Source organism: Enterovibrio nigricans DSM 22720, from assembly GCF_900167155.1.
In the GTDB taxonomy this organism is placed as follows: Bacteria; Pseudomonadota; Gammaproteobacteria; order Enterobacterales; family Vibrionaceae; genus Enterovibrio; species Enterovibrio nigricans.
Window position 1 is genome coordinate 1 of the sequence record NZ_FUXU01000036.1, and the last position, 43,358, is coordinate 43,358.

The 43,358-nt window shown below is 46.5% G+C and carries 34 protein-coding genes and 2 pseudogenes; 19 read left to right on the top strand and 17 right to left on the bottom strand.

Annotated features, from left to right (window positions below):
- Positions 1-97: 97 nt before the first annotated feature.
- Positions 98-448, bottom strand: coding sequence for a hypothetical protein (locus B5D35_RS13390; protein ID WP_078753069.1), 351 nt, complete (start codon positions 446-448; stop codon positions 98-100).
- A gap of 234 nt (positions 449-682) precedes the next feature.
- On the opposite strand from B5D35_RS13390, the gene B5D35_RS13395 reads away from it, so the two are divergent.
- The gene (locus B5D35_RS13395; protein WP_078753070.1) at positions 683-1,645 is read left to right on the top strand and encodes an integron integrase; all 963 of its coding nucleotides are present in this window, start codon (positions 683-685) and stop codon (positions 1,643-1,645) included.
- 170 nt (positions 1,646-1,815) lie between these two features.
- Here the strand turns inward: B5D35_RS13395 and B5D35_RS13400 are convergent, their stop codons facing one another.
- Positions 1,816-3,330, bottom strand: coding sequence for a fumarate hydratase (locus B5D35_RS13400; protein ID WP_078753071.1), 1,515 nt, complete (start codon positions 3,328-3,330; stop codon positions 1,816-1,818).
- Between the two features lie 292 nt (positions 3,331-3,622).
- On the opposite strand from B5D35_RS13400, the gene pabB reads away from it, so the two are divergent.
- The 4 genes from pabB (at position 3,623) to B5D35_RS13420 (ending at position 8,750) form a co-directional block, all read left to right on the top strand.
- On the top strand, positions 3,623-4,975 hold the full coding sequence (pabB, locus tag B5D35_RS13405; RefSeq protein WP_078753072.1) for an aminodeoxychorismate synthase component I: 1,353 nt from the start codon (positions 3,623-3,625) through the stop codon (positions 4,973-4,975).
- A 23-nt stretch (positions 4,976-4,998) separates the two neighbouring features.
- Positions 4,999-5,682: an NUDIX hydrolase gene (locus B5D35_RS13410; RefSeq protein ID WP_078753073.1), complete on the top strand. Its 684-nt coding sequence runs from the start codon at positions 4,999-5,001 to the stop codon at positions 5,680-5,682.
- 202 nt (positions 5,683-5,884) lie between these two features.
- On the top strand, positions 5,885-7,150 hold the full coding sequence (locus tag B5D35_RS13415; protein WP_078753074.1) for a serine/threonine transporter: 1,266 nt from the start codon (positions 5,885-5,887) through the stop codon (positions 7,148-7,150).
- A gap of 238 nt (positions 7,151-7,388) precedes the next feature.
- Entirely contained in the window at positions 7,389-8,750 is a 1,362-nt protein-coding gene (locus B5D35_RS13420; RefSeq protein WP_078753075.1) for an L-serine ammonia-lyase, read from the top strand.
- Between the two features lie 79 nt (positions 8,751-8,829).
- Here the strand turns inward: B5D35_RS13420 and B5D35_RS13425 are convergent, their stop codons facing one another.
- From B5D35_RS13425 to B5D35_RS13440, 4 genes are all read right to left on the bottom strand, one after another.
- Complete coding sequence (locus B5D35_RS13425) at positions 8,830-9,417, bottom strand: RNA polymerase sigma factor (protein ID WP_078753076.1); 588 nt, start codon at positions 9,415-9,417, stop codon at positions 8,830-8,832.
- A gap of 407 nt (positions 9,418-9,824) precedes the next feature.
- A complete protein-coding gene (locus B5D35_RS13430) occupies positions 9,825-11,048 on the bottom strand; it encodes an L-lactate MFS transporter (protein WP_078753077.1) in 1,224 nt (407 codons plus the stop codon).
- 433 nt (positions 11,049-11,481) lie between these two features.
- Positions 11,482-12,204 (bottom strand): oxygen-insensitive NADPH nitroreductase, encoded by a 723-nt coding sequence (nfsA, locus tag B5D35_RS13435; RefSeq protein WP_078753078.1) that lies wholly within the window; start codon positions 12,202-12,204, stop codon positions 11,482-11,484.
- A gap of 158 nt (positions 12,205-12,362) precedes the next feature.
- Positions 12,363-13,544, bottom strand: a complete 1,182-nt coding sequence (locus tag B5D35_RS13440; protein WP_078753079.1) for an iron-containing alcohol dehydrogenase — start codon at positions 13,542-13,544, stop codon at positions 12,363-12,365.
- A gap of 326 nt (positions 13,545-13,870) precedes the next feature.
- Between B5D35_RS13440 and B5D35_RS13445 the strand changes: the two genes are divergently transcribed.
- The 5 genes from B5D35_RS13445 to B5D35_RS13465 all read left to right on the top strand — a co-directional run bounded on the left by B5D35_RS13445 (position 13,871) and on the right by B5D35_RS13465 (position 19,950).
- The gene (locus tag B5D35_RS13445; RefSeq protein WP_078753080.1) at positions 13,871-14,134 is read left to right on the top strand and encodes a GrxA family glutaredoxin; all 264 of its coding nucleotides are present in this window, start codon (positions 13,871-13,873) and stop codon (positions 14,132-14,134) included.
- A 315-nt stretch (positions 14,135-14,449) separates the two neighbouring features.
- Positions 14,450-16,135, top strand: a complete 1,686-nt coding sequence (locus B5D35_RS13450; RefSeq protein WP_078753081.1) for an aspartate:alanine antiporter — start codon at positions 14,450-14,452, stop codon at positions 16,133-16,135.
- 117 nt (positions 16,136-16,252) lie between these two features.
- Positions 16,253-16,927, top strand: coding sequence for a response regulator (locus B5D35_RS13455; protein WP_078753082.1), 675 nt, complete (start codon positions 16,253-16,255; stop codon positions 16,925-16,927).
- Between the two features lie 31 nt (positions 16,928-16,958).
- A complete protein-coding gene (locus B5D35_RS13460) occupies positions 16,959-18,284 on the top strand; it encodes an ATP-binding protein (RefSeq protein WP_244556599.1) in 1,326 nt (441 codons plus the stop codon).
- Between the two features lie 157 nt (positions 18,285-18,441).
- Positions 18,442-19,950 carry an O-antigen ligase family protein gene (locus B5D35_RS13465; protein WP_078753084.1) on the top strand — a complete coding sequence of 503 codons (1,509 nt, stop codon included), beginning with the start codon at positions 18,442-18,444 and terminating at the stop codon, positions 19,948-19,950.
- A 27-nt stretch (positions 19,951-19,977) separates the two neighbouring features.
- On the opposite strand, the gene pgsA is transcribed toward B5D35_RS13465, so the two are convergent.
- From pgsA to uvrY, 3 genes are read right to left on the bottom strand one after another with little or no spacing between them, the layout of a single operon-like run.
- The gene (pgsA, locus tag B5D35_RS13470) at positions 19,978-20,532 is read right to left on the bottom strand and encodes a CDP-diacylglycerol--glycerol-3-phosphate 3-phosphatidyltransferase (protein WP_078753085.1); all 555 of its coding nucleotides are present in this window, start codon (positions 20,530-20,532) and stop codon (positions 19,978-19,980) included.
- Positions 20,533-20,575: 43 nt separating this feature from the next.
- Positions 20,576-22,411, bottom strand: a complete 1,836-nt coding sequence (gene uvrC / locus B5D35_RS13475; protein ID WP_280174683.1) for an excinuclease ABC subunit UvrC — start codon at positions 22,409-22,411, stop codon at positions 20,576-20,578.
- Between the two features lie 6 nt (positions 22,412-22,417).
- On the bottom strand, positions 22,418-23,062 hold the full coding sequence (gene uvrY / locus B5D35_RS13480; RefSeq protein WP_067409937.1) for a UvrY/SirA/GacA family response regulator transcription factor: 645 nt from the start codon (positions 23,060-23,062) through the stop codon (positions 22,418-22,420).
- Between the two features lie 382 nt (positions 23,063-23,444).
- Here uvrY and B5D35_RS13485 point away from each other — a divergent pair, with 382 nt between their 5' ends.
- Both B5D35_RS13485 and B5D35_RS13490 read left to right on the top strand, forming a co-directional pair.
- A complete protein-coding gene (locus tag B5D35_RS13485) occupies positions 23,445-24,164 on the top strand; it encodes a type 1 glutamine amidotransferase (RefSeq protein WP_244556601.1) in 720 nt (239 codons plus the stop codon).
- A gap of 192 nt (positions 24,165-24,356) precedes the next feature.
- The gene (locus B5D35_RS13490; RefSeq protein WP_078753087.1) at positions 24,357-25,244 is read left to right on the top strand and encodes a sulfotransferase family protein; all 888 of its coding nucleotides are present in this window, start codon (positions 24,357-24,359) and stop codon (positions 25,242-25,244) included.
- A gap of 105 nt (positions 25,245-25,349) precedes the next feature.
- Here B5D35_RS13490 and adiA read toward each other — a convergent pair whose 3' ends face one another.
- The 3 genes and pseudogenes from adiA to B5D35_RS13505 all read right to left on the bottom strand — a co-directional run bounded on the left by adiA (position 25,350) and on the right by B5D35_RS13505 (position 29,961).
- Positions 25,350-27,647, bottom strand: coding sequence for an arginine decarboxylase (gene adiA, locus B5D35_RS13495; RefSeq protein WP_078753088.1), 2,298 nt, complete (start codon positions 27,645-27,647; stop codon positions 25,350-25,352).
- 259 nt (positions 27,648-27,906) lie between these two features.
- Positions 27,907-29,241, bottom strand: a pseudogene (gene potE / locus B5D35_RS13500) (putrescine-ornithine antiporter).
- A 342-nt stretch (positions 29,242-29,583) separates the two neighbouring features.
- A complete protein-coding gene (locus tag B5D35_RS13505) occupies positions 29,584-29,961 on the bottom strand; it encodes a hypothetical protein (RefSeq protein ID WP_078753089.1) in 378 nt (125 codons plus the stop codon).
- Positions 29,962-30,240: 279 nt separating this feature from the next.
- Between B5D35_RS13505 and B5D35_RS13515 the strand changes: the two genes are divergently transcribed.
- Both B5D35_RS13515 and uraH read left to right on the top strand, forming a co-directional pair.
- Positions 30,241-31,452, top strand: a complete 1,212-nt coding sequence (locus B5D35_RS13515) for an MFS transporter (protein ID WP_078753091.1) — start codon at positions 30,241-30,243, stop codon at positions 31,450-31,452.
- A gap of 144 nt (positions 31,453-31,596) precedes the next feature.
- Positions 31,597-31,950 carry a hydroxyisourate hydrolase gene (uraH, locus tag B5D35_RS13520; protein ID WP_078753092.1) on the top strand — a complete coding sequence of 118 codons (354 nt, stop codon included), beginning with the start codon at positions 31,597-31,599 and terminating at the stop codon, positions 31,948-31,950.
- A gap of 29 nt (positions 31,951-31,979) precedes the next feature.
- Here uraH and B5D35_RS13525 read toward each other — a convergent pair whose 3' ends face one another.
- Both B5D35_RS13525 and B5D35_RS13530 read right to left on the bottom strand, forming a co-directional pair.
- The gene (locus B5D35_RS13525; RefSeq protein ID WP_078753093.1) at positions 31,980-32,522 is read right to left on the bottom strand and encodes a cytochrome P460 family protein; all 543 of its coding nucleotides are present in this window, start codon (positions 32,520-32,522) and stop codon (positions 31,980-31,982) included.
- A 10-nt stretch (positions 32,523-32,532) separates the two neighbouring features.
- Positions 32,533-33,159, bottom strand: coding sequence for a cytochrome P460 family protein (locus B5D35_RS13530; RefSeq protein WP_078753094.1), 627 nt, complete (start codon positions 33,157-33,159; stop codon positions 32,533-32,535).
- A gap of 99 nt (positions 33,160-33,258) precedes the next feature.
- Between B5D35_RS13530 and B5D35_RS13535 the strand changes: the two genes are divergently transcribed.
- Positions 33,259-34,209 (top strand): AraC family transcriptional regulator, encoded by a 951-nt coding sequence (locus tag B5D35_RS13535; RefSeq protein ID WP_078753095.1) that lies wholly within the window; start codon positions 33,259-33,261, stop codon positions 34,207-34,209.
- 57 nt (positions 34,210-34,266) lie between these two features.
- On the opposite strand, the gene B5D35_RS13540 is transcribed toward B5D35_RS13535, so the two are convergent.
- The 3 genes from B5D35_RS13540 to B5D35_RS13550 all read right to left on the bottom strand — a co-directional run bounded on the left by B5D35_RS13540 (position 34,267) and on the right by B5D35_RS13550 (position 38,066).
- Complete coding sequence (locus tag B5D35_RS13540) at positions 34,267-36,093, bottom strand: M28 family metallopeptidase (protein ID WP_078753096.1); 1,827 nt, start codon at positions 36,091-36,093, stop codon at positions 34,267-34,269.
- 690 nt (positions 36,094-36,783) lie between these two features.
- On the bottom strand, positions 36,784-37,476 hold the full coding sequence (locus B5D35_RS13545; RefSeq protein ID WP_078753097.1) for a ribonuclease T2 family protein: 693 nt from the start codon (positions 37,474-37,476) through the stop codon (positions 36,784-36,786).
- A gap of 95 nt (positions 37,477-37,571) precedes the next feature.
- A complete protein-coding gene (locus tag B5D35_RS13550) occupies positions 37,572-38,066 on the bottom strand; it encodes a DUF2867 domain-containing protein (RefSeq protein WP_078753098.1) in 495 nt (164 codons plus the stop codon).
- Positions 38,067-38,458: 392 nt separating this feature from the next.
- On the opposite strand from B5D35_RS13550, the pseudogene B5D35_RS13555 reads away from it, so the two are divergent.
- From B5D35_RS13555 to B5D35_RS13565, 4 genes and pseudogenes are all read left to right on the top strand, one after another.
- Positions 38,459-39,680: pseudogene (locus tag B5D35_RS13555) on the top strand (NRAMP family divalent metal transporter).
- A 249-nt stretch (positions 39,681-39,929) separates the two neighbouring features.
- Positions 39,930-41,468 (top strand): ATP-binding protein, encoded by a 1,539-nt coding sequence (locus B5D35_RS13560; protein WP_244556602.1) that lies wholly within the window; start codon positions 39,930-39,932, stop codon positions 41,466-41,468.
- Positions 41,461-41,754 (top strand): response regulator, encoded by a 294-nt coding sequence (locus B5D35_RS24920; protein ID WP_244556603.1) that lies wholly within the window; start codon positions 41,461-41,463, stop codon positions 41,752-41,754. The genes B5D35_RS13560 and B5D35_RS24920 overlap by 8 nt, the downstream gene beginning before the upstream one ends.
- A gap of 274 nt (positions 41,755-42,028) precedes the next feature.
- Complete coding sequence (locus tag B5D35_RS13565) at positions 42,029-43,045, top strand: adenosine deaminase (RefSeq protein WP_078753099.1); 1,017 nt, start codon at positions 42,029-42,031, stop codon at positions 43,043-43,045.
- Positions 43,046-43,358 lie beyond the last annotated feature (313 nt).

The following is a 43,358-nucleotide window of genomic DNA, read 5'->3' on the forward strand; positions in this document are numbered from 1 at the left end:
ATCGTAGCTTCTAGATTTAGTTCCATCGATTTAAGCAACAAAGCCTGAAAAATGCCATGCGTTGGGAATCTGTCTTAAACGCTTTGTTATACACGTTCTAAATAGGTACTTTCCCTGTAGCCTTTGCCCACCAGACAAGTGCAATAGGAATAAACATCAACATGAGCCGTAAATTGAATAAAAAGAAATCAAAAACAAACTTTGATACCTTTCCATCATTGTCATAGATGTATATCTTTTTAAGGTGCTCATACGGCTCGCGAGTACCATGTGTTACTTGGGTAGCCAAAAACAAATAGCTTATTATCGTGAAAGCCCAAGCGATAACGTTATTCGAACTCACCGCTACGACCATTCCAGCGCTTGTCCATAGGCTATTTCTCACTGAGTTAAACCAGACATCAACAAGCTTGCTATCATGAATATTTTTGAAAAATAGACCTTTCATATTTTCCTCTAAGTGTATAACAGTGTATTAGATGACAAAATGTCCTGTTTAAACACGATATTTTGTCTTTTAATAACAAATGCACTGATTCTATCACTGACTAACACCTTGTTTTCATTAAAATCCCTTCTCACGCACAAAACTGTGATGTGGTAAAAGGACAAAATGTCTTTTTTGTTGCATAAGTACCAAACGCATCAGTACTGTATAAATAAACAGCCATGGTGACTAATAATGAAATCTCTCTTTCTTAATGCAATTCAAGAAATGATGTACACAAAACAGTACTCACATAAGACTGTTAAATCCTATCTTCATTGGATTGCTGACTTCATTCGTTTTAATGGCATGACACATCCAGCTAAAATGGGAGACGAAGAAGTAGAGCGTTATCTTAGTTTTCTTGTAAATAAAAGAGATGTGTCTGCTAATACCCAGTCTGTTGCACTAAACGCGCTGGTTTTTCTATACCGAGATTTCATTAGATCTCCGCTATCCATATCTCTAGATTTTGTATCGAGCAAAAGAAAACAGAAATTGCCTGTTGTATTGACTCATAGTGAAGTTAAAGCTTTGCTTTCACAATGCCCAGCCAACCACTACTTACCTTACGCATTAATGTACGGAAGCGGTCTGCGATTAATGGAATGCATGAGGCTACGCGTTAAAGATATTGATTTCGATTATTGCTGTATAAAAGTGTTCGATGGAAAAGGCGCAAAAAATCGCATTGTTACTTTGGCACCAGAACTCACTCTCAAACTAAAAGATCAAATCTCTAACGTCCAACACATACTGCAACACGATTTAGCCAACCCTCTCTATGAAGGCGTATGGATGCCGCATCGGCTCAGAATTAAATATGCTTCTGAGCGTCGCAGATTGCTGTGGCAGTTCTTGTTTCCTTCATCCAAGCTCAGCGTTGACCCAGAAACGGGTGTCATCAGACGTCATCACATTCATGAAAAACAAGTTCAACGCTCACTAAGAGAATGCGCAAGAAAAGCAAACATCCCAAAGCACGTAACACCACATACTTTGCGGCATTCTTTCGCTACTCACCTTTTGCAATCCGGCGCGGACATCAGAACAGTTCAATCGCAGCTTGGCCACTCAGACGTACGAACAACCCAAATTTATACACATATCCTTCAAAACGGGGCCAACGGCGTGAAAAGCCCTTTATCCGCGATTTAGGTACGCTACCGCCACTAAGCACAATGGCTCAGTAACTCTCTGATTTTCCCTATAATAAATGATGTTTTTTTTCGACAATACTCTTCAACCACTTAAAGTATGATGTACTTCATGTTTATATGAAAAACCGCAGTCAGACTGCGGTTTTTTTCAGCGTATGTAAGGAAGAACTAGCCTTCCATTTCGGCGATTTTCACTTTCCACGTGTCAGGGCCAATTTGGTGCGCATTGTTACCGGCTGAATCGACAGCAACAGTCACTGGCATATCAACGACGTCAAACTCGTAGATGGCTTCCATACCCAAATCTTCAAACGCGACGACACGTGCTTTCTTGATTGCTTTCGCGACAAGGTATGCTGCGCCGCCAACTGCCATCAGGTACACCGCTTTGTGTTGTTTGATGGACTCAACCGTTGCAGGACCACGCTCAGCTTTACCAATCATGCCCATCAAACCGGTTTCTTCAAGCATCATGTCGGTGAACTTGTCCATGCGGGTTGAGGTTGTCGGGCCTGCAGGGCCAACGGCTTCATCACCTACTGCATCAACAGGACCAACGTAGTAGATGAAACGTCCATTGAAATCCACGCCATCAGGCAGGCCTTGGCCGCTGTTTAACATTTCTTGAATACGTTTATGAGCTGCATCACGACCTGTCAGGATTTTACCTGTCAACAGTACCGTTTCGCCTGTCTTCCACTCTTGCACATCTTCTTTGGTGATGTTGTCGAGGTTAACGCGGCGTACGTTCTCGCCCACTTCCCACGTCACTTCTGGCCACTCTTCAAGTTTTGGTGGCTGAAGATCAGCCGCGCCGGAACCATCAAGGGTAAAATGAACATGGCGGGTTGCAGCGCAGTTAGGGATCATACAAACAGGCTTAGACGCTGCGTGGGTTGGCGCGGTTTTGATTTTTACGTCAACCACTGTCGTCAAACCGCCAAGGCCTTGTGCACCAATACCCAGTTTGTTAACGCGATTGAAAATGTCTAAACGCAGCTCTTCTTCGGCATTTTGTGGGCCACGGTCGATGAGCTCTTGAATGTCGATGTGTTCCATCAGCGATTCTTTCGCCAATACGGCCGCTTTTTCAGCCGTACCGCCAATGCCTATACCCAGCATGCCAGGTGGACACCAACCTGCGCCCATGGTTGGCAGGGTTTTCTCAACCCACGCTGCCACGTCATCTGATGGGTTAAGCATCACCATCTTGGTTTTGTTCTCTGAACCGCCGCCCTTAGCTGCGATTTGAATTTCTACTTTATCGCCCGGCACCATGTTGATGTGAACAACGGCGGGAGTGTTATCTTTGGTGTTTGAGCGCTTGCCTGCTGGATCAGCCACTACGGAGGCACGAAGCGGGTTATCCGGATTGTTGTATGCGCGGCGAACACCTTCATCAACCATTTGTTGTACTGTTAAATCGCTCTCCCACTGAACATTCATGCCAATGTTCACAAAGCAGGTCACAATACCGGTGTCCTGACAAATTGGGCGTTTGCCTTCAGCAGACATGCGAGAATTGATGAGGATCTGTGCGATCGCATCTTTCGCAGCTTGGCTTTTCTCTTTGTTGTAGGCCTTTTCAAGGGCTTGAACAAAGTCGATAGGATGATAGTAAGAAATATACTGCAGGGCGTCAGCGACACTGTCGATGACGTCTTCCTTACGAATGACAGTCATAATTGCCTCTTTAATTGTTATGTTTCCTTGGTGCTACCTGAATGTAGGGTTCGGGTAGAGCTGCCAGTATGTTTTATTAAAACTTAGACAAGGCTGCGCGGGAAGGCGAAACCTTTTGTATCCTTACGCATAGAGTAACTTATTGGGACAAGCTTGCGCGTTCTGAGAGGCACAACAAATTTGTCACTCATCGCCATAAAACCTGCGATTATGATACTCTTACGGCAGATTTAGCGCCATTAAGCGCATCAATGCCGATCACAAAAACACGAAAATGACTGAATCGAGACGTATGCCAATCACTCTGCAGTTTCTTGAGTACTCGCCAACAGCACTCACGTCCTTATTTTCCCGTATTCAATCGCAACCTTGGGCAATGGTGTTGCAATCTGCAGCAGACAAACACCCAGATAATCGATTCGATATTCTGGTCGCAGACCCTATTGCGACGCTTTGCAGCGAAAATGGCGTGAACACCATTGATTACAGAGACGGCCGCAAAGCGGTCACTGAATCTGACCCGTTTGAAGAGCTACGCTCTTTGCAACGTGCATTACTGCCAGAACTGGCCCCAATGCAACCTTGGCCTTTTGTGGGGGGGGCTATGGGCTATTTCAGTTACGACCTTGGCCGACAAGTTGAATCCTTGCCTGAGCTCGCCCTCAAAGACGTCGCCATTCCTGATATGGGCGTTGGGCTGTATGACTGGGCAGTAATTGCAGATCATACAGAAAAAAAACTCGTGATTATCCAGCCAAAGGGGCATGACCGCTTCACGTGGATCATGACGAACGCGATCGCTGATACTAGCCCTTTTTCGTTGCAAGGTGACTGGCAGGCAAATATGACCCAACAGACGTACACTGAAAAATTTAACCGTGTACAGGCCTATTTGAAATCGGGTGATTGCTACCAGATAAACCTCGCACAACGATTCAAAGCCGCGTATCAAGGCTGTGAATGGGAAGCCTACGAAAAACTCGCAGGCGCCAACGGTGCGCCGTTCTCGAGTTTTATTCGCTTAGACGATGCGGCCATTTTATCGGTGTCTCCAGAACGCTTTCTGCAGTTGCATGGCAGGGAGATTGAAACGAAGCCCATAAAGGGTACGCGTCCGCGAAGCGAAGACAAGGAGACGGATAGCGCAAATATTGAGGATCTGTTAACGGCAGAGAAGGATCGTGCGGAAAACCTGATGATCGTTGACCTACTGCGAAACGATATCGGTCGTGTGGCCTCGCCGGGTTCGGTAAATGTGCCTAAACTTTTCAATGTTGAGACATTTCCAGCCGTGCATCACTTAGTCAGTACTGTAACGGGAAGATTGGCAGAAGGTAAACACGCATCCGATTTGCTTAGAGCCTGCTTCCCCGGTGGTTCAATCACTGGTGCCCCCAAAGTTCGTGCGATGGAAATCATTGAGGAGTTAGAACCTCATCGTCGCAGCGTGTACTGCGGAAGCATTGGATATATCAGCCGTTGTGGCACGATGGATACCAGCATTACCATTCGTACGCTGATTTGCCAGAACGAACAGATTTACGCTTGGGCAGGTGGTGGTGTGGTTGCCGACAGTGAAGCCAAGTCCGAATATCAGGAAACGCTCGATAAATTGAGCAAAATTCTTCCAATACTGTCTTCATAAAGTAAGCGAGGAAACACATATATATGTCAGGGACGGACACAAACTTCATCAGCAAAAATGGTCAACTGGCGTCGGAAAAACGCCAGTGCCCAATGCGTCCCCTCTCCCGACATTGGCTGACACAGCGTTTTAGCTTAAGTCCAGCCTATCATTACGATAAGAAGGTCATTCAGCGCGCCACTGATGCGATGAAGCGTCATGATGATATGCACTTTCGTCCTGCAGCAGTGACCATTGCGTTGGCTGAACGAAACGGCGAATTACACGTTTTGTTTACTAAACGCGCGCGTCACTTAAAGCATCACCCGAGTCAAATCAGCTTTCCTGGCGGCAAGGTTGAAAAAAGCGACAGAGACATCGTCGAAACTGCAGTGCGCGAGATGGAAGAAGAGATCGGTATCGTTGCAAAGCGCGAAGATTTACTGGGTAGACTCTCCCCGCTACCCACTGTGAGCGGTTACCTTGTCACGCCTGTGATTATGTTTGTCGATGCCGACTACACGCCAACGCTCGACAGCAACGAAGTGGACAGTCTGTTTGAGGTACCACTTGCTCAGTTTATGAGACGTGACGCGATCACCAAGCAGCCTTTTCTTGTCAGAGGAAACACCTATCACATTTATGCCATGGGGTGTGGTGAGCACCTTATTTGGGGTGTTACCGCACAAATCCTCCATGCGCTCTCTCAGCAACTTTCGCTCAACTAAATTTTAATATATCAACTTTTTTTAAAGACATTAAACACGTTTTTTAAACCCTAAAAAATGAATGCGTAGTGAGACTAATTAATTTAGTAGCACGGGTTTCCAATGCCACATAAAGTGATCTCGATCACTGTATTAAATGCAAATATAGCAACAATACGCACCAAATCCTGATCTGTTTCGTATTTTTATTGGTAAACCATCAATGACAACACAATCCACAACGACAACCAGCGCTGACAAAATGAAGTGGTCTGCGCAAGATACTACTTGGATGCTCTCTCTGTTCGGAACTGCAGTAGGCGCAGGTATTCTTTTCCTTCCAATCAATGCGGGTCTTAATGGATTCTGGCCGCTGGTTGCTCTGGCTGTACTGGTAGGTCCAATGACTTATCTGGCACACCGTGGCTTGGCACGTTTTGTACTGTCTTCTAAAAAGCCAGGTAGCGACATCACTGAAGTTGTAGAAGAGCACTTCGGCGCGACTGCGGGTAAACTTATCACTCTGCTTTACTTTTTTGCGATTTACCCAATCGTTCTGATTTACGGCGTTGGTATCACCAACACTGTTGACTCTTTCATGGTTCACCAACTTGGCATGGAATCTCTGCCACGTTCAGTGCTGTCTATCATCCTGATCATGGGCATGATGTCAGTCATGTTGGCGGGCGAAAAACTGATGCTGAAAGTGACTCAGTTCCTGGTTTACCCGCTGGTCGCTATCCTGCTGTTCATGTCTGTATACCTAATCCCTGATTGGAACATGTCTGCGCTGCAGCAAGTACCAACCATGGGCGATTTCTGGACCACCATTTGGATTTCGATTCCTGTACTGGTGTTCTCATTCAACCACAGCCCAGCAATCTCTGCGTTCTCTATGGCACAATCACGTGCATACGGTGAAAACGCTGAGCGTAAATCAAACCAAATCCTGTTCCGTACTTCGGGCATGCTGCTTGGTTTCGTTATGCTGTTTGTGTTCTCTTGTGTTCTGAGCCTGACGCCAGCTGATCTGGCAGAAGCAAAAGCACAAAACCTGCCGGTTCTGTCTTACTTGGCGAACAAACACGAAAGCCCATTCATCTCTTACTTGGGTCCAATCGTTGCATTCGTTGCTATCGTTTCTTCTTTCTTCGGCCACTACATGGGCGCACGTGAAGGTCTGAACGGTCTAATAATCAAGCAACTACGTTCACGCAATAAGCCTGTAAACATGAAGAAAATTGACATGTTTACCGTTGCGTTCGTGATTATCACTAGCTGGATTGTTGCAACCATTAACCCAAGCATTCTGGGTATGATCGAGTCACTGGGTGGCCCAATCATCGCGACTATTCTGTTCATCATGCCGATGTACGCTATCAAGAAAGTACCTTCCATACAGAAGTACGCAGGTAAAGCGAGCAACGTGTTTGTGACAGTCATGGGTCTGGTAGCAATTTCTGCCATCATGTACGGTTTCGTATCGTAATAAAATGTTCTTTCCAAGCTACCGAGGCCTGTACCTTCATGTAGCTTGGGTATAGAATACGACCTACATAAAAGAGCAAGGATACGCTTAACGTCCTTGCTCTTTTTTTGCTTTCCAATCTCGAACCAAGGAAACTCTCCGGTTCGAAAACTGGTCGCCTCCACGGATGGATGAAAACGAAAAATGAATCCAAATGCTCGCTCTAACTAAATAGCGGGCATTGACTGAGGTATGACAAATGATCAGCGTTTTTGACATTTACAAAATCGGTGTTGGCCCTTCTAGTTCTCACACTGTAGGTCCAATGAAAGCCGGTAAATCTTTCATCGACGATCTGCGTGGCATGGACAAACTGCGTGACGTAACCAAGATCACCGTTGATGTTTACGGCTCTCTGTCACTGACGGGTAAAGGCCACCACACTGATATCGCCATCATCATGGGTCTGGCAGGTAACTCTCCTGAGCACGTGGATATCGATAGCATTCCTGGCTTTATCGCGCGCGTAGAAGAAACCGAACGTCTTCCTGTTGGTATGCACTGCCACACTGTTGACTTCCCACGTGAAGGCGGCATGAACTTCCACACGTCTAACCTGCCATTGCACGAAAATGGTATGGAAATCCACGCGTGGGTCGGTGAAGAGAAAATCTACACCAAAACGTATTACTCTATTGGCGGTGGTTTCATCGTTGATGCTGAGAACTTCGGCAAAGAAGACGAAAACAAAATCAAAGTTCCTTACGATTTCAACAGCGCAGAAGAGCTGCTGAACCATTGTAAAGAAACAGGTTTGTCTATCAGTGCTGTAGTAATGTCTAACATGCGTGCTATGCACTCTGAAGACGAAATCCAAACGTACTTCGGTAACATCTGGCGCACTATGCGCGAGTGTCTAGACCGTGGTATGAGCAATGAAGGCGTTCTGCCTGGGCCACTTCGTGTTCCGCGCCGTGCTGCTGCGTTGCGCCAACAACTGATTGCATCTGAAAAGTTTTCTAATGACCCTATGGCCGTCGTTGACTGGGTGAACATGTTTGCCTTTGCCGTTAACGAAGAAAACGCAGCTGGCGGTCGTGTGGTTACTGCACCAACAAACGGTGCGTGTGGCATTATCCCTGCGGTATTGGCGTACTACGACAAGTTCATCCAGAACGTTGGCCCGCGTGAGTACATGCGTTACTTTGCGGTATCTGGCGCAGTTGGTGGCCTGTACAAGCAAAACGCATCTATCTCAGGTGCGGAAGTGGGTTGTCAGGGCGAAGTCGGTGTTGCGTGTTCAATGGCGGCTGCAGGTCTTGCTGAACTAATGGGCGGTAGCCCACAGCAGGTATGTATCGCGGCGGAAATTGGCATGGAACACAACCTTGGCCTGACGTGTGACCCTGTTGCTGGTCAAGTACAGGTGCCATGTATCGAGCGTAATGGTATTGCTGCAATGAAAGCAATCAACTCTACGCGTATGGCGCTGCGCCGCTCTTCTGAGCCACGCGTATCTCTGGACAAGGTTATTGAAACCATGCTGGAGACAGGCAAAGACATGAACGCTAAGTACCGTGAAACCTCTCAGGGCGGTCTGGCAATCAAAGTCATTTGCTAATCACCGCTGAGCGAATGCTTAAAAAAGAAAACCGCCATGTTGGCGGTTTTCTTTTGTCTTCTGTTTATTTCTGCGCTTTTCAAGCTGTCGCATAGACCTCCCGGTCTTCTTTACGCACATGCTTTTCGGCTGCATCAATGGCGCGGTACAAACGCATCTTGGTTGCACTTAACCCCAGCCCAAGCACATTGCTGATTTCTTCCAGCGACAAGTCATGCTCAAAGCGCAATACCAGCACTTCTTGCGCACTCTTCGCCAACGATTTCACAGATCGGGTAATACCCTCTCCATCAGTGTGCAACGGACAAACATCTTCACTGCCCGCTTCTTCTTGAAGCTCTTCAGAAACGAAACGCTGTGAGTGCGTAGCCCGCTTCTTTAAATAGCTTCGACATTGATTATCTGCGATGGCATAAAGCCAACTTCTGAATGCAGCTTCGCCGCGATAGGCATGGATATAACGGTAACTTCTTACCAAGGTCTCCTGCAATACGTCATCCGCATCATGAGGACACCCTAACCAAGCCATGCATCGACGATGTAACGGTGAAACATAACGAGCAACCAGTTGGTCAAAGTAGGTGCGGGCTTTCGGATGCCCCGCTTGAATCTTCTCGATATGTTCACGCTCACTGTTTTGAAAACAGGTTGAATCCACTGAATGCATGTTAATACCCTCCTGGTATTCGAGTGGTGCACTCAACCTAGCCAAAGCTCGGCCAACAATCAAACAGTGTTTTCTATTCGAATTCGCGTCATTTTTAGTTAAAAAACACTGTACAAAATGAGCGATTATTGACCAAGGCTTCATTATCAAATACTTATAAACGTTAAAATTGAACAGCGTTCAATTACCCTACAGCGAGCAGGTTTTTGGCGAGTCTCATTTTTCTCACCGATGACACACTTTATTACTTATCAACAGAAGTCTGACCAGTAAATTACATGGATTGTCTAAGTAGATTTGGAGTGAGGAGAGCAGGTTTAACGCGAGGAATTTGCCCATTAATATGAAATTCGAGCAATAAAAAACCCGCTCGAATAGCGGGTTTATACATTTGAAAGCAAGCGCGATTACGCTGTTGCTTCTTGACCTTCAGCCGCGTTTGCTTTCACAGGCTTAGTGATGAAAGACAGAACCACAGCTACAGCCAGCATTGCAGCACAGATGGTGTAGGCCATAACGTAGTTACCCGTCATGTCTACTGCCGTTGCAGCAACAACAGGACCAATGAAACCACTTACGCCCCACGCCGTGTAAAGCACACCGTAGTTACCGCCGTAGTTTTTCAGGCCATAGTAGTCAGCAGTGATAGATGGGAATACTGCCAGCAGCGTTCCGTAACCTACACCTGCAACCGCCGCACCAATCATCAGAGTGAACTCTGTGTTGTAGGTAGCGAACATCATCATGTTGATGCCTTGCATCATGAAAGCAAGCATCAGCGTTTTAATACCACCGATCTTGTCAGACAACATGCCCGCGGCAACACGACCGCCAGAGTTGAAGATAGACAGAACAACAACCAAGAACGCGACTTGAGTCAGGTCAGATTGCTTGATTGCGATAGACGTAATGTTACCGATGACCATCAGACCTGCTGATGACGCCAGTGCGAACATCAACCACAGTGAGTAAAACTGTGGGGTCTTAACCATTTGGCGCCAAACCATGTTGTTGTCGCCAGCGCCTGTTTTAGCAACATAACCTGCAGGTGCTTCTGGTACATAATCAGAAGGCGGGTTATTGATGGTACAAGCCAGTGGAACCGCGATTGCTAGGATACCAACACCCAGAATCAGGAAGCTTTGTTGTACACCGTAAGTGGCGATTAGCGTTGACGTCAAAGGCGCCAAATATACCGCAGCCAGACCGAAGCCCGCCGCGATCAGGCCGTTCACCATGCCTTTCTTAGAAGGGTGGAACCACTTCATCGCAGCTGGAGACAGACATGCGTAGCCGAAACCGATTCCACAACCTGTCACAACACCGAAGGTTAGCAACAGAGTCATTGGTGTTGAAGCAAAGCTTGAAATGATCATCCCGATACCAACCATGATGGTACCCAAGATCAGAACTTTACGAGGACCCATGCGGTCTTGCAAGTTACCCGCCACCAGCAAAGAAAGTGCAAAACAGATGGTTGCGACGGTGTAAGGCATAGATGCATCAGCGTTAGACCAACCCTGTTCTACCAGTGACTGTTTAATAACAGACCACGCATACAGGATGCCGATGCACATATTGATAAAGAAACCAGCAGCGAGAACGCCCGTAGCTTTGTTCAGTTTATTCATGTTACGACTCAATTAATTCAATTATAAGAGGTGTCAATGGCAAAGCCCTACGACAACACCCAACCAAAAACCCAAACAACAAAAAAGTCTCATCTATTCAAATAGATAGACCTTCATGCGGTTTGGGCGTTAAATAAATATTGGCATTCTTCAAATGAGGTGAGAATGACAGAAGCGCGCGGAGTCTATCAGGGAAAGTGAGCTGGATCAAAATCTAGTTTGAATAAAGTAAAATTAATTTCACCTTTCAGTGATTTCACACACGGAAAATGTAAACAGGCTTGTTGCACGTCATAACAAAAAACGCCCTAAGCCATTGAATATCAAAACTAAGGACGTTAAATGTATATTCTCACCTGCGTTTACACTGTGTGGGGTATAAGGTTACAAACGCAAATAACATGAAGTGAGAAGATTCGGCGAGTTTGGTTCGCTATTTAGTGCTTAACCCTTTTCGCTCAAGGAATGTTTTTATAAACGGTCGCGCTTCTTTGCCGAGCGTGCCATCTATTTGCTCACTCCACGTCATTTCTTTAGTCCCGCCAGTCCGAGTTCGATAGTAATTTCTCACGACTTCGTCGTACTGTGCGAGTGCGTCTTTATTTATAGGCTGATATTCATCGGTATGGACGATTAGTGATGAGGGCAAGCGTGGTTTTACTTCAGGATCTTGAGCAGGATAGCCCAAACAGAGCCCAAATAAGGGAGCAACATAGTCAGGGAGGTTAAGCAGATCGGCGACCTTATCGGGGTTGTTCCTAATCCCTCCTATATATACGCCCCCCAATCCCATCGATTCAGCAGCCGCAAGCGCATTTTGCGCCATCAACGCCGTATCAATCGCGCCAATCAAGGTTTGCTCTGTGTAACCCAATTGCGCATCCGGTTTAATTTGAAGGTGACGATTAAAGTCTAAACACCAGACAAAGAATTCCGCCGCTTCAGCGACGTACGCCTGATTACCTGTATATTCAGCCAGCAAGCGACGCTTTTCCGGATCAATAACCCGAATAATGCTCGTGCATTGGATAAAGCTCGACGATGAGGCCGCGCGCGCACAGTCAATAATCACCGTCACTTGTTCTTCGGTGAGTGGTTTATCTTCAAATTTACGAATGGAACGGTGGGAGAGAAGCGTCTCTATCACGGGGGTCATAAGGCGTCCTAGTCTGTATGCTTACATCGTATTATCAACACGAACCAGGACGCCTTACAACCTATAGGAACCAAAAGTGTTTCCTACTTCTTTCGATATTCCGTCATTACGCTCTTTCTTAAAGAAGCTATTTTTTGAAAAAGCTATGTCATGAGTAGCTATTCCAAAATAAGATAGTCGGCCACTTCATCCTGATGACACATCCTTTCAAGAATGTTCATGAGTCTCTCTTCGCTCAGCGGCAGCGCATTACCTTTAATCGAACTTGATTTCATGGCTTGTTTAGCGGCTTGCTCAAAGGCCGAGTCACACAAGCCATAATCGCACAAGGACGGAATTTCCAAACGCTTCAACGTGCGTTGTACCCAGATAATTCCATCGCTCGGCTCAGCATTATGTCGGCCCGTCAAAATGCAGGCTAATTGACGATATCGATTCAGAAGACTGATTCTGCCAGCATCCCTTGCTGCCATGATGTTTTCTGCCATCACATATGGCGCTAGCTGCGCGGTGATCACACCATGAGGCGCATCTAACATCCCTCCCAATGCAGCAGCAAGGCCGTGCGCTGCCCCCAATTTTGCATTTGACTGAGCCATACCGCCAAGCATGGATGCGAACGCCATGTCTGCCCTAGCCTTTGGATCGTCATCTTCACAGGCGTGAATAATGGCAGGAGCAAGCCGTCTCAAACCTTCTTCACACACCATGTCTGTCAGTGGATTCGGTTCACCACACACATACGCTTCCATCAAATGCGTAAACGCATCCATACCACAGCGCGCAGACAAGGTTTTGTCCATCCCATAGGTTAACGTGGGGTCAATAATCGCCACATCAGGGATAAGCTCAGTGCTCCTCAACGCCGCTTTGACGTTTTCTTGTGCTGAAATCAACACGGCATTGCGCGTTACTTCAGAGCCCGTACCCGCAGTCGTAGGAATAGTAATGCAGGGAAGCGGCTTTGCCGTCATAGGAAGCGCTCGGCCGACAACCTCAACATAGTCATAAACACTACCTTGGTTTGGAATAAGACCGGACAGCGCTTTACCGACATCCATCACACTGCCCCCGCCGATGGCAATGATCATATCAGGTTTAAACTGACGCCCCCCCTCTACCATTTCTTCCACCTTGGCAATCAAAGGCTCTCCGTGGATGGAAAGTTGAAGGTAACGAATGTTCTGTTGTTTGAGGTAACTAAGGAGGGGAGAAACTCTCTGTTCATCTGTTCCCGTAACGACCAGCGCACTGTAGCCAAACTGGTTTATTACGGACAGTGAGTTAATTAATGCACCCTCACCAAAAATAATCCTTGTCGCCGTCATGAACTGAAACATGGTCTCTCCTTGAATACTGGCCTCAATCTAGGATGGCGCAGGTACCTGCTATGAGAATTGATATAGCGCAGTGATCTGCCGTTATTCGACGTCTGTTTTAAACATGTGCAGAGGCTGTCACAGAGAGCTTATCGCAGGCAAGAGAGCTTATCGCAGGCAAGAGAGCTAAATGACGTGATTGATAGATTTCTTCGATTGAATTAAAAGACAAAACCTTCTTTTCATAGAAATCGGCTTAGTGCATAGTGATAACCAAGATTTTCAGGATGTTGTGGCCCAAGGAATGCGCTCACGACATCAGTGCAGATAAGAATAGGATTATTATTATGTTCGTAGTGATTTTTGGTCGTCCAGGTTGCCCATTTTGTGTTCGCGCTAAAGATTTGGCAGACAAACTAAAAGCTGAGCGCGACGATTTCAACTACCGCTATGTAGACATCCACGCGGAAGGCATCAGTAAAGCTGATCTGGAAAAAACCGTGGGTAAGCCAGTTGAAACTGTGCCACAAATTTTTGTAGATCAAGATCACGTTGGCGGCTTCACAGATTTTGAAGCATATGCGAAAGAAAATCTGGGTCCGTACGAATAATCATTCGCATGATTGAAAAAAGCGGCTTTCGAGCCGCTTTTTCTTTATCTCTCCCTTTCCCTTTGTCTTGCCTTTTTTCCTTGGTCGACAAGACGCAACAATCTTGATGATTTTCACCCGAGAAAATCACGTAAATCACCCACATTTTCAACCCGATAAGCACATGTAAATTATTCTTCACGATATCCTGTTGGTCTTCTGACAAATACCTGAATTAAAGTGCCAAATTTATCGCATTCTTAAATTACATTTCGCTACAAATGCGTATAATACCCGACCAGAATTTCCCTCCCCCGCACGCGGATAAGTAGTTAAGTGAACATCGACGTAAACACTTTGCTCGTTCAAAACGATATACTTTTGTTATTTGTTGTTCTTGCGATTGGTTTGACCATCGGTAAGATCCGTATTGGCAGCTTCCAGTTTGGTAACTCTATTGGCGTTCTCGTCACAGCACTGAGTTTCGGTCACGCTGGATTCACCTTTAGTCCTGAAGCCCTAAACATAGGCTTTATGCTCTTTATCTTTTGTGTAGGTATTGAAGCAGGTCCTAACTTTTTCGGGATCTTTTTCCGTGACGGTAAATCCTATCTGATCCTTGCGCTTACCGTGCTCATTGCGTCGGTCGGGATCACCTTGTTGATGCGTTACCAATTTGGCGTGGATGGCAGTATTGCAACCGGCATGATGGCGGGGGCACTAACCGCAACCCCTGTGCTTGTGGGAGCCAAAGATGCATTAAATACAGGTCTCGCAGGTGTGGACTATTCGCCACAACAAATAGCGGACATGATAGACAACCTAAGTGTTGGCTACGCGTTAGCGTATCTTGTGGGTCTGGTGAGCTTGATTTTGTTAGCAAACCTGATGCCGAAGTTACAAAAAGAGAACCTCGAACACTCAGCGCAAAAAATCGCGGCTGAACGTGGCCTCGGTGGCTCCTCACAACGTAAAGTCTACTTGCCCATTATTCGTGCTTATCGCGTCGGTGCAGAGCTAATCAATTGGGTCGATGGCAGGAACCTGCGCGAACTCGGTATTTATCGTCAGACCGGATGCTACATTGAGCGTATCCGACGTAACGGTATTCTGGCGAACCCTGACGGCGATGCCATCTTGCAAGATGGTGATGAAATTGCACTGGTAGGCTATCCAGACAGCCATGCACGACTCGACCCATCGTTCCGCAATGGTAAAGAAGTTTTCGACCGTGATCTTCTCGACCTTCGCGTCGTTGAAGAAGAAATCGTTGTGAAAAACGACGCCATTATTGGTAAGCGTCTTTCAGATTTGAATCTTGCGGAATACGGCTGTTTCCTAAACCGTGTTGTCCGCGCGCAAATTGAAATGCCAATGGACCACAACATCATGCTGTCAAAGGGCGATGTATTGCAGGTCAGTGGCGAGAAACGTCGTGTTATGGGGCTCGCTGAGCGTATCGGTTTTATCTCGATTCACAGCCAAGTATCCGACATGCTGGCGTTCTGTTCCTTCTTTATTTTTGGCTTGATCTTCGGTTTGGTCACCATGACCTTCGGCGGTATGACCATCGGATTGGGTAACGCTTCGGGTTTGTTGATTGCTGGTATTTTGCTGGGCTTTCTACGTGCTAACCACCCTACTTTTGGTTACGTTCCTCAGGGTGCAATCAACATGCTTAAAGAGCTGGGCCTGATGACCTTTATGGTCGGCGTGGGCTTAAGCGCGGGAAGTAACTTATTAGAGTACCTGCAGCAAATGGGCTTCACCATCATGCTGGGTGCGTTAGCAGTGAGTGTAATACCCGTGATTCTGGCCTACTTGGTGGGTGCGTACGTGCTTAACATGAACCGCGCCTTGCTGTTTGGTGCCATCATCGGTGCACGTACTTGCGCACCGGCAATGGACATGATTAACCACCATGCGCGAAGCACTATCCCAGCGCTGGGTTATGCGGGTACTTATGCCATTGCAAACGTATTACTGACCTTCGCGGGTACCCTCCTTGTGATACTGACATAACAATTCGATTCGGTTATCAATCGAGTAAATTCAGTCAGCCCATATTCAGCGAACAGCGTTACACTGTTCGCTGAATATTAATAAGATAGCGCTACTTTTCCTCCGAGGCCGTTAGCTATGCGAATCCTGATTGTCGAAGATGACCCCCTCCTGAGCCATCACTTAAAAACGGAACTTTCCGAACTGGGTAATCAAGTTCACTGTGCGCCGAATGCCGAAGAGGGTTTGTTCGTCGCGAAGGACTACCCTAACGACATCGCCATCGTCGATCTTGGTTTGCCCGATCGAGACGGCATCAGCCTTATAAAAGACATTCGCCGTGCAGGCGTTCGCACCCCTATCCTCATTTTGACCGGACGTGCCAACTGGCAGGACAAGGTATCCGGCCTTGATGCGGGCGCAGACGACTACATCGTTAAGCCCTTCCAAAAGGAAGAATTGGTCGCACGACTCAACGCCTTGGTCCGCCGCAGCGCGGGGTTCGTTAAGCCCGAGTTACGTGCTGATAAGATCAGCATCGATTTGCTGGCAAAAAAAGTCTCTGTTGACGAGACACCGGTTGAGCTGACCGCATTTGAATACGACTTGCTTGAGTACTTGGTACGCCATAATCGCCAAGTGGTATCAAAACAGCGTTTACTGGATGTGCTCTATCAAGATCAAGAAGGCGACCCGAACACCATTGAGGTCATGATGAGTCGTCTTCGCAAAAAGCTCACACAAGCAGGGCAGGACAACCCCATCTCCACGATTCGTGGACAGGGCTACATTTTCGAACTCAACGTTAGCTGATTACCGTATGAAGCAAAAAATGACACCCCCAATGCACAAACGGGTTATCGCTACCTCCATCTCGATAATCTTGGTGTTTTCCATCGCATTCGGGCTGTTACTTAATCAGCTCTACATTAAAAGCTATGTCGCGCTGTACTCAACAGATCTTGTCACTGCCGTACCGCATATCGTGGGTGAATTACGCAGGGACAGGCTGCTCGCATTGGCGAGATCCAATATCGTGCAAGCGCCCAAAAACATCGATTCCCCCTCGCAGTATCTTGCGTTTATTTGTCAACGTGACGACACCGTTTTATGGATGTCTTCGGATGCGAAAGGCAAAGGAATGGAAGACATTTGTTCATCCATTCCTTTTGATATTTCAGAACCTGATTTAGTGACGTATAAAGACCTTCCATACGTCGTTCATGTTATTTCTGATGCCACACACTCGAAGAACGAGAACTTTTTCGTTATTCGCGAGGTCAGCCCTCAACTTGAGAAAATGGCCGAGATTAAGAGCAAAACTTGGTTCTATGTCACCTTGCTCTTCCTCTGTGCAACTGGGCTTTTGTACGCGGCTTCTTATTGGAGTTTTAGCCCTCTTCGCAAACTTGCAGGAGAGCTACACGAGATTGCCGAATCTCGACGTGAAAAACTCGATCTAGATTACCCTTCAGAATTGGAAGAGGTCACCGAAGCACTCAATCGAATGATCCAGTTGCGAAAAGAGCAGACTCAGCGCTATCGCCATGCAATGGATGATTTGGCACACAGCCTAAAAAGCCGCCTTGCCGTCACCAATGCACTGCTGGATGACAGTACACTAAGCCGCGACGCCCTTAGCAAGCGTATCGTAGAGCAAGTCAGCCAAATGGATGACATGGTTCAATACCAACTACGACGTGCTCTTGTAGGTGACAGAGGTCTTGTCAGAGAAAAGACCGAACTGAGACCGGTCATAGACAGCTTAACGGGCATGTTTTCCAAGATTTACGGTGATAAACCCGTCACCATTTCGGTGGAAACCACTTCATTGCCTTCTCTTCCGCTAAATAAAGCGGATTTAACTGAGCTGCTTGGCAACCTACTGGAAAACGCCTTTCGGTTTTGTATCAGCGAGGTTCGTATTTCGTCGAGAGAATCCCTTGAAAACTATATCCTCATGATTGAAGACGATGGTCCAGGGGTTGCTGAAGCCGTCAGAGAGTCTATTTTCCAACGAGGCGTCAGAGCCGATCAGCTAAACCCTGGCACGGGTATCGGTCTTGCCGTTTGTGATGAAATCGTTCACAGCTATGATGGTCAGATTAAGGCATCTACCTCCTCTCTCGAAGGTGCTTCATTCATCATGACGTTTCCCAAAACGCGTTAGCCACACGCTCTCACTTTGACATGCAATTTGATAAAACCGCACGCATTGAGTGCGGTTTTTTATTGATTTCCATACAAAAACCCCGTTCAGCAGCTATCTTATTCACTGGCACAAAGTTTGCTCAAGTTTCCATACATGGGGGTAAAGAGCACGACAGATGCAACTTTTCAAATGGATTGAAAACCAACGCCAACTGCTGCTAACAAGGCTGCGCACGCACTTTGTCCATGCCACTGGATTGTTCATCGCCTTGGCTTGCGGGCTTTGGCTCGTTGTTCCTCATCCTATCATTCCCGTTGCCATCGGCATTCTGCCTTTTGCCGTGCTTATAACCATCAGCCAGCCCGTGTTATTGGGCCTGCTCTTTATTGCCTTTTCCTTTTTCAGACTGCATGAAGCATTCGCCCAGCTCTATTCGCTCAAGATCCCCTTAATGCTGTCTCTGGGAACATTGACAACGCTCGCGTGGCACATTGGCTTTAGTGGCAAAATTCGCATGTTCAATTGCAAGGAACTTTCCAGTTTCTACGTGTTTTTCGCGTTGGTTACGATTGGTTTACCCCTAGCGGGGAACTTTGGAGAGGCATTTGCCTATTACAAAAACATCTATGTGAAAATCGGAATAATGACTCCTGCGCTGGCGTGGCTACTTACCAGCGTTGCCCACTATCGCCGTGCCCTCACCATGATATTGGTGTCGGGTCTTTGTATCGCCCTCGTGACTAATTACAACAAAATGAATGGCATTGGGATGGTGGAAGAAACTCGGGTAACCGTGGGTAGAGAGCTCGGTTCGGTATTGGGGGACCCAAATGATCTGGCGCTTGTGCTTCTTTTCCCTTTTTCATTTGCCATTGCCATTGCCATCACTTCGGGATTACCCAAAAAGCAGCGACTGTTCGGTGCGATTACAGCGGCAGCTCTGTTTATGGCGATTATCGGTACGCAAAGCCGTGGCGGCCTCCTAGGCATTATGTCTGCCTTGGGTATTATTGCGTGGCGAAGAGTGGAATCGAAAGCCTTGTTGATTGTCGGCGGCGGTATTTTAATGCTTATTCTGTTTGCATTCGCAGGTATTAGCAGCCGGAAATCAGGAGGCGCAGCAGAGGACGGATTAGATGAGTCCGCCAAAGGTCGACTTTACGCGTGGGAAGCGGTCTTTTTTATGGCCGTAGACAACCCTATTTCTGGCGTGGGTCTGAACAACTTCTACTTCAATTACTTTTTCTATTCTCCCCACTGGGATGGGCTTAACCATGCTGTTCACAGTACATGGTTTGGCGTCTTGGGCGAAACGGGATTTGTCGGTCTTACGGCTTTCTTGTATATGACATTTGTCGTTTTCCGGTCAGCACAGAAAACCGCAAATATCGTCTCTAAATACCCTCAGATATACGATCCTGTTGTGCGGAGTATCAGTGACGGCCTTTACTCTGGCATCGTCGCATTCTGCGTTTCAGGCACCTTCCTGACGCAAGGGTTTACTTGGCCTATCTATATTTTGTTGGCACTTACCGCTGCGGTCTCGAATTACGTTAACAACGTCGAACGAACGCGGGAGAAAACACAAGATGAAATAGACGAAGAAGCACGCTCAAAACGGCGAGGATTGACCGAACGGCTACAAGTTATACCGAACCCTAGAAAAAACAAAAGGCCGCCCTAAGGCAGCCTCTGGTGCATCCAGAAAAGACTAGTCGTCTGCGCTGAGTAAATCATCTTTTGCGGCTAACAGGTACTGCCACATCGACCAATAGGTCAGTGCTGTCGCAATGTACAACGCCGCGTAACCAATGTAGACAATCCATTCATTGCCGTGCCACAGAAGCATGGTCAACGCGAACATCTGCGCAGCCGTTTTAAACTTACCTACCCATGACACAGCAACGCTGGCACGTTTGCCCAGCTCAGCCATCCACTCTCGAAGGGCTGAAATAATCACCTCTCGCGCAATCATGGTTGCAGCGGGTATGGTCACCCAAATGGAATGGTAGTGTTCGGCAATCAAGACCAATGCAATCGCCACCATGACCTTATCGGCAACGGGGTCAAGAAATGCGCCAAATCGAGTTGTCTGGTTGAGTGTTCGAGCAAGGTACCCATCCAACCAATCCGTAAAACCTGCAATGACAAAAATGAGCGTAGCAGCAAACGCCGACCACTCGTAAGGAAGATAAAACGCGATGACAAAAACAGGAATTAATGCGATGCGTAAAAGAGTCAGAATTATGGGGATGTTCAGTCGCATAGTTGTAATTGTTGGTGGGTAACACCGCTATGGTGGACGAAAGTCATTGCTGTTGCAATGACGAATGAATTTTCTCAGCTAAAACTCTGCTAATTCCTGGCACTTTGGCTATTTCTTCAACAGATGCGCGTTTAAGCTCCTGAATACCGCCCAGGTATTTAAGCAACGCTTGTCGGCGTTTTGGCCCAACACCTTCAATTTCTTGTAAAACACTGGTCTTACGTGCTTTTGCACGTTTAGCTCTATGACCCGAAATCGCATGGTTATGGCTTTCATCTCGAATGTGTTGGATCAAATGCAGTGCGGGTGAGTCTGAAGGCATGGAAAATTCCTCACCGGTCACTTTGATCAATGTTTCTAAACCCGGCTTACGCGTGGTGCCTTTTGCCACACCAATCATTAATGGGTGCTTCGGCCATTCCGCCAACAGTGGTTTCACTACCTCCCACGCTTTGTTGAGCTGTCCTTTACCACCATCAATGAGAATGATGTCCGGGATTTTTTCCGGGTCAGATTGCTTTGCATATCGGCGCTCTAACACTTGCGCCATCGCCGCGTAATCATCACCGCCTGTAATGCCAGTGATATTGTAACGTCGATACTCCTGTTTAACAGGACCATCTTGATTGAACACAACGCAAGACGCCACGGTTTGCTCACCCATGGTATGGCTGATATCAAAACACTCCATCCGCTTAACCGACTCCAGCCCCAACGCTTCAGTGAGCACATTGAAGCGATTGTGGATGGTCATTTTATGGTTGATCTTGCTCGTCAGTGCAGTTGCCGCGTTGGTCTGCGCCAATTTGAGGAAACGCGCTCTCGCGCCTCGTGGCTTACTTTGGATATGCACTTTTCGGCCCGCGATTTCTGACAACGCCTTGCTCAACGTTTCTCGTTCTTCACCTAAATCCGGTCCCAACAATATGCTGGTTGGAATGGTACGCCCTTCTGCCTGATTAATATAAAACTGGCCAATAAACGTGGAAACCAGTTCGTTCAAATCTGTATTTGCTGGCATTTTCGGGAAGTAGCTTCTGCTGCCCAGCACTTTGCCTTGGCGAAGGAACAGTACGTGAATACAGGCCATACCATTTTCAATCGACACGCCAATCGCATCCAAATCATCATCACTGTTTTGAGAAACGAACTGCTGTTCCTGAACACGGCGTAAGGCTTGAATTTGATCACGGTATTCTGCGGCTTTTTCAAACGCCAGCGATTGACTCGCCACTTCCATTTTTTCCACCAGCGTTGAAATAACCTGACGATCTTTGCCTTGCAGAAACAGACGAGTGAAATTGACGAGCTCTGCATAATCGTCTTCAGAAATGAGGTCTTTCACACACGGGCCTGCGCAACGGCCAATCTGGTACATCAAGCAAGGGCGAGTGCGATTCGCATAAACTGAATCTTCGCATTGGCGAACCGGAAATATTTTTTGAAGAAGATAAAGGCTTTGTCGGACAGCTCCCGCATCGGGAAACGGTCCGAAGTATTCCCCTTTGCGCTTTTTCGCACCGCGATGGATAGACAATCGCGGATGTTTAGACGCTGAAAGAAAAATATACGGGTAAGATTTGTCATCACGAAGTAGCACATTGTAACGAGGCAAGTGCTGCTTGATGAGGTTGTGCTCTAGGATAAGCGCTTCGGTTTCACTGTGCGTGATCGTGACTTCGACATTGGTGATGTTTTTCACCAGCGCACGGGTCTTTTCCCCCGAAACATTCGTCCTGAAGTAACTGGAGAGGCGTTTTTTGAGCGACTTTGCTTTTCCGACGTAAATGATCTCACCGGAAGCGTCCATCATTCGATAGACGCCCGGTTTATCGGAAACTGTTTTTAGAAAGTTTTTGGCATCAAACACAGGGAACAGAATTAATTAGAGTGTCTCTGTGTCTAGCATACCATGGCGAATCGCCAAATGGGTCAACTCTACATCACCATTGATACCCAGTTTGCTAAACAGTCGATAGCGGTAGCTGTTTACTGTCTTTGGACTGAGGTTCAATTGTTCAGAAATATCCGTCACTTTTTGACCTTTTGTGATCATCATCATTATCTGAAGCTCTCGCTCAGACAGATTTTTGAACGGATTTTCTGACGCTGGAGAAAACTGACTCAACGCCATTTGTTGAGCAATCTCTGGCGAAATATAACGCTGTCCGCTGTTAACCGCACGGATTGCGTTAACCATTTCACTCGCACCTGCACCTTTGGTGAGATAGCCAGCCGCTCCTGCCTGCATGACTTTGGTTGGAAATGGATTTTCAGTATGAATTGTAAGAACAATAATCTTGGCGTCGGGGTTATAGCGTAGGAGTTTACGCGTAGCTTCCAAGCCACCGATACCAGGCATATTCATGTCCATCAAGATAATGTCGGCGTGATTGCTACGACACCACTTGACTGCTTCCTCACCGCTTTCGGCTTCCCCTACCACTTTAACACCACGTTCATCTTCGAGAAGACGACGTATCCCTGTGCGAACCAGCTCGTGATCATCTACAAGGAAAACACTAATCAAGCTTGTTTCTCCACTATGATTTTGGCTCGCCATGCGCCACTATGGCGCTCGACTTTGTGCTGCATCTTACTTGAGTTTAACCCAACAATAAAAGTCCGAACACGTTGAATCTGTGTAAGAGTGCATGTTTTTCATTTTAATATGTCACTAATTATACAATGACGTCATAAAATCTAGTCCATGAAACCCTATTCAGAACAAAATTTCAATAACAACATACAGTTACATCCAGCAACCAATTCGCCAAATAAATACAAATCGTCCAACACTTAATACACACCGATTTTCGCGACCTCAAAATTTCTTCTCGCTGACGGTTTCCGTTATTCTTTACTTACATAATTTTATGACTCAGATTGAGTACAGCAAAGGAGAAATCCGGGTGATAAGTGTAGGTATCTTGCTTTGTGACGATCACTACGAAGACACCATCTCTGTATATGGTCACTATGATGATGCCTTCAAACGTTTGCTATCCATTGATGGCATCAATGTCAGTAAAACTTTTCGATGCTTCCAAGGCGAATTTCCCTCGCAACCCGATGCATGTGATGTTTGGGTCATTACTGGCAGCAAATGGAGCGTTTACGACAATGACCCCTGGATAGAGACTCTCGCGACATTTATTCGCTTGTGTGATAAACGTCATCATCCTTTGCTTGGGGTTTGTTTCGGCCACCAAATCATTCATTTTGCCCTTGGCGGAACCGTAGAAAAATCCGATAAGGGTTGGGGGATGGGCCTTTACCCGTTGAACGTCACACACCAAGGTCGCCGTTATTTTACAGCCGATACGCCCTCTTCAATTTCATTGCTTGCCGTGCATCAAGATCAAGTGCATCTTCCCGCCGATACATTTATGACAATTGCCTCATCTGACTTTTGCCCACAAGCTATCACAGTCAAAGAAACCCACATTTTGACTATGCAATGCCATCCTGAGTTTACGGCCCCATTTATCATTCAATTACTAGAACGCTTGAGAGAAAAAGCAGGCGACGAAAACGTCGACCGCGCGAGGCGCACTGTCGAGTGGTTTGGCGAAGGAGAACGGCAATACGTGGTTTCACTCCTGCGACGTTTCATTTTGTCTTGTTCGTAATGCTCGCCACCGACCCCATCACGCTCATTTCAACAACAGGGAAATTGCATAACAGAAAATCACATTTTCAATATGCAAATCATTTTTGTGCATCGCAAGGCTTAAAACTTCAACCTATTGATTAGACGAAACATTAACACTGGCATTCATATTGCAGCCCCACTTTACTAAGCTAAAGGAGGGTTTTCTGATATGAACGAGCCATCATTGAAAAAACCGTTGATTTTTGTCGGTCCGCCCTGCTCTGGCGTGGGTCTGATCTCAAACCTTGTTTTCCACCACCCAGCCTTGTGTTGGTTGGACGAAAAGTTTGAAAAATATCCGACATCGAACTTTCAGCGTAAGTTGTTTAAATACACCAATGAATGGCGCTCGAAAGCCAATGACTACCCAGAAAAATCCTTGATGTCGGCTCTTGCGAATGACTTTTCGCCAACGCCAGCAGAAGCGACCTTGTTTTGGGATTCGATGACCCGCGACGATGTTGATTTCTATCGAGGCTTTGCAAGAGGCAAGCAAGCCTCTCCGATGGAAATCACCGAGATTAAAAAAATCTTTGAAGACAGAATGAGAACCACCAAAAAAGAAAGATTGGCGCTGAAGTTTACAGGCCCTGCTCGTCTTTACTATCTGCAAAGCCTTTTCCCAGACGCCAAATTTGTTCACGTGATGCGAGACCCCGCATCGACAGTTAATTCGATCATTTCCAGTGAAGAATGGGAATTTAAAGGCAAAAACATGTTGTGGTGGCGCGGTGCTTATTCGCTTCAAGAACTCGCACAATACGATTTATTGCGACGTCACGCTGTCGCGGGTACGGCGTTTCAACTGAACAAACTGCTGCAAACAACAAGACAGGAGATCGATGAGCTTGATATCGACCTTCTCACGATAAACTACGAAGATTTTGTCGCCAACCCGTCGAAAACCCTACTTAGCATCCTCGACTACGCCGAGTTGGATCCACATTCTAATGTCGAACGCGCGATGAAACGAAGCGATATCAGATGCAGTAACAGTGTTCTGAAAATGCCGGCGACAGACATCAACACCGTTTACACATGGTGCCCTGCCGCATAAGTAGGTAGATATAAATTAAGTCGGCAACTAGACAAATAGAAAGAGCGGCAAGAAATGGATAAAAAAACGCCTTCCGTTTGGGAAGGCGTTTGATTGTTTATTTACTTAAAGCGCGTCGGTTTTAATACACAGAACGTGGTATTTACCGTGTTCTTTTTCCGCACCTTCAGTTTCGTGTTCGAAACCTGGGAACTCGTCATCCCATGCCTCAAGTGCTTTGAGGTATTGGATTTGAGGGCTGCTTTCGCTACCAAAGTTCTCACCACCCATCAGCATTGGGATGCCTGGTGGGTAAGGGATCACTGAGTGCGCTGCAACGCGGCCTTCCAGTTTGTCTGAAGAAACCAGTTCCACTTCATTCGCAACAATGTGTTGGTAAGCAGTACGTGGTTTCAGTTCAACTTCTGGCAGTGTTGAGTACGCTTCGTTCAATACTTGTGCTGGGTTGTGACGAACCAAGTATTGGAACATACGGTCACCCAGGTCACGAAGGCCAAGGCCTTTGTACACTTCTGGTGCACTTTCAACAAGTTCTGGAAGGATAGTTTCCAGAGACGCATTTTTGTCGTAGTGACGTTTGAACGACAGCAGCGTGTTAACCAATGTATCGCGTTTACCTTTAGTGATACCCATTGAGAACAGGAACATCACTTGGAAGTCAGTGGTACGCGTTGGAACGATACCGAAACGGCCTAGGTATGCGCTAACCAGTGCAGCAGGTACACCTTGATCCAGGAAGTTACCATTGCCATCCAGACCCGGAGTCAGCAAGCTAACTTTGATTGGATCCAGCATACACCAGTCGTTGTCCATGTTGTCGAAACCATGCCATTTGTCTTCTGGGTGCAGTTTCCAGTTATCCTGCACTGTCATCAGAGACTCAACAGATGCGTCTTCGAACTTCACTTTGTCGCCATTGGTTTCAGTCACAACCTCAGCATTCCAAGGTTTGAAGAACCAATCACCATCTGAGGTGTAATCGTTGAACAGTTTACGCACGCTTTGACGGAAGATAACTGCTTCACGAATCACTTCGTTAGTCAGAGACAGACCGCTTTGGCCTTTCATCATGTTCGCTGCAACGTCGTTAGATGCACAGATTGCATACAATGGCGATGTTGAAGTGTGCATCATGTACGCTTGGTTAAAGCGATCGAAATCGATAGCGTCTTCACCGTTACGAACGTGAATGTATGATGCTTGAGACAGTGCATTCAGCAATTTGTGTGTTGAGTGCGTTGCGAATACTGTTGGACCATTGTGGTCTTTCGCATCACCACGCATTGCGAAGTGGCCTTTGTATACAGGGTTGAAGCGAGCATAACCAAACCAAGCTTCGTCCATGTGAATACGGTTAGAGCTTTCAGACAGCAGTGATTCTGCATGTTCTGAGTTGTAAACCATACCGTCGTAAGTACAGTTGGTTACCACTGCGTATTTTGGTTTTTTGTTTTTCGCATCTTTGGTCATTTTGCCTTCTGCAATCATCTTCTCGATGTTTGCAGCAGCCATGGTTGACTTGCTGATTGGGCCAATGATGCCGTAGCAGTTGCGAGTTGGTGCCATGTAAACAGGACGTGTGCCAGTAAGGATCAGGCCTTGTTCAATCGATTTGTGACAGTTACGGTCGATGATCGCGATGTCGTCATCTTTCAGACACGCTTGCATGATGGTACGGTTTGAGCCAGACGTACCCACGATACCAGAGCAAGACTCATGAGCACCGAACACTTTCGCTGCTTCTACTTCGCTGTCTTTGAATGCACCAGTGTGGTCAAGCAATGAACCCAACGCTGCACGTTCGATACCCATATCAGTGCGGAACAGGTTCTCACCGTAGAATTGGTGGAACTGGTTACCCGCAGGGGTTTTGGTGAAACCAATACCACCTTGGTGACCAGGCGCAGACCATGAATATTCGTGGATGTCATTGTACTGCATCATCGCTTTCATCAGCGGTGGCAATACTTGCTCACGGTAACGTCTCATCGCTGCCACGATACGACCTGCAACAAAGTCTGCAGTGTCTTCAAGTACTGAATAACACTCGTCAACACGTTCCATCAGTTTGCGGTTTGCAAGAATAGAGGTACGTGCACGTTCTGCTAACAGGAACACTGGCACTTCTGATTGGCGATCTTTCAGCGTATTCAGCAGATCGATTTCTTCTTCAGAGTGAACGATTTGTTCTTCAGATTTGTCCAGCGTCAGTACAAGGCTATCAATTTGCGATGCCAAGATAACCGCTTTGGCATCTTCATAGGATTTCGCGGTAATAATATCAATGGTACGTTGAGTCAGCTCTTCAATTAGAGCTTGAGTTGTACGTGCAGCATAGCTGCTTGGATCGATATTTTGCGGCTCTACAACCAGAGTGCGCATTTTGCTGAAGTTGTTGCTCATAATAATTACCTAATCTGTAATTTTCTAATTTCAGCGTCAACGGCTTGGATGGCTTTTTTATCCAAAAATAAATAAGTCAGGCAGAGTGGTTAACGTTATTTCATTTTGAGTGGCGAGGGTATCTCTCGTCCTACTCGACATTTTGATAATCAAATGGCCAGTCCCAATGACAGGAGAATAATTAAGACCAGCCATTCGATTAAATTTCTTTTTTGCTTCTTGCTTAGTGATCATTTAATTGGGGAGAAAATATCACTTATTATGCTTTTGCTTTTACATCTGATTCAGGGTTCACATCTCGTGCAGCAATGAAGCCGTAGAAGATATAACCGAACAGCGTCAGGATGGTACCGCCGAATACTGCCTCTGCGCCGCAAGCATACACACTATAGATGCTGTAAATAACACCCAAAGTACCGACGGTTGCGCCCAGTTTGTATTGCGCTGGAGACACTTTGTTTTTACGCAGCATCACTTCCAGACCCGTCATAGACAGGATGTATGGCACCATGTTTACGAATACAGCCAGGTTTAGCAGGGCGTTGAACTGATTCACCAAGTTTGGAGAGATAGTCATCACTGCCAGAGCAAGTTCTGCCACCAACATGATCAGCATACCCATGATAGGTGCACCCGCTTTGTTGGTTTTCGCGAAGATTTTAGGGAACAGACCTTAATCCGCTGCAGCTTTTGACACTTGCGCATTGGTGAACTGCCAGCCCAACAAAGAACCGATACACGCAATAACTGCAGCAAGCGTTACGATGTTACCCACAGTTGGGTTGAACATGTGGCTGAATACCAGACCGAAAGGTGCTGTAGAGTTAGCCAGTTCTGCGTTAGGAATAATACCTTGGATTACGGTAGTAGACAGGATGTAAACAACCGCTGCGAAACCCGTACCAAACAGTACTGCAAGAGGTACGTTACGTTCTGGGTTTTCTACTGCATCCGAGTTTGCGCCTGCTGACTCAATACCCAAGAACGCCCACAGTGTCAGTGCAATACCTGAAGATACAGAGTGCATTGTTGTATCGTGGTGCGGGTTCCAAGCTGAGATAAAGGTTTGTGGATCGAACCACCACCAGCCGATGACTGACAAGCCCAGTACTGGAAGAATAATACCCCATACGGTGACAGACGAAATTTGGCCAGTAATTTTTGGACCACCGAAGTTAGCCACCATAGTGACAACCAAGATAGCAACAACACCATAGAAGGTATGCATTGGGGTATTTAGCCAAGGCATAAACGGTTTGATATAACCTACCGCTGAAACTGCAATTGCCACACAGCTAATAACCAAACATACGTAATATGTGTATGAGGAAATAAAGAAGGAAGATTTACCGTGTGCTTCTTCAGAATAGGCAGACATACCGCCAGAACGCTTACAGAAGGCACCACATTTAGCAAACGTGTATGCAATACACATCGCGCCTAGCGCGGTAATAACCCAAGAGAGAAGTGAAATTGTTCCGACTTGCGCCAAGCTCGCTGGCAGCATAATAATACCGGAGCCCATCATATTTACAGCAACAAGGACGGTTAAACCAACCAATCCCATTTTTTTACTACTGGCATCTGAAGACATTAAATTAACCCTCAATTCAGACGAGATAGAATAATAAACGTGAGTTTTTCGTTGCAAGGCCAATTCCGTGGCGACTGTATTTTAAAGGGCGTCAATTTGATATTGGTGAAAATCAGAAATAACGAACGTGCTCTTATTACAGCAAGTATTCACAATGGAATCTTCGTGTGAACATATCCATTAATGAATATGTTTTTCTAAATTAAAAACATATGCATTAAATCGTTTAGACCGTGCCGCTCTATTCGATGGGCCTATTCTTATCCTTTTTCGATTTTTTTAAACCCCTAAAAATGCAATCATCCGTTACACAAATCCGGATTCAAGGTGTGATGTAAATCACTATTCAATTCGACATTCATCACTGATCTGCCCTGATTTTTTCTCACCCATCAATGTGACGCGAATCACACTCCAAATGAAATTCAATGGGTTAGCACCGGAACATCGCTTTTCCATACTGTCTTCAAATTCCAGAAAATGGTCTTTTAAAAACGGATGACTATGCAAAATAAGTGCGGTTTCATGTTCCCCGTTATTACTGACATTTTGTTGATTGAAAGGAACTTTTTCTCGACAAGACACCCTTACAACGAAAAGCGCCTGAAATTCAAACAGTGCTGCATAAGCGGTACCCACCCTATTTGCATTTTGTTGCTCAAAACTATCCCAGCCCACAAGACATGCGCAAAGCGCATGACCTTTCTGCATTTTATTCATTTGTATCATGCCATTGATAACTCTACATTACGCGCGTCTGTTACCCCAGAGGCCAATATGTTTTCACAATCTCTTGCAGCGCAGCTTGCTAGGTGGCTCCTGGTGCTGATTTTTACGTTGTTCTTCGTACATCACTGCGCACCACTAAGGAGTGCGTTAAGTGACTATGCCGTCGACGGTGGATGTCATCAACGCCACTCCACACAACCTTCAGGACACATGGACGCTAACACACCGTCTGTCCCCCAACATCACTAACACTCACGTTAAGGTAGTTTCATGAGTATTTTCAGATTCCCTCTGCTGGTATGGCTGGGAATAGGAACCTTGATCATCAGCCTAGGGATCAGGCAATCATTCGGTATCTTTATGATGCCAATTGCTGACACTTTTCAGTCAGGTCGCGAATTCTTTAGTCTTGCCATCGCCTTACAAAACCTCATGTTTGGTGCATTCCAACCCTTTATAGGCATGGCGGCAGACCGATTCGGTGCAAAACGCATTATTTCGCTGGGCGGTATCGCTTATGCATTGGGCTTGTACCTAACATCGATTGCAACAACGACTGGCGTACTCTATCTCTCAATGGGTGTACTTATTGGTCTGGGTTTGAGTGCCACCAGCTACGTGATCGTGCTGGGTGCCGTTGCAAAAGTAGTGCCCGCAGAGCACACCGCGAAAGCATTTGGCTTGACGACAGCCATGGGGTCGTTCGGCATGTTTGCCGTTATCCCAGGCGCACAATCTCTACTTGCCAACTACGACTGGCAGACAGCGATGCAAGTGTTCGCCATGGTATGTACGGTAATGATTGCCTTTTCGGTGTTTATGAAAACCTCCGCGAAGAACTCCACCGTGAGTGCAGCGGAAAATAATCAAACGCTGACAGAGGCCCTGAAAGAAGCGTTCAAACACCCAGGCTATTGGTTAATTCATGCGGGTTTCTTCGTCTGTGGCTTCCAAGTCATGTTTATCGCCACTCATTTGCCAAGCTACATTTCAGACAAAGGCTTACCCGGTGGTGTAGCCGCGATGGCGCTGGCCTACGTGGGCATCTTCAATATCTTCGGATCGTATTTCTGGGGACTCATGGGTGACCGATTCAATAAGCGCATTGTTATGACCAGTCTCTACATGATGCGCGCCGTTGTATTAGCCTTGTTTGTTATGCTGCCTCTGACAACCGAATCAGCCACAATCTTTGGCGCGGCAATTGGTTTTTGTTGGCTGGGAACTGTGCCGTTAACATCCGGATTGGTTCGCCAGATTTTTGGCCCGCGCTATATGTCGACGCTCTACGGTTTGGTGTTTTTTACCCACCAAATCGGCAGCTTTCTCGGTGCATGGGTCGGGGGACGCGTATTTGACTACTATGGGTCGTACGAGCCAATCTGGTGGGCATCGGTCGTGCTGGCAATCGCAGCTGCACTGCTTCATTTACCCATCAACGACAAGCCTTTGGTACGCGTTGCTTCTCCAGTAACAGCCTAGTATCTATAACAAAAACAGGCGTTTCGACGCCTGTTTTTGTTCAAACTTTAACCATCGGAATTAGAATCAAACCGTATTGAATGCTAATTTGTACGAGAACGAATGAAATTGGTCATGTACGGCAAACAGTAAAGGCTGGTTCTTATGGGGAAACTAACCACTCTTGTTTTAGACACTTCTACAGGTAGACCCGCGCCGGGTATCAAAATCTCCCTCTATCGCATTAATGAAAATGGCCTCATCCCGCTGCTGACCACAGTTACCAACGAAGTGGGCGAACCCGATACTCCCCTGCTTGAAAACAGCGAGTTTTCCTCTGGTCATTACCAATTGGTATTCGAAACCGCCCCGTATTTTCGGCACTACAATCTCCTGCTCGACCCGATTCCACTGTTTGATGAAATTGTCGTTAGGATTGGTATTTCAAATCACGAACAAGACTTCCACTTGCCCTTATTTGTGTCCCCCTTTAGTTATTCCATTTACCGCAGCCATTAAAAAAGCCAGCTCAAAGGCTGGCAAAAGGATTATTCAAACAACATTGGGTAGGCTTGCGTGTATATCCAATCCGTGTCTTTTGCGGGAATATGACACCCCAAACAATCCGTTTTATAGTTGCTGGATGCGTTGGTCGACAGTGCGCCGGGTTTGAACAAGGCCCATCCCCATCCGTCACCCCAGATTTTGTTACCCGAAAAGCGATTTTCACTGTCTTTTATCATCACAAACCACTGTTTCAGTTCTCTCGTGGCATGGCTTACCCCCGAGCCTGTTGTGAAATCCCCACTGCTGTGTGCGCGAAGTTCTTTGACTACCGTTGCACCATCAGGAAACTCACCAGTTTCGCGAAACGCCTCAACCGCCGACTTTTCCGTATAGACATCATGAAATCCACTCGCACCGCCATCGGGTACAAACCAGGATCCTAGATGCACCATATTGCTTTTAAAATCCGTCGGAAAGCTGATGTGCCCTTTTTCGTCGACATAAGGGGAAAACTCACTGACGCTTGCAAACGCACTCGTTGCCACCAGAGTGGTCAACGCAACACTTCTTATAAGGTTGATCATTCAACCACCACTATTTCAACGTGGACGTAAAGCCACCGGAAGCAGCTTCCCCTTTCCCTTTACCCGCACGGAGCACCGGATAATACTGGGTAAACACAAAGTCATCCGCTGCTGCTGATTGATGACACGCGTTGCACGAGGCCGCAGGGAATGGCTTAGCGACTTTGGTAATGGATGAGTGATCAGGCGTTGAAAAACTGTAATACGCCCAATTTCCCGGCTCATTTGGGTTATGTTTTTTACTTTTAATCGTGGCTTCCAACCCAATATATTCCCCTTGGAAATAGCCATTCCCACTGACTGCCACTTTACTTCCTACGCTGACCAACTCCTTCATAATGATGGTGCCATCTCGAAACTCGCCCGTTTCTTTCCAGTGAGCCCAACTTTTCGGGTCAATATACACATTGTGATGCTCAGGAAACGCCGCCTTACCATTATTCATATCATTTGGTGTTACAGGTGTTCCGACGTAAACCCACTCTCTATACCCCGTTGGCCTCAGTAGCTCTCCGTCTTTGATCGTGAAATATTCTTCGGCCATGGCGTTCATCGACAACAACCCAGCACTCAGGAAAGCCAACGAAAAAAGTACGTTTGAATGTATAGATACCGACATTGCTTTTTTAAGTTCCATTTTTCACCTCGCTTACAGATAAAACGCTCAACAATCCAGCGTTTGGCCTGAGTCTAGGCTACAGTTGAGACACGAGTTATCGCCCCGAGGCTCACATCAGTGCCCCAAAGAATCAAACACCAACAAACCTTCAATTTACTGGCTGATATCCTTGAAACGCTGAAGTTTCGCGGCACCATTTTTTTCAGCTCTGCACTCAGTGCGCCGTGGGGAATATCGCTTGAAAAATTAGGGTATCCCCGATTTCACATCACCCTTCGGGGAGAGTGCTATGTGGGTACCCATCAAGACGCGTTTTTAAGGGCAAAGGAGATGGACATCTTTCTGTTGCCCAATGGTGATGCACACTGGATTGCCGATAACCCCAGTAATAAAAAAACACCCAGCGAGCGTGCCGTCAATGCTTGTGAGCTCGATTCACCCTTGTTTCAACAAGGCCCAACAACACATAAACTCATCTGTGGTATGGTGCAATTTGATGAAGGACTCAGCCACCCCATCATGGATGCGCTGCCCAGTGTGATCCACGTGGAAGGCATTCGACACGACAGTGCAATATGGCGATTGGTAGAACTTATCGATGCGGAAATTCGTGAAGCAGGAAGTATCAATAGCCCTGTCGCAGATAGGCTAACCGAAGTGCTGTTTTTAAAGCTTTTGCAGTTTCATGTTGATGAGCATCAAAGTACTTTTGGGTTTTTACGCGCGATACGCGATAAACGCATTCATCAAGCATTATCATATCTTCACGAAAATCCAGCCAGAGACTGGACACTAGAAGAACTTGGCAAAGAAGTGGGTATGTCTAAAGCAACCCTCGTCAGGCACTTCCAAGATGCCGTTGGTGTGGCACCCATGACGTACCTCAATCACTGGCGACGTTTAAAGGCTTACCACGCACTGCGTTATACCAACGACTCGATGGACAAAATCGCGGTTTCTCTGGGGTTTACATCAGGTCGGACTCTGAGTCGCTCTCTGGTTCGCGAGTTAGGGTTGTCGCCTGCGGAGATTCGTAGCTTGTCATCACATTCAAACATCAACGAATAAAGGAGCCCGAAGGCTCCCCTCTATTTCACATTTCAAGAATGAAGTATCGCGAGGTATTTACTCTCGATCTTGGTCAAAATCACCATGGAAGTGCCCGTGATCTGCCACTTCACGCGATGCCGACTTGATCTTCTCACCGATTCGATGTTCATGCTCATGGCCATCATTATCTACCGACAACGTACGTAGCGTTCTTTGTTGCGGTGCTGGAGCCTCATTTTGCGTATCCGCATAGAGGTCTTCACTCATCGCATAAAACGTCGCAACGTACGCCATTGCACGCGAATTCATCGTCAGCGCGTTGTTGGCAACGTTATTCAAGTCATCACACGCTTGGTGATAACACTTGTCGTATGCCACATCGATTTCGCCACCAAATTGCTCAACTTCTTCCGCCGATTTGAGTTTTTCAGCCCCTGTAAACAAACCACCAAACGCGATTCCCCAATCAGCGAAACCGGAGTAGTCCGAACGTTTAGAGAGTGCTTGAGGCACTGTCGACTCGTCTTTCTTGGTAAAGAACTCGTTGAACATTCCCTCGATATGCGCGGTCCCTTCTGGTGGCTCAAAGTCATCAGGATACGCATTGTCAGGGCTGTCCTTGGTATCCGACAAGTCACCATCCATCACACCATAGATGTAATTGGGCGAACCTATCATGTCGAAGTTTAAGTACATTTTTACCGGATTGATTTCTAAGTATCTCGCTTCAATCAATTCGCGATGTTCAGCCGTTAGTTCGCTAGGATCGGTAATACCGAGTTCTTCCATGATTTGCGTCTGCGCATCTTGATAGTACGCACCGAACACTTCATTGGTGTAATATTCAGACCCTACCAACCCTGCTTCTTCGGCAGCCCACCACGCAAAACGCACTTTGTTTTTCTGATGGACAGGCAAACGCTTCAGTTTCTTTTTCAGGCGTATGGCGTACTCAAGCACACCCGCAGACCCGGAACCATTATCATTGATACCCGGCCCTTCAGGTACCGAGTCCAAATGCGCCCCCAGCATTACAATTTGATCTGGGTTTCCGCCCTTGGTTTCTGCAATCACGTTTTGCGTCACAACGACATCATCTTTAACACCGATGTTCAACGCAGCGGCAATCGCATCACCACCACCTTGTAGCGCGTCATACCAGCCTTTTCCAAGATCATATCTTGCACCAAATGCCGGAATAGTGGCCGCAGAATCGCTGCCCAGAGTACCATTTACAACGCCTTTTCTACCGTCGCTGTTGCCTTGATTGAATACTATCGCCCCCACTGCCCCAGCAGCTTCAGCGTTCACGACTTTGGCATTAAAGGTACAACCCCCACGCTGGATGACAGCAACCTTGCCAGACACATCGACACCGTCAAAATCTGAGGCTGTACAAGCATCGGTATCATCATAATCCGCTGAGTCGAAATCAAAATCGGGTGTTACAAAGGCGATTTCAGCGTTTAATGCACCGTCCGAGCTCCCTGAATAGGACATCGCAGCATAATCAGCAGGAATATCATCCGTCGCATCACGAACATGCACTAAGGATTGCCCGTTAACCGTGAGTGTTGTTCCGTCTAGCTCAATCCAACTTCGAAAATCGAACGGTTGTAAGGTCACGTCATAGCCATGCCTTTCTAACTTTTGCTTTATGTAATCAACGGAGTTTTCATATCCGTCAGTGCCAGCGGCTCGGGTGGTTGAGTTGCCGTCTTCCGTCGCAACAGCAGCACCTTCCATTGCCTCAAGGTGATCAACCAGCCTTTTTTCTTTGATTGCTTTACTGACTTTTTTCGCGACCCAACGAGGGTCTTCACACCCTGAAAAGCCCGTCAACAAGGCCGCACTCACCACAATAAGAGTGACCTTTTTTACATTTGAATTGAATGTACTCATAGAAACAGTCCTTTTATTTGACGTTACTAGTCAAGCATTCAAAATAAGCAGCAACCAGAACCAAAAAAAATCAACCCATCCAAAGTTAGGGATGACTCACAAATTCATCTCACTAACAAATGCATTAATTAACCATATTTGTTACCAATATTTATACACAGTCTTATTAATTAAATTAGATTTGTAAGAAGCGTTAAAACAAACAAACTCACTTTTCTCTCATAAGTATTTAAACAGAAGAAAAAAATGCCCATTTTAAACACTATCCCTCAACACGATGATTAAACATCGCGTGAATACCCATGCAGCACTATCACAGTGCGGAACGCGACTTTAACGAGGAAACAGGGGTAATCAGGAGGATTCTGTCTCAATAGTGAATTTTTATGTCTGAATTTCTTTATATGCACACATGTTCATCGTTGAATCAGAAAAACACAACCAATAGGAAATAGCACACCCACACTTTCCCCATTAAATAGCATTAACCCTAAAGAATATCGAGCCGTCACACTCTGAAACAATTATCATAAAGGAAATGAGTGGCGGGCTAATAAAGCCTGCCATTTTCTTTAATTCCACCTAACAAATATTCGACAACTCAGTATCTGGCACAATGCTGGATACATCACGACCAAGAATAAGCCGCCCCAAAAGAGGAAAAAAGCAACGAGTTGTTAGCCGTCTACACTATCGTTTTTTCTTGGGGCAAGACATCACTTGGAAATTAGTGTCAAAACAGATACCAAACTCATGTCGTGTTTGGTGAAGCCAAATGTGTTTGAGTTCAGGGTTATTGTCTCTCATCCAGCGCATTGCACGCTTTGCATTTAATTCGCTCGGTGGCACTTCAAATCTCTGCGCCAGAGACAACGCTTTATCAAAGTATTCTTTCGCAGAATCAAAATCGCACGCCCCATGCTTTTCCCATTGTCCTTGAAGCAGCTTAGTGCCTGGGCTCATACACAAGTAAGGTTCGATGGTATTTAGTGGAAGAGGCTTCAAGTCTCCCTTACAAAATCTCGGGTGTCCTTTGTTATTTCCTGATTTGTAGGCTGTTTCTGATTCACCCCAAAGTCCGTGAACAACCCAACCGAAATCATTGTCAGATTGACATTGAAACTTCACACCCTGATCGCGATTTTTTCGTGCCATATAATCACAAAAGCGCGGAGAATTTGAATACACCAACAAGAAGAAATCTGTATCTACCTGTTTATTTTGGTAATCCAACCGATTGTCATAGTGTTTGTTGAGTAGCCCAGCCTCGATATTACAGCTTGTCCCTGCATATCTATCTCCCGCAACAGACACGCCAACAATCGAAAAAGAAAGGGTAACGAGCAAACAAAGTCGCAGTAAGTTCCTGAATAAAGTAGCCACGTATTCTCCTCAACGTTTTGGGGCAGTCTCTTTGCGCGAAAGATAGCGTTGCTCCCCCAAAAAGTCACATTAAATCGCGGTCAACTTCACATTGTTCAGGGCAACCGCTTTAAAGATGCAGGAACAATAAGCTTATGCACCGGCCCAACAAAAAGCATATAGACACGACCAAGGGTGTTTTTAACATGCACCACAGTACTCGCGGTCACGGTTACCTCACTGCCATTGGGTTGAATGTGAAAAGAGAGTTTAACGTCAAGGTGCTTGTCTCTGTCTTCCATGATCACCTCCGTCTGCGATTTATAAATCATTTGGAAAATCCCGACCTGATCACCAACGTGGTACTCGTCAGCGGTTTTGGGAGGACTAAAATCATCGAAGTTACCAAGGTGTTTAAGTCCGATTTTAGAAACCAATGTGTTTCGTAACTTCATCAAGTTGCTAATCCAAGCCGGTGTGTTCGCCATCACTTTCAGGTAGATATCCATGGCGCTTTCACCGGAATAGGCGATAACCTGTGAGTGATTATCCGCAAAAGATGCATCATCGCTGTAACTGTTCAGTTCCGTGAATGCCGGAATTCCTTTCATGTGTTCTCTCTGTCGTCTTTTTTCACTCTTTTCTGCACCCTACTCACCCTAATTAACCCCCCGTCAATAAACAATGACGATTCGTCATTTTCTTATGTTTTCGTCTATATACATCCAGATTCGTCGTCAATATCTCACTCTTTTGGGTGGAGAAATCTGACAACCTAGGCAATCGTTTGCATCGCACTGAAACGGACCCGATATTTATTTCACAACGATTGAAATAAAGTGTTTGACTTACTTTTTCGAACGCACTAACATCCGCGCCCAGCAAAAACGGTCTTCTACACAGGCCGCGTTTTCAAAGGGTTAACGCCCTTATGTCAGCTGATCCCGGTCAGTTGCTTTTCCTTTTTTTATAAATAGGGAAACAACAAAATTTCGGAATCGGCATGACCACGCAAACACACGCTTCAAACGCATCATCCTGGCAAACAAAAGCAATCCTAAGCGTCGCATTTTTGATGGCGACGACCTCTGTAGGTCCCGGCTTTCTGACTCAAACCGCTGTATTCACCAACATCTACAAAATTGACATGGCTTTCCCTGTCTTCGCTTCCATGTTTATCACCTTCGGTATTGTGATGAACTTGTGGCGCATCGTGGGTGTTTCTGGTCTGCGCATTCAAGACATTGCAAACAAAATTGCACCGGGCGCAGGCTACTTCATTGGTATTCTGTTGGCGCTGGGCGCGGTTGCGTTCAATTTTGGTAACGTCAGCGGTGCGGCACTGGGTATCAATGTACTGACGGGTGTAGACACCACTTGGGGTGCACTATTCACGGGTGTGGTGGGTTGTTTGTTGTTTGTTGTTTGTGGTTCACAACGCATCTAAACGCATGGACCAAATGGCACGCTACTTGGGACTATTCATGATTGTCCTGATTGCCTACGTCGCCATGACTAGCCTGCCACCGTTAGGTGAAACATTGGCTGCAGCTGTTCTTCCAAGCGATATGGGCAACCTTTTGCTTCCAACGTTAACGATCGTTGGTGGTGCGGTGGGCGGTTACTATACCGGTGCACAACGTCTTGTTGATATTGGCCTTCAAGGCAAACAGAACGTTGATTCAATCAAAACAGCGGCATGGGCGGGCATTTCCATCGCCGTCGTTATCCGCATTCTTTTGTTCCTCGCCGTATTCGGTGTGATCGCATCGGGCGCAGTGCTAGATGCTTCTAACCCAGCCGCTGATGCGTTCCGTCAAGGCGCAGGCGAAGTCGGTTACTTCATCTTTGGCCTTGTCCTGTTTGTCGCTTCAATCACGTCAGTTGTCGGTAACTCCTACATGGCAATTTCACTGATTAAAACCCTGTTCCCTGTGGTTGCTCGCAATGAAAAAGCATGGTGTTGTGGTTTTATCATAGTGACCAGCGTGGGCACAGTAATGATGAACATGCCAATTCTTCTGCTGATGCTGGCAGGTCTTGTAAACAGTATTATCCTACCTGTTGTACTGGCATTTGTTCTTGCTGCAACCCGCCGTAAAGACATCGTGGGTGATTATAAACACCCTGTATATCTGTCCGTCATCGGAGCGATGATCGTGGTGGTAATGGCGGCAGCAAGCTTAAGCAATGTCAACGGCTTCATTGCAAAGTTCATCGGCTAATTTATACCTTTACCCATTGACCCAAGGGCTTCAGGAGTAACGCTGAGGCCCTTTTTGTTATCCCCTTCACCTTTATCTCCTTTCACTCGAACCTCACTACGACATTGGCAAGCTATATGCAGTAGCTCCACTATCTATTCGTTCCCTAATTATTTAGGCCCAAATGCGTAAAAAGACGTCATTTTGACTCTCAAACTGACGTTTGGTATGCAGAATGGGAAAGCGAGAATAACGGTAGGAGTACGTTGCATGCCTCATTTACCTCTGTGGTTTAAATACACCTTGTCGGTGTTGTCGATTACGCTTGCGCTCAGTTATCTCTCCGGAGAAGTGGTTCGAAACTATGAGACAACCTACCTTGAAAAACAAATGGATGCGCAAATTCGTGCCAATTTTCTCGCCCTCACTGAAGCCCTTTCAGATGATGTTCTCGCCGAGCAAAGTGGCGCGCTCAACGCAAAGCTCGATCGCATGGCACAACATTATCCTGACCTTTGTTACATTTCGATCGTCTCCCAACGTGACACTGAAATTGGCCAATGGGGAGATCGACCTCATGACGATAACCCCATGGCGCTCAACTTCAGCAATCTGGTTGAATATGAAGGCCGCTCTATCGGAACCATGAGAATTTCGATGAGTAAAAAGCAAATGCTGGCAGACATCTCAAAGCACGTTGAAGAAGTCCGAATATACTCAGCCGGCCTATTGATCACCCTCGCCTTAATGACGATGTTCATTTCACAATATCTCGTACTTTCTCCCCTTTCGCGAATCAACAAGCGACTGGTTAACATGTCTTATACCGATGAAGTTTTAGATACAAAAAGCGATGAACTGATCAGATTAAATAATGGGGTGAACGTACTAGAGCGCCTGCTAAACCAACATGTAAAACGAGAAGCAGAGCTTGTCGATGCGAAGAAGAATGCGGATTCAGCTAACGTAGCCAAATCGCAATTTATTGCCACAATGAGCCACGAAATTAGGACGCCGATGAATGCCATTATGGGCGCTCTCGACATTCTTCAGGAAGCCGACATCCCCGAACACTGCCAACCCCTCGTGGAAATGGCTGATGATGCTGCCAATCTGTTGCTAAGCCAGCTCAACGATGTTCTGGACTATTCGAAAATAGACATTGGCGCATTGGATCTGCACGAAACTGAGTTTGATGTGAGTGAGATGAGTAAGAACGTCCTCGCGCTATTTCAGAGCTCGGCGAAAAAAAAAGGCATCACCTTGCTGCTGGATGACGATCTGAACCATCGATTTCTTGCCACTTGTGACAAGGGGAAATTGTCACAAGTACTGACTAATTTGGTATCAAACGCCATGAAATTTACCGAAGAAGGTGAAGTTGAAGTCGTCCTCAGTCACGGATTTCCCAAAGGGCTAAAAATACAAGTGAGAGACTCCGGTATTGGGATTGCACCAGAGCATCGCCAAATCATTTTCGAACCCTTCACACAAAAAGACGGCACTTTCTCTCGAATTCATGGCGGCACAGGCATGGGGCTTGCAATATCTCAACGACTCGTCTCCCTCATGGGAGGCGAATTAACCTTATGCAGCCAAGTCAGCGACGGGAGTGAGTTTACTGTATTGCTTCCTTGCGCCATGCGCTTCCCCGAAGAAACCGAAATATACGCTGAAACGAGAAAAGCCTATCGCACCAAGGACACGGTAGAAATCTTGATAGTCGAAGATAACCCCGCCAACCAATTGGTCGCACGCACCATCCTTGAGCTATCAGGGTTCAGAGTGACAACCGCAAGTAATGGATAAAGAGGCCATTGAAGCGATTAAGCAGCGAAAGTTTGCGTTGGTTCTAATGGATCTTCAAATGCCTGAAATGGACGGATTCGAAGCCTGTAAAGAGATCCGGGAACTTGACGAACAGAGTAATGCACTACCGATTCTTGCAATGACCGCGAATGTCAGCCAACAAGACCGAGATCGTTGCAAACGCGTGGGCATGGATGACTTCATCGCAAAGCCTGTCAATCGGCGCACTATGCTTGACATGATTGACAATTGGATGGGTAAGCAACACGACGTTTTTGATGCGTAATCGCGACTTGATTTATGCGGCGACACACATTTCTCGCCGCGTAAATCCTTTTTACTGAACCTTTCTGGGATCTCTCATAAATCGTTAAAAAATCGTTTACTTTTCAATTTTGCCTCTCTGAAATTTGACCGTTCCTCCAGACATTACTAGCTTGTGTTTATACAGTATGCACACCGCTCATTACCTCAACGTCTGCCGTAAACGGTAATGAATGAAACCGCTAATTCAAATGCCCACTAATCACGGTGCTTCTTTATTGAGCTGGGAGGTTGTCATGGAAGTATTTGTTCGTCGATTACCGAAAGTTGAACTTCATCTGCATATCGAAGGCGCCTTGGAGCCGGAGTTGATGTTCGAAATGGCCGAAAGAAACGGTATTCCTTTACCCTATGAAACAGTCGAAGACGCGAGAAAAGCTTACCAATTTGAAGATCTCCAATCCTTCTTGGATATCTACTACCAAGGCGCGAATGTTCTCGTCACAGAAAGAGATTTTTTCGACCTAACATGGGCCTACTTACTGCGCTGTAAAGCGGACAACGTCATTCACACCGAAATTTTCTTTGACCCACAGACACACACAGTCAGAGGTATTGACTTCGACACAGTCATCAATGGTATCTACCATGCGCTGCGCCAAGGCGAAAAAGAGCTCGGTATCACCAGCAAACTTATCCTGTGTTTCTTGCGGCATTTGTCAGAAGAGGAAGCCTTTGAAACACTGTCTCAGGCAGAGCCTCATCTGAATCGAATCGTTGGTGTTGGGTTGGATTCATCGGAAATCGGGCATCCACCCGCTAAATTCCAACGTGTATTTGCGAAAGCAATGTCGATGGGGTTAAAAACCGTCGCTCACGCGGGAGAAGAAGGCCCAGCAAACAACATTTGGGATGCGTTGTCTCTGCTGAATGTCAGCCGTGTTGATCACGGTGTGCAATGCACGCAAGATCCCATACTTGTCGCAGAGCTTGCCAAAACTCGAATGCCTTTGACGGTCTGCCCACTTTCAAACGTTAAACTTCGGGTTTTTGACACCATGGAGGACCACAATATCCTAACGCTGTTAGATAAAGGATTGTGCGTCACTGTAAACTCTGATGACCCCGCATTTTTTGGGGGCTATATGACAGACAACTTTCTCGCGTTGACACATGCGCTGAGTCCGAGCAAACACCAACTGGTACAACTGACGAAAAACGCCATTGAAGCGTCATTCATCAGCGATGAAGAAGCCCGCCAGTTAAACGCTCAGCTCGATGATTTTTGGCAAAACCACGGGGATGGACATTAAGTCCTAGGATTTGATTTTTCCGCATAACCCCGCATTCGGCAACAAAACCAAATATACGTTGGTACGACACTCTCGGTACTGCATTTGCTGTACCGAAATCGACGTAAATCGTTACCCGTCAAAGACGTTATCGTACTTTTCACACTCCTACTCATCATCATTGAGGTGACGTTCATAGGCGTTCACACGAATCACATGATTTGGCTATACCGACAGCGGCTTTGTTGCTTAATTCGGTTGGAAGACATGGCAGCCTAAAGTTGTTCGGTTCTTAAGCAATATACTGAGTTTCAGGCATACCCAGTCCTGTAAG

Coding starts and splice junctions, on each gene's coding strand:
- B5D35_RS13390 (WP_078753069.1), bottom strand. CDS start 448: ATGAAAGGTCTATTTTTCAAAAATATTCATGATAGCAAGCTTGTTGAT.
- B5D35_RS13395 (WP_078753070.1), top strand. CDS start 683: ATGAAATCTCTCTTTCTTAATGCAATTCAAGAAATGATGTACACAAAA.
- B5D35_RS13400 (WP_078753071.1), bottom strand. CDS start 3,330: ATGACTGTCATTCGTAAGGAAGACGTCATCGACAGTGTCGCTGACGCC.
- pabB (WP_078753072.1), top strand. CDS start 3,623: ATGCCAATCACTCTGCAGTTTCTTGAGTACTCGCCAACAGCACTCACG.
- B5D35_RS13410 (WP_078753073.1), top strand. CDS start 4,999: ATGTCAGGGACGGACACAAACTTCATCAGCAAAAATGGTCAACTGGCG.
- B5D35_RS13415 (WP_078753074.1), top strand. CDS start 5,885: ATGACAACACAATCCACAACGACAACCAGCGCTGACAAAATGAAGTGG.
- B5D35_RS13420 (WP_078753075.1), top strand. CDS start 7,389: ATGATCAGCGTTTTTGACATTTACAAAATCGGTGTTGGCCCTTCTAGT.
- B5D35_RS13425 (WP_078753076.1), bottom strand. CDS start 9,417: ATGCATTCAGTGGATTCAACCTGTTTTCAAAACAGTGAGCGTGAACAT.
- B5D35_RS13430 (WP_078753077.1), bottom strand. CDS start 11,048: ATGAATAAACTGAACAAAGCTACGGGCGTTCTCGCTGCTGGTTTCTTT.
- nfsA (WP_078753078.1), bottom strand. CDS start 12,204: ATGACCCCCGTGATAGAGACGCTTCTCTCCCACCGTTCCATTCGTAAA.
- B5D35_RS13440 (WP_078753079.1), bottom strand. CDS start 13,544: ATGTTTCAGTTCATGACGGCGACAAGGATTATTTTTGGTGAGGGTGCA.
- B5D35_RS13445 (WP_078753080.1), top strand. CDS start 13,871: ATGTTCGTAGTGATTTTTGGTCGTCCAGGTTGCCCATTTTGTGTTCGC.
- B5D35_RS13455 (WP_078753082.1), top strand. CDS start 16,253: ATGCGAATCCTGATTGTCGAAGATGACCCCCTCCTGAGCCATCACTTA.
- B5D35_RS13460 (WP_244556599.1), top strand. CDS start 16,959: ATGCACAAACGGGTTATCGCTACCTCCATCTCGATAATCTTGGTGTTT.
- B5D35_RS13465 (WP_078753084.1), top strand. CDS start 18,442: ATGCAACTTTTCAAATGGATTGAAAACCAACGCCAACTGCTGCTAACA.
- pgsA (WP_078753085.1), bottom strand. CDS start 20,532: ATGCGACTGAACATCCCCATAATTCTGACTCTTTTACGCATCGCATTA.
- B5D35_RS13490 (WP_078753087.1), top strand. CDS start 24,357: ATGAACGAGCCATCATTGAAAAAACCGTTGATTTTTGTCGGTCCGCCC.
- adiA (WP_078753088.1), bottom strand. CDS start 27,647: ATGAGCAACAACTTCAGCAAAATGCGCACTCTGGTTGTAGAGCCGCAA.
- B5D35_RS13505 (WP_078753089.1), bottom strand. CDS start 29,961: ATGAATAAAATGCAGAAAGGTCATGCGCTTTGCGCATGTCTTGTGGGC.
- B5D35_RS13515 (WP_078753091.1), top strand. CDS start 30,241: ATGAGTATTTTCAGATTCCCTCTGCTGGTATGGCTGGGAATAGGAACC.
- uraH (WP_078753092.1), top strand. CDS start 31,597: ATGGGGAAACTAACCACTCTTGTTTTAGACACTTCTACAGGTAGACCC.
- B5D35_RS13525 (WP_078753093.1), bottom strand. CDS start 32,522: ATGATCAACCTTATAAGAAGTGTTGCGTTGACCACTCTGGTGGCAACG.
- B5D35_RS13530 (WP_078753094.1), bottom strand. CDS start 33,159: ATGGAACTTAAAAAAGCAATGTCGGTATCTATACATTCAAACGTACTT.
- B5D35_RS13540 (WP_078753096.1), bottom strand. CDS start 36,093: ATGAGTACATTCAATTCAAATGTAAAAAAGGTCACTCTTATTGTGGTG.
- B5D35_RS13550 (WP_078753098.1), bottom strand. CDS start 38,066: ATGAAAGGAATTCCGGCATTCACGGAACTGAACAGTTACAGCGATGAT.
- B5D35_RS13560 (WP_244556602.1), top strand. CDS start 39,930: ATGCCTCATTTACCTCTGTGGTTTAAATACACCTTGTCGGTGTTGTCG.
- B5D35_RS24920 (WP_244556603.1), top strand. CDS start 41,461: ATGGATAAAGAGGCCATTGAAGCGATTAAGCAGCGAAAGTTTGCGTTG.
- B5D35_RS13565 (WP_078753099.1), top strand. CDS start 42,029: ATGGAAGTATTTGTTCGTCGATTACCGAAAGTTGAACTTCATCTGCAT.